Origin of the sequence: Dorea sp. OM07-5, assembly GCF_003481355.1 — a bacterium.
Classification (GTDB): Bacteria; Bacillota; Clostridia; order Lachnospirales; family Lachnospiraceae; genus Dorea_D; species Dorea_D hominis.
In genome coordinates this window covers 1-57,671 of sequence record NZ_QUKZ01000014.1, presented here as the reverse complement: position 1 = coordinate 57,671, position 57,671 = coordinate 1, and the positions used below count along the sequence as shown (strand labels likewise).

Below are 57,671 nucleotides of genomic sequence, written 5' to 3'. Positions count from 1 at the left end.
TATGTTTTATCTGTTAAATTTGCAAGAACATCCTCTGCGATCATAAACGGTGCTTTTTTATATTTCTTCGCTCCAGCCATTGCTCCGTTACACTGATATTCACAGAGATCCGGACGGTTGGAAAGCGTTACTTTTGCCAGCGCACGATCATATCCTGCCTTGTCAAAGGCTGCGGCAATTTCCTGTTCCACAAGATTAATAATTTTATCCATGTTTTTCCTCCTACTCATTCTTCCTTGCCATTTCAGAAGTCTTCCTATTTTAATATATCTACGTCCAGACAGACTTCTGAACATAATATGTATTCTAACACAAGACAATCCCCTCAACAACCTCAATCCTCTCTCTTCTTGTAAAAAAATACAATTTGTGTTACGATATCAAGAATTTAATGCCAGGGTCAAAAAGCCTGAAATCACGATGTGCTTGCGCAGGAGTAGTTTTATGGCTTAATGGTCCTCAAATATAAATAAAAACAAAAGGAGTATGATTATGTTACTAGGTTCACATGTCGGCATGTCCGGCAAGGCAATGCTCTTAGGTTCTGCGAAAGAAGCAGTCTCCTACGGAGCGAATACATTTATGTTCTATACAGGTGCACCACAGAATACCCGCCGCAAAGATATTTCCGAATTAAATATTGATGCTGCATGGGAATATATGCATGCACAGGGCATTGAACAGATCGTTGTTCATGCACCATATATTATTAATCTTGGCAATTCCGTAAAGCCGGAAACTTTTGAACTGGCTGTCAATTTTCTACGGACAGAGATCGAACGGACGAGGGCCTGCAAAAGCCATGTGCTGATCCTGCATCCGGGCGCTCATGTCGGTGCCGGTACAGATGTCGGTATTTCACAGATTATCAAAGGATTAAATGAAGTACTTACACCTGACATGGATCTTCAGATCGCACTGGAAACAATGGCTGGAAAAGGATCTGAAATCGGCAGAAATTTTGAAGAGCTCGCACGTATTATCGATGGGGTTACTTACAATGAAAAATTAAGTGTATGTTTTGATACCTGTCACACGCACGACAGCGGTTATGATATCGCACATGATTTTGACGGTGTAATACAGAAATTTGACCATATTATCGGGAAAGAACGTATTGCCGTTTTTCATATTAACGACAGCAAAAATGTCTGCGGTGCTGCCAAAGACCGCCATGCTAATATCGGCTTCGGCGAGATTGGTTTTGATGCATTATCCTATATCGTGCATCATCCGGATTTTGCCGATGTTCCAAAGATACTGGAGACGCCTTATATCCCTTCACAGGTCAAGGAGAAGAAATCTTACGCACCGTACAAATATGAGATTGAGATGTTGAAAGAAAATCATTTCAACCCGGATGTACAGGAACAGATTCTGCGCGATGCGGAAAAATAACTGAAACGGGAGAACTGCCACTATGGAAACTACTATGAACGAAAACCTCAAAGAAACTGACGTCAAAATTGAAACCGCTTCCGAAGATGATGCAAAAGAACTTCTCGATATTTATGCACCATACATTCTGGAAACCGCAATTACTTTTGAATATACGATTCCTTCTGTAGACGAATTTCGTGAACGCATCCGAAATACGCTGACAAAATATCCGTATATCAAAGCTGTTCATAACGGCAGTATCGTAGGTTATGCATACGCTTCTGCTTTCCATCCGCGAGCTGCCTATGGCTGGGCAATTGAGACTTCTATCTATGTGAAGAAAGATGCCAGAAAGATGGGACTGGGCAAGAAATTATATGCCGTTCTGGAAAGCATTCTGAAAAAGCAGGGCTTTCTGAATCTGAATGCATGCATTGCCTGCCCGAAGATTGATGACGAATACTTAACCCGCAACAGCATCAATTTCCATGAACATCTAGGTTACCGTTTTGTCGGTGAATTTGAAAAATGCGGTTATAAATTTGGCCGCTGGTACAACATGGTCTGGATGGAGAAGCACATAGGCGAACACCTCACCGAACAGCCACCGGTTATTCCATTCCCGGAACTTAAAAATTTACCGGTACTTAAAGAATTATCGTAATTTACGATTCTCTCATAATTTCAGGATTTATCCCGGAAGTTTTCGAAGCTTCTCTCGCAGACCAAAAATTTTTCACATTTTCTGCGGCACTGTTCAGATTGCAGATTTGAAAGTCTTTCCATTCACGTGGGAAGACTTTTCTGTATCTGTAATCCAGAAAGCGATCATCTAACAGCAGGATGAGTCCTTCATCTTCCTCTGTCCGGATCACACGTCCCGCAGACTGCAGGACTTTATTCATCCCAGGATAGAGATACGCATAGTCATATCCTGAAATTCCCTGCCCGTCAAAATAAGCTCTTAAAAGTTCCCGCTCTCTGCACACCTGTGGAATTCCCGGTCCAGCAATCAGCACACCGATCAGGCGGTCCGCTGTCAGGTCAATTCCTTCCGAGAAAATTCCACCCATCACGCAGAAACCAACCAGACCTTCTTCTGTATTTTCTTCAAAATTTTCCAGAAAAATCTCCCGTTCTTCTTCTGACATATACGGCGCCTGCATAACTGCCGGTATCTGCTCTCCCGGTAATTTCATAAACGCATCACAGACATTTTCCATAAAACGATACGAAGGGAAAAATGCAATATAATTGCCACGCTTCGCCAGAGCGGTCTGCCGGATATATCTTGCGTAGCGCTCGTACATGTCTTCTCCACGCTTTGTGTATTTGGTACTTACATCATTTCCTATCAAAAGCAGCCGGTTCTTCGTATCAAACGGTGATTCTGCATAGACTGCATAGTCTTCTTTCCCTGTACTTAAGAGTTTCTTATAGTACTGGATGGGAAGCAGTGTAGCTGAGAAAAAAATCGTACTATTCCCCTTATCCAGATATTCTTTAAGATTTGCTGCCGGATTCACACAGAAGAGATGGATTCGGAATCTCCCATCATCCGTTATCTCCGAATAGATCAGGTAATTCTCATCCAGCCGGTCATGAATATAGAGAAACATCCGTACTTTAAAATAAAACTCCAATACTTCTTCCTTTAATGTTTCATCTTTGCAGTCTTCCAGAAAATGATCCATCTCTGTCACCAGGTTCAGTAACTTCAGATAAACGTGTGACACACTGTTCAGGATCTGGCAGTCTTCACATTCCCGTTTTAATGCAAGGAACTGCTTATTGCATTCTTCCAGCTTCTTTGCAAGCTTCGGTGCGGTATTCTTCACTTTCTTCTTCACTGCCAGAACATCTTCTTTGTATAGATCTGCGCTGTACATTGTCCTTGCACGCTCCACCAGATTATGTGCTTCATCGATCAGAAACAGATACTCTCCCGAATTGCCTTCTCCAAAAAAGCGGCGCAGATATGCATTCGGATCAAATGCATAATTATAGTCACAGATAATCGCATCCACCCAGTTTGATACATCCAGACTCATCTCATAAGGACAGACATTCCATTTTTTCGCCTGCTCTTCCAGAATCTCTCTGCTCATCTCATCGGAAGTTGTCAGAAGTTCATATACTGCATCATTTACCCGGTCAAAATGTCCTTTGGCGTATGGACATGCATCCGGATTGCACACAGTCTCTTCACAAAAACAGGTCTTCTCCTTCGCTGTAAGCACCAGCACTTTCATCCGCAATGCCTGCTCCTTTAACGTATCAAATGCCTGCCATGCAACCGTTCTTGTGATCGTCTTTGCTGTCAGATAGAAAATCTTCTCTCCCAGTCCTTCTCCAACTGCCTTCACCGCCGGAAACACCGTTGCCATTGTCTTGCCGACTCCTGTCGGCGCCTGAATGAAGAGTTTCTTCTTCCTTGCGATCGTCCGGTAAACCGATGCCGCAAGGTTCTTCTGTCCTTCCCGGTAAGCAAATGGAAATTCAATTCCCTTAATAGAAGTGTTTCTCTTTTGCTTCCATCGCACCTGGTATCTTGCCCATTTTTCATATTGCCCGGCTACATCCAGAAACCATCTTTTCAGATCTTCATACGCATATACACTCTGAAAGCGCCGGATATCTTCTGTCTCCAGATTGCAATAAGTCATCTGCACTCCGATCTCATCCAGATTCTTCTGTGTGGCATAAATGTATGCATAACACTTTGCCTGCGCCAGATGAACAGAAACCGGTTCCTCAATCTGCTCCAGATCACGCATAACTCCTTTGATCTCATCAATCACTATACCGGATGCATTCTCGATAATTCCATCCGCACGTCCATCTATTACCAGCTTGAATCCATTACACGGAATCTCAATCTTAAGTGGAACTTCTGCATGGTAATCTGCCCCCATTCTTCTCTGGATCTTCCGATGCATCTTACCGCCAAGGAGCATGGCATCTTTGTCCGCTCCCGCCACCCGGTTATCAATATCTCCGCTTCTTAAAATAAATTCTACCAGATTCCGGACAGAGATATGCACCTGTTCCTCTGCCACTTCCATGTTCTTATCCATCTCTTACTCCATAATCTTTACTTGACAATTCTAAAAATCTTTTATCGCCTATCTTATAGATTATCGCGTTTACTCCGCAAATTCAACCATGTTCTATATCCAATCTTTTGCAAAAAAAGAACGTTTACCCGCAGCGCCGACAAACGTTCTTTTTGCATTCGTTTTCTTATATTATTTATCTGTTTACTGACAAATTTTCCGGTTTAAAATGTTACAATAACCTTTGCTTTCTCTGGCGTAATTACAAGACCGTCTGCTGTTTTTTCTACAGAAGCTGCTCCTGTAATCTCTCCCGCCTCTTCTACATTTCTCAGGAGATATGTCATATGCTGATCCTTTCCGGCACTTTCCAGTGTAAGTGTTCCATTTTTACGTAATGCTGTGACTGTCAGCGCATTCTGACCTTTCTGATCCGGAACAAGACACTGTACTTCTTTGCCATCCTGTACTTCATATACCTGGATCTGCACACCATCTGCATAATCATAATCAGCTGTTTTCTCATTTGCACCGATTGCAAGCAATGTATTTTCTCTTACATATACAGGAAGAGACATGAAATCATAAGTATCTTTATACCATTTTCCACCTACTCTTCTTTCACCACTCAGCAGATGTGTCCATGTTCCTTCCGGCAGGTAATACTCGACTGCTCCATCCTCCGAGAATACCGGTGCTACCAGAATACTGTCCCCTAACATGTACTGCATATCCAGATAACGGACAGCCGGATCCTGTTCAAATTCCATGACCATGGAACGCATAGCCGGAATACCTGTTTCATGGGCATTTACTGCCATCTGGTAAATATATGGCATTAGGCTTATTTTTAATTTTGTAAATTTACGGCATACATCTACCGCTTCTTCATCAAACAGCCACGGCACACGATAGCTCTTGGAACCGTGTAAACGGCTGTGTGTAGATAACAGACCAAACTGCAGCCATCTCTTATAAACATCCGGGCTTGCGGTCAGCTCAAATCCACCGATATCGTGACTCCAGAATGAAAATCCGGACATTGTAAAGGATAATCCGCCACGCAGACTTTCTGCCATAGATGCATAAGATGCAGAACAGTCACCGCCCCAGTGTACCGGGAACTGCTGTCCACCGACAGTTGCACTTCTTGCAAACAGGACTGCTTCACCTTCTCCACGCTCTCTTGTCAAAAGATCGAATACTGCTTTGTTGTATAACTGTGTATAGTAATTATGCATGCACCACGGATCTGAGCCGTCAAAATATTCTACATCTACAGGTATACGCTCGCCAAAATCTGTCTTGAAGCAGTCAACGCCCATATCAAGCAGAGTTTTTAATTTTGCAATATACCAGTTTGTTGCCTCCGGGTTTGTGAAATCTACAAGCCCCATTCCCGGCTGCCAGTTGTCTACCTGCTTGATTCCTCTTCCATCTGCACGTTTTAGAAGATATCCTTTTTCCAGTCCTTCACGGAAAAATCCTGTACCCTGTGCAATATAAGGGTTGATCCATACACAGATTTTCAGTCCCTTTTCTTTGTAACGTTTCAACATTCCTTTTACGTCCGGGAATACACGATCATCCCACTCAAAATCACACCAGTGGAATTCCTTCATCCAGTAACAGTCAAAATGAAATACTTCCAGCGGAAGATTTCTTTCTTCCATTCCGTTGATGAAAGTACTTGTTGTCTCTTCATCATAATTGGTTGTAAAGGAAGTTGTCAGCCACAGTCCGAATGACCATCCCGGTGCAAGTGCCGGTTTGCCGGTCAGATCTGTATAAGTACGGATCACATCTTTCATTGTGTCTCCGTAGATTAGATCAAATCGAAGCTCTTCGCCTTTTACGGAAAATCCCACATATTCTACTTTCTCACTTGCCACTTCAAAGGATACGTTATCTGTATGGTCTACCAAAATTCCATAATTCTTATTTGTCATATAAAACGGAATATTTTTGTAAGAAATCTGGGAAGCAGTACCTCCGTCTTCATTCCAGCAGTCTACAACCTGTCCGTTTTTCACAAAGGAAGTGAAGCGTTCTCCCATTCCATATACGCACTCTCCCGGTGCCAGAGAAAGCTCTGTATTCATATACGGTGTATAATCTGAATACATATAGTTACTTTCCGGGAATTTTGTCGAATTGCTTCTGTCATACTGCATATATCCGATATTTCTGAATCCACAGGTTGTCAGTACTTTTCCGTCTGCTTTATATTCGATTTTAAAATCCTTACGGTCTACGCATACCTGCATTCTTCCGGCAGTCATAATCGCTTTTTCGTCTGTGACCTCTACGTCCACATCCTGCATATCCTTGTTGAGTTCAAATCTCGGTTCTTTTCTCTGATAGCCTTCAAAATGCCAGCTTCTGACACTGATCACATCCTTGCGGATTGCTGTAAATTCGATTGTAATCGTTCCAACATCCAAAGCTCCGGAACGGTCCGTAATGATATGAAACGGTGCAACAATCTGCATACCATTTGGAATTTCTTCAACGATAAATGCCTGCATTGCATGAGAAGCATTGGCACGTTCGCTTTTTTCCCAATATCCTTCTGTAAATTTCATTTCTATTCCTCCTGCTATTTCGTGCTCGCTTTTAATTTCTGATTTCTTCTATTTTGCGACGGCTGTCTTTCCCTGCTTCAGATCTTCTACGATTCCATCATATTCTTTATCCAGTTTGTAGAACATCATAATCACGATCTGAAGTACTGCAACTGCTACTGGAATATAGATAAACAATGCCTTGATCGCCATTACAGAAGAAGCGCTCTGAACAGCTGCATTTTCTGCATAATTACCAAGTGCAAGGATCCATCCGAGTATTGCAGATCCAAGCCCGTTTCCTACTTTAAAACCGAAGCTTGAAGCACTGTTGATCAGTCCCTCTGTACGATAACCTGTCTTCCACTCTCCGTATTCAATCGTGTCAGATACAATTGCAAACATACAGGAAGAAATACCTGCATTTCCGATTCCTTTTAATCCGGATGCGATCATAATTCCGATGTAGCTTGTGCCTACAAACTGGAACATACCGAATCCAAGTCCGTATACGATTGCTCCGATAATAAGCATATTTCTTTTACCGATTCTTTTAATGATAAATGCAGTGAAGAACATTGCAACGATCTGAACGACACTTGCCACCAGATTCATCGGTCCAACAAGTTTTGCATTATGCAAAATAACCTTTGCATAGTAAACTGCTGCTCCACCATTTAAAGAATATTGAATAAATATACATACCAGTGTCAGTGTGATCATCAGCCAGTATTTATTACAGAACAACAGACGGATTCCTTTTACAAACGGAACCTTTTCCTGCTTGCTCTGTACAGATGGTTTTACTCGCTCTTTTGTTCCTGTAAATGTGATAAGGAAAATAACAATTGATAAAACACCAAATACTGCAAAAGTTTTCGTCCATGCGGATGCATTATCTCCAAAGAATTCCACAAGTGGAAGTGTCAGGTTGGTGATAATTAAAGTTCCTGTTGTTGCCAGTGTCATACGAAAGATGCTGAGTACGGATCTTTCGTACTGATCCTGTGTGATCAGAGCATTCAGTGTTGAATACGGTACGTTGATCGCTGTATATACAACAGATGAAACCAGGTTATAAGTAATAAATATATATACCATTTTTGCACTGTTTCCAAGTCCGGACGGAACCGAAAAAAGAAGCACGGCTGCGATGGCAAATGGAATTGCCATTCTTAAAATCCATGGACGGCATTTCCCAAATCTTGATTTTGTACGGTCTACAATTACCCCCATGATCAGGTCTGTAACTCCGTCAAATAATCTGGAGATCAGCATGATCGTTCCAATTGTCAATGCGCTTACTTTTACATAGTCGGTGTAGTAGAATAATAAGAAGGATGACATTGCTGAATAAATGATATTACATCCAAGATCTCCACACCCATAGGCAAAACGTTCTTTTACACTAATCTTTGTCGTTTCCATAGTATCTCTTCTCCTTTGTTTTTTCTTAACATATTCTATCAGATATTTTTCTGGTAGATTAGGCGCAAAATCCACTTACTATAGGTGTATTTCCGATATTTTTTATATTATTTTATCTTTTTCTGTATTAACGATAATTTCTATCTGATTATTTTTCTCCTTTCTTGCCTGTGTCGGTGTACATTTGTATCGCTCTTTAAACCAACGCATGGCAACTTTATAATTCGTACAGCCATGACGCTGAAAAATCTCATTTACATAATCATCTGTATTTAGCAGATCTCTATGAATATGGTTCATTCGCACTTCATACAGATATTCCATTGCAGTCAGTCCAATCTGTTTCTTCAACATTCTGGACAGATAATCCGGGTTGTATCCAAACTGTCCGGCTGTCTCCTGCACCGTTACCTGTCTGCTGTGATTTTCATCCAGATACCGCATGATCTTCTTCAATTGTTCTCTGTTCTTTCTTGCTTTGCTGATCTCTTTTTCTACCAGTTTTTCTGAATAAGAATGTAAAAACATATACATAAGATCATAAAGAAGGCTGTTAAACTTCAAAAGGTATCCTTCCGGGCGAACTTCATAGATCACATACATGTCATAGCATACCTTTTTCAGCCATTCCAGTTTCGTAATCTCTGTCTGGCGTTTTGGGTTGGGATCTATATGAAAACGCATCTGAGCATAATCCGGTATATATTTTTCCAGAAAAATTTCCGGCACCTGCAGAACAAGCGATTTATTCTTCGTACTCCTGAAAGAATGAATCTCTCTGGAATTGAGCAGACAGATATCACCTGCCTGTACTTCTTTTTCTCTATCTTCCATCTTTACATGCATGCTGCCTTCCAGCATATAGATGATCTCCAGACTGTTATGCCAGTGCGGTGCGACATAACTTCCTTGATCCACTGACAGATAAAACCGGACATCCACATCCTGATTGCTCGCGACAATTTCGTGATGTACTTCATAGTCTGCCATTCTCATCCCTCCTTTTGAACATCGAACCCCAATACGGTCATGCTTCATATTTTCATAATATACTTTATCATAACTGCCAGACGAACATCTTATAATAGCTAAAATTGCCCCCGGATTTTGATGTTCAAAACCCAGAGGCTCTCTTCCGATATTTCTATCTTACAGCATCTCAATAAATGCAGTAATTCTTGTATTAAGCTGTCCAATATCTGCTTGCGAATAATCTGTCTCAACATTGATATACGGAATATGCTTCTCTTCATTTACAAATTTGCGTACAGATAATGTCTCGACATTGTATGTATGACATGCCTGCAAAGTCATCTCTACAACACCGTCCACCTGATATTCGTCGATCAGTCTGCCTAACAGCTCAAAACGGTTCGGGTTCGGAGTCATAACCGAACATCCGATATTCAGATATCTTCTTGCAATTGCATCATACACATCCGGATTGTTCTCGTCTACCAGCTTGTCAATGGATTTTGCACCGGAACAGTTCTCATATGTAACAACGATTCCGCCGTTATCTTCCACTGCACGGATGACCTTCTCCGTTGCTCCTCCGATCGGACATCCTGTGATCAGAATTCGCGGTTTCTTCTCCTGCATTTTACCTTCGGCATACTCTTTCTCAATCTTATCTACAAGTGCATTTACCTCATCAGGAATCTGTTTGCGATCAAATTTAAATGTACTTCCGTATAAAACTTTGAATAAATCATAGCCAGAAATCGGCGCCGGATCATGGCGCATAACCTCATAAAGCTTCTTCAAAGATCTTCTCGCTTCATTATTTACTTTAACTGCTTCTCTGATCTGTTCTTCTGTAATCTCTACATCAAACTTTTTCTCCAGATATTCTTTGAAACGGATGATCTCTTTCTTCCAGAGTTTTAAAGAATTTTCACTCTGCGAATTAGGAAGCTCCATTACGAATGTATCCTTAAACTCGGACATTAATTCGTACATCTTCTTCTTTCCGTCACAGGTTGTCTCTCCGACTACAACATCGGAAAAATAAAAAAACGGACATTTGTCTGTCTTCGCAAATCCGTAGCTGGATTTGATCAGCGGACATAAGTTCTTTGGAAGATCCTTTTCCGCTTCTGCAATTGTCTCATCCGATGTAGAACAAAGACTGACTGTTGCAGCTCCCATTGCCATTGCAATCTCCTGCGGAAAATAAGTACAATAAGATCCTACTACCGGTATTCCCTGATCTTTTAACTGTTTTACTGCAAGGAAAGAGTTCTTTCTCTGTTCTGCAAATTCTTCAAAAACCTCCGGCAGTTCTTTAATTACTTCCATGGTTGTTCTCCTCTTTGACATTTACAATTTATTTACAGCATCGGTCAAATAATCATTGCTGATCTCGTAGAAACGCTCTTCTTCCACTGCTTCTGCCAGTCCTGCATCGATCGGCATCTTTCCAATTACCGGAATATCCAGTTCTTTTGCCGTCTCATCTACATGGCTCTCACCAAATACAGAAATCTTCTTTCCGCAGTCCGGACAGACAAGATAACTGTAATTTTCTACAATTCCAAGCACCGGAATATCCATCTGACATGCCATATTGTATGCTTTCTTCACGATCATCTGTACCAGATCCTGTGGAGATGTTACAATCACGATTCCATCAACCGGCAGTGACTGGAATACTGTAAGCGGAACGTCACCGGTTCCCGGTGGCATATCTACAAAGAGATAATCCAGTTCTCCCCACATAACATCTGTCCAGAACTGTGTTACAACATTTGCAATGACCGGACCTCTCCATATAACCGGATCAGATTCATTCGGCAAAAGCAAGTTAACAGACATGATCTTTGTTCCGTCTTTTGCTTCTTCCGGAATGATACCTTCTTCTGTTCCCATTGCCTGTTTGTGGATTCCATACATCTTCGGGATGGACGGACCTGTAATATCAGCATCCATGATTCCTACATTAAATCCCTGCTCTCTCATAATACGCGCAAGGGATGCTGTTACCATAGATTTACCAACTCCGCCTTTTCCACTTACAACTGCAATTACTTTATTCACATGTGAATGTGGATTTGCCGGTTTCAAAAGACTCTGCGGTTTGCTTCCGCAGGAATCTGCATGTGCGCATCCGGCACAATCTGACGGCTTACATCCATTTTGTTCTTCTGCCATTCTAACTGTCCTCTTTTCTTGATACTTTTTATTTCACTGCTCTGTGAAACAGCTCTTTCTTATTCTTCTACTGCTGCGATCAGTTCTACTTCGCATTTGACATTCTTCGGAAGTGTCTTTACAGCAACACAGCTTCTTGCCGGTTTAGATGTAAAATATTTTGCATATACTTCGTTAAATGCTGCGAAATCATTCATATCTGCAAGGAAGCATGTTGTCTTAACTACTTTGTCAAAAGATGTTCCTGCTGCTTCCAGAACTGCTGCCAGGTTCTTGCATACCTGTTCTGTCTGCTCTTCGATTGTCTCCGCTTCTACTGCATCTACAGCCGGATTGATTGGAATCTGACCTGCAGAGTAAAACATTCCTCCATGAACATATCCCTGTGAATAAGGTCCTAATGCTTTTGGTGCTTTTTCTGTTGCTACTACTTTCATAATTAGTTCTCCTTTGCTTTTTCTAATATTTTCTGTGCAATACACACATCAAAAAGTCCCATACCTACGGATTTAAAATAGGTGGTCTTTTTTGGGTCGGTAATTTCCTGCGGATTCCCTGCCAGATAATCACTCATTAAAATTGTCTGCTCTTCTTTCAGACGTCCATCTTTTATCGGCTGACTTAAGTCTCCACTCTCTTCGCATGCATATGGGAGCTCAATGTAGACTTCATTTGTCAAATCCCAGATCGCATCCGGAATCTCACGCATCTCAGGCGTGTAAGAACCGATTGCAATGATACATTTTCCTTCTAACAAATCCTTGTCATCCGGTAATACCGGCTGCGTGGAAGGTGTTGTTGTACAAATGATCTCACTGTTTTTAACCATCTCCTCCACTGTCTTACATTGTACTACCTTTACATCCGGGTTATCAATAGCTTTTTCCAGTCTTGCCAGATAATCTGTCAGATCTCTGTCACTGTGATTATACACATAAACCGTATCAATCGGTCTTGCCGCACATGCATACAACGCCTGATAGAATCCCTGTACACCGGCTCCTGCGATTCCGACTGTATGACAGTCTTTTCTGGATAAATGCCGGATGCCGACACCTCCGACTGCTCCTGTTCTCCATGCAGTTACCCTCTGGCCGTCCATTACTGCCAGCGGTTTCCCTGTCTTATAATCATTCAGATACATGATTCCATCGATAGATGGCAAACCAAGTTCTGCGTTATCTGGAAAAATACTTAAAATTTTTGTTCCAATAACTTCCTTCGTATAACATGGCATATACATCATTGTCTTGTTCGCATCTTCTACACACGGACGCGGCGGCATATAATAATCACCTGCTTTAAAAATCTTATAGGCTTCTTCAATCTGATCCATCATCTCATTTCTGTCGATCAGCTTATCAATCTGTTCACTGTCTAAAACTATCATACTACTTCTCCTTCCAATTCTTCTCTTTCTCTTGTGACATCTTTCAACCACTTATAGCTTAAATACCGCTTAATCGTAATCGGTATCTTGATCAATTCATCGCTCATCAATATCATATAAACAACCGGAACACCGGCATGGAAGATAAATGCTGCTGCCGCTCCCAATAAGATTGAGCAGCCCCACATCGTTGATACATCCATGATCATTCCGAATTTGGTATCTCCTCCTGACCGGAAAATTCCGATCACCATTGTCGTATTAAATGCCTGCGCCACAGTAAAATACGACATGACAAAAAACATAAAGCTTAAATAACTTCCCGCCTGTGCCGTAAGTGCCAAATTCGCTCTTGCAAGCGGTGCCGCCAGCAGGATCAGAAGTCCTCCAAGTCCTCCGAGCAACAGGCTCAACCAGATAAAGCGGACTGCATACGCTTTCGCATGTTCCATCTTCTTCTCACCAATTGTCTTGCCTAGATAAATAGCCGCTGCATTTGAAATACCAAAAGCTACAACCGTTGCAAGCTGTCTTGCCACCTGTGCCACAGAATTAGCCGCAACTGCCGCGCTTCCAAGATGACCGATCACTGCCGTATTCGCAGAGCTTCCAAGTCCCCACATTAATTCGTTTAATACAACCGGAAGTGCATAAACAAGAAAGTCTTTCCATAAAACAGGATCAATGTGCAGCATATCCTGCAACCGGATCCGTACGATTTTATTTTTCAAGAATGCATAGAACAGTACCATAATCGTCTCGGCACCTCTTGCACACAATGTTCCGATCGCCGCACCCGCAATGCCTAGTTTCGGAAATCCAAACATCCCAAAGATCAACACAGCATTGATAATAATATTCAGACCCAGCGACACTGCATAGATAAATGTTGCTATGACAACCTTCTCCATACTGCGGATAATATTCAGATATACCTGTGTTACTGCCATAAATATGTAAGAAAGTGCCACGATTCTTAAATATTTCACACCTTCTGCTATGACAACAGGATCAGAAGTATAGATCCGCATCAGCAGCCCCGGTATGCCAAGTGCCGCCACTGCAAATACAACCGCCGTTGTCAGTCCGGTACGAAGCCCGATACCAAGTATTTTTTCTATCGTTCTTGTGTCTTTCTTTCCCCAATACTGTGCGGTCAGCACCGTTGCTCCGGATGTCGTACCATAGAAAATCAGTGTCATAATAAACTGCACCTGTCCGGCAAGTGATGCTCCTGACAGTACCTTTTCTCCGACTTTTCCAAGCATAATCACATCCGTTGCCGTCACACCGACATTAATCAGATTCTGTAATGCCATCGGGATTACCAGTGCAAATACGCTCTTATAAAAAAGTTTCCAGTCGATATTTAAGTTCTTCGTCTTATTCATGATTTGCTGCTTTGTAGATTTCGTACATATCCTGCTTCTTCAGTTTCTTAAAGCTTCCAAGTTCTACAGTATCTCCTTTTGTCGCACTATCTGCCATCTGCATAAGAACATCATCTTCCAGTACGCCGGTCTTCATCTGTCCAATACATACTGGCATCTCGATTCGTTCAAAGAACTTCTCTGTCTCTTCAATCGCTGCCAGTGCAGCCTTTATATCATCCACTTCTTCAATCCCCCAGACTTTTCTTCCGAAATGTGCAAATCTTGGGATGTCAATCTGGTAAACATACCGTGCCCAGCTTCCCCATACTGCGGAAAGTGTTGCTCCGTGTGCTTCATCAAACATGCCACCGATCTCATGCCCCAGCTTGTGACATGCAAAATCTTTTGGTCTTCCAAGTCCTGTCATATTATTATGCGAAATGCTTCCGCACCACATGATTTCACTTAATGCATCATAATTCTGCTGATCTTCATATGCTTTTAATCCATTGCGAATCACTGTGCGGAGAACACCTTCTGCAATCTCATCTGTCAGTTCATTACCATCTACCGGTGTGAAATAACGCTCCATTGTATGCATCATAATATCTACAATTCCACATGTAAGCTGATACTTCGGCAACGTATACATCAGTTCCGGATTCATCATTGCAAACTTCGGACGCACAAGATCACTGTGTGCACCTACTTTCTTTCCGGTCTCCTCATTTGTCAATACAGCAGAATCACTCATCTCACTTCCTGCTGCCGCAATCGTAAGTACAACTCCAACCGGAAGTGCCTTCTCAATTGGAACTTTACCACTCCAGAATTCTTCCAGATCTGTTCCCGGTTTTGCTGCTGCGATTGCAATTGCTTTAGCAGTATCAATACAGCTTCCTCCACCAACTGCCATAACCAGATCAGCGCCAGAATTGATTGCCTTTTTCACGCCTTCTTTTGCAAGGGACATTCTTGGATTCGGCTTCACGCCTCCAAGTTCTTCCACTTCGATTCCTTCTGCTTTTAAAACCGCTTCAACCCGTCCGAGCAGCCCACTTCGAACGACACTTCCACCACCATAAACAAGCAGAACTTTCTTTGCCTGCCATTCCTTTGCAAGTGTTCCTGCTTTCAGCTCTGCCTCTTTGCCAAACACAATCTTCGTTGGCATATATTGTTCAAAACTATGCATGATTTTTCTCCTTTCCGTTTCCAAATCCGTATCTTTTATTATAACGGATAAGTCTTGTTCCGTCCACCACTTACATGCCGAATCATTCCCTGTACGGACTTGTTTGCATTCTGCACGGTCAGTACAATCTCCGGATATCTGTTTTGGAACACACGGAATACTTCATCTGCAAATCCCTGTCCGAGAATTTCCACATCTCGAAAATCAAAAATAATCTCTTGAAATTCTTCCAGACGTCTCAATATACGTCTTGCCTGTGATCTGGCAACCGGATTACCAAACGGACACATCTCCTTTACTGGAATAAGTGCAATGATATCTATATACAATATCATCTGACCAGATTGCCATAGATTCCAGGCATTTGGATGTAAAAAAAATACCCTCTCCGAAATGTCCTGTGGCATCTGTTGTCAATTTTCCCTTATTTTTGCCCTTATGAGATAATCGTAAGGGAAATAAGGGAATGTTTTATTTAGTCATTGCCTGCCACTTTATCAAGTAACTTTGCGGATTCCCGCTTAGCTTTTCTTGTAGAGTGTGCATAGACATTCATTGTGGTAATCTGCTATTTCTCTTATTATTTGTGCAACTGGTATATGTTGCAATCAGGTGGTATATAAAAGGCTGGCGAGATACAAGGAGTTATTATTAAAATTGCAAACAGATAGATAAAATATATAAATATATAAATCTATCCATTTGCATATAGAATACTTTTATCTTTTGAACATTGTAAATATGATGCATAAATAGTATATTGTCAGCATAATTGATACAGATAATATAACGAAAAACAACATCATCTCCAAATATTGTATGATTACAGAAAGTAGAAATTAAGAAATTTCCTCTGTTTTCTTCTTTCTGTATTCATTTGGACTCATATGATAATATTGTCTAAACTTCCGGCAGAAATAGCCGGAACTTGTAAATCCGGTTTCTTCTGCAATGGAAGAAACCGATTTTTGAGTGATATAAAGTTGTTCAGCAGCCTGTGCTAGTCTGTATTGAATTAGATATGCTACCGGAGAACAGTGGATGCCAGTTTGAAAAATGTGTAATGCTCCACTTTTGCTGATAGATGCCGATGCCGCAATCATCTCCAATGTAATCTCTTCCATGTAGTGATCATGAATATACTGCATCATAGCTTGTAATCTTGCTTGTTTGTGATTTAATCGATGAATACTGTTAGAATCAGAAGTCCAGTCCATATTTTTTTGCAATATGTTCCAAAGCTGAAATAAAAGTTGTATAGTACATAATTCATTATCCGGCTTAGTTTCCTGAATAGTACAAATTTGCGACAAAAGTTGTAGCACCTGTTTTCCAAATGTGTTGGATGGACTGAAAACTTGATATGGAGCAGACGAGCTTATCACAGGAAGAATATATTTTTCGTAAATGAGGCTGTTTTCGGGTGCTAATAGGGTTGGCGAAAAAACAATATTAGGTGCAAATGTACTGCTTTGTGCTTCAAAACGATGCAGGACACCGCTATTGATAAATATGCCGCAACCTTTATGTAGTTCTATTTTGCTTGTACCTATAAGGCAGAGCGCAGTACCTTCAGCAGTATAAAGAAATTCTAATTCATGATGCCAATGCCAGTCAATGCGATGGAAGTCAAATTTCCAAATATTATCAGGATAGTATGCAAATGGATAACGATTGTTGCCATGCTGGATGGTTTCTCGTAGTGTTTCATCTGTAGTTATCTCAAAAGTCTCCATGCTATATTTCCTCATAAATAATAAAATTTGTTATATTGTACCATAAATATATGATTTTATACAATGACTAGATATAAAGTTTACGATATAATCACATTTATTAGAGGAGGACAAAATGAAAAACCAATATAATAAGACAATTACAGCCTGTTTTGTAGGTTATATTGTACAAGCTATCGTTAATAATTTTACACCACTGCTTTTTTTGTTTTTTCAGAAATGCTATCATATTCCAATTTCCCAAATTACATTGTTAGTGACTTTTAATTTTGGGATACAACTACTGGTTGATTTTCTTTCTGTCAGATTTGTTGATAAAATAGGATATCGGATATCAATGATTATAGCTCATGTTCTAGCAGCGTCAGGATTATTCTTTCTTACAGTTTTACCAGAGATTTTACCAGTTTCCTTTATTGGAATTTTGATTGCTGTAATGATCTATGCGGTGGGTGGTGGACTTTTGGAAGTCCTAGTCAGTCCAGTTGTTGAGGCTTGCCCATCCGACAATAAGGAAAAAGCAATGAGCCTGTTGCATTCTTTTTATTGCTGGGGACACGCCGGAGTTGTACTCATATCAACCGTGTTCTTTTATGTAGTCGGTATAGATAACTGGAAAATATTAGCCATTATTTGGGCGGTTATTCCAATTGGAAATGCTTTTGTTTTTTCAAAGGTTCCCATTGCACCATTGCTTGAGGATGGAGATACCGGACTTGGATTAAAGGAATTGTTTCGGATGAAATTTTTTTGGATTTTGTTGATTATGATGATATGTGCAGGAGCAAGTGAGCAAGCAGTAAGTCAATGGGCCTCTGCTTTTGCAGAAAAAGGTCTTGGAATTTCAAAGGCAGCCGGCGACTTAGCAGGGCCGATGGCATTTGCGGTTCTAATGGGAATATCAAGATTGTTTTATGGTAAGTATGGTGACCGTATCAATTTGGAACACTTTATGATTTATAGTAGTTTTTTATGTATTTTATCCTATTTAGGGATTTCATTATTCTCGATTCCGCTATTAAATCTGATTGCCTGCGCTGTCTGTGGGCTTTCAGTGGGAATCATGTGGCCTGGAACTTTCAGCAAGGCATCGGCAGCTTTGCCCAAAGGGGGAACAGCCATGTTTGCATTGCTGGCATTAGGTGGAGATATAGGTTGTTCAGGAGGTCCTACATTGGTTGGAATGGTATCAGGAGCTTTTGGGGATAACCTAAAGATGGGAATTTTGGCAGGAATTATTTTTCCAGTGTTGCTACTTATAGGAGTCATTCTTTGCAGAAGACAAAAGAAAATTACTAAATATTTTTGCTTCTTTTACCGGTCCTGCCACACAGACAAGCACAATTGCACAATTTTATCATCTGTTTTCTATCGCTAATAAGCAATTTTAAAAAAACAGAAAGAGAATATGCATCGATATATCTCTATATCCGATTCACATTCTCTTTCTGTTCATTATTCATCTATGGCTAATAAATCTCTTCTAATCCTCAAAAGCTTCTTTCACTTTATCCATAAAGCCTTTTTTCTTCTTTCCACCTTTTGCAGAATCCTTTGGTTCGGATGATTCCGGTGTATGCAAAGTATTGCCGGAAAGCTCATCGAACTTGCGGAGTGCTTCTTTCGCTTCTGCACTTAAATGTTCCGGTGTCTGGATCACCAGTGTTACATAATGATCGCCACGGATGCTTGCACTTCGGATAGAAGGAACTCCCTTGCCTTTGAGACGTACTTTTGTACCGGTCTTGGTTCCCGGTTTTACAGTGTAGATCACATCTCCGTCTACGGTCTTGATCTTCACATCTGCACCAAGTGCTGCCTGTGCGAATGAAATCGGTACCGTAGAAAAAATATGCATATCCTGCCGCTGGAAGATCGGATGTCTGGATACAACCACTTCTACCAGAAGATCTCCTCTTGGTCCGCCGTTCACGCCCGGTTCTCCTTTTTCACGGATTCTTACACTCTGTCCATTGTCAATACCTGCCGGAATGGATACAGATATTTTCTTTCTGTTGGAAACATAACCGGTTCCACCGCAGCCTGAACACTTCTCACGGATGATTTTACCGGTTCCGTGACAGTCCGGACAGGTCTGTACATTCTGTACTGTTCCGAAGAAGGACTGCTGCGTATAAACAACCTGACCTTTTCCTCCACATTTTGAACATGTCTCCGGGGATGTTCCCGGTTTTGCACCTGTTCCATTACATTTCGGACATGAATCTTTTAATACAACATCCAACTCTTTTTCACAGCCAAACACTGCTTCTTCAAATGTAATTCTGACACTCTTGCGGATGTTTGCACCTTTCATAGGTCCCTGACTGGCACGACCGCCTCTTCGGCCGCCTCCAAACAGATCACCAAACATATCTCCGAAAATGTCACTGAAATCTGCGCCGTTAAAATCAAATCCGCCGAATCCACCGGCTCCGCCTGCGCCACCTTCAAAGGCTGCATGACCGTACTGGTCGTACTGGCGACGTTTGTCTGCATCGCTCAGTACCGCATAGGCTTCCGATGCTTCTTTGAATTTCTTTTCCGCCTCTGCATCACCAGGATTCATATCAGGATGGTATTTTTTAGCGACTTTTCTGTATGCTTTTTTAATTGTGGCTTCATCTGCATCTCTGCTTACGCCAAGCACTTCATAATAATCTCTCTTTGATTCTGCCATCTCTTATCCCTTTCCACTGTAAATCTAATCTGCCTTTCCTGTACCTGTAAGCACCTGCCACTGACAGCTTCTTACGGATACTGTGAAACAGAAAGAAGTTCTGTGTGCCCGGCTTACACCGGACACACAGAACAACCTATCTTACCAGGTCTTATACTTCTTTATAATCTCCGTCTACTACGTCGTCTCCCTGGAATCCTTCCGGTGCCGGACCTGCTCCCTGTGCACCTGTTCCCATGTTCGGATCAGCTCCCTGTGCGCCAGCTGCAGCTCCTGCCTGCTCATACATCTTTGTGAAGAGTTTCTGAGCACTCTCTGTCAGTTTTTCTTTTGCTGCTTTAATCTCAGCGATCTGAGCATCTGTCATCTCTTCTGTATTTGCCTTCTCAAGCAGATCTTTCAGTGCTTTGCAGTCAGCTTCTACTGCTGCTTTGTCAGCTGCATCCAGTTTGTCTCCAGCTTCAGACAATGCTTTCTCTGTCTGGAATACGAATGCATCTGCTTCGTTCTTTGTATCGATTCCTTCTTTACGTTTCTTATCCTGTGCTTCAAATGCAGCAGCTTCTTTTACAGCTTTATCAATATCTTCATCAGACATGTTAGATCCTGCTGTGATTGTGATATGCTGCTCTTTTCCTGTTCCAAGATCTTTTGCAGATACATTTACGATACCATTTGCATCGATATCGAATGTAACTTCGATCTGCGGTACTCCACGCGGAGCCGGTGCGATTCCATCCAGTCTGAACTGTCCGAGGGACTTGTTGTCTTTAGCAAACTGTCTCTCACCCTGTACAACGTTGATATCAACGGCTGTCTGGTTATCTGCTGCTGTAGAGAAGATCTGGCTCTTCTTTGTCGGGATTGTTGTATTTCTCTCGATCAGTCTTGTAGCTACACCACCCATTGTCTCGATAGACAGTGACAGTGGAGTTACATCCAGAAGAAGGATGTCGCCTGCGCCTGTATCTCCTGCAAGTTTACCACCCTGAACAGAAGCACCAAGTGCTACACACTCATCTGGGTTCAGAGATTTGCTAGGCTCTTTACCTGTCAGACGTTTTACTTCTTCCTGTACAGCCGGGATACGTGTAGATCCACCAACCAGCAGTACCTGACCAAGCTCAGAAGCTGTGATACCAGCATCAGATAATGCTCTCTGAACCGGCTCAGATGTCTTCATCACAAGGTCGTGTGTCAGTTCATCAAATTTAGCTCTTGTGAGGTTCATATCAAAATGTTTCGGTCCCTCTGCTGTAGCTGTAATGAATGGCAGGTTGATATTTGTGGTTGTTGCAGAAGAAAGTTCTTTCTTCGCTTTCTCAGCTGCTTCTTTTAATCTCTGCAGTGCCATCTTATCTGTAGATAAGTCTACACCTTCCTGTTTCTTGAATTCGGCGATCATGTAATCTGTAATCTTCTGGTCAAAGTCATCTCCACCAAGTCTGTTGTTACCTGCTGTAGATAATACCTCGATAACACCATCACCAATCTCGATTACGGATACATCGAATGTACCACCACCAAGGTCATATACCATAATCTTCTGTTCATTCTCATTGTCAAGTCCGTAAGCAAGTGCTGCTGCCGTAGGCTCGTTGATGATACGTTTTACATCAAGTCCTGCGATCTTACCGGCATCTTTTGTAGCCTGACGCTGAGCATCGTTGAAGTAAGCAGGTACTGTGATAACAGCTTCTGTTACTTTTTCTCCAAGATATCCTTCTGCATCTGCTTTTAATTTCTGAAGGATCATTGCTGAAATCTCCTGCGGAGAATATTTCTTCTCATCTACAGTTACTTTATAATCAGATCCCATCTCTCTCTTGATAGAAGAGATTGTTCTCTCTGCGTTTGTAACTGCCTGACGTTTTGCAGGTTCACCTACAAGACGCTCTCCTGTTTTTGTAAATGCTACTACTGACGGTGTAGTTCTTGCACCTTCTGTGTTAGCGATAACTGTTGGCTGTCCACCTTCCATTACGGCTACACAGCTGTTTGTTGTACCTAAGTCAATACCAATGATTTTACCCATAATAATTGTCCTCCTGTTCTATTTCTAAATAAATTCTAATTTGCTACTTTTACCATACTGTGTCTCACTACAGAGTCACGATACATATAACCTTTTTGGAATTCTTCGGCAATGATATTCTCACCGAGATTCTCATCTTCCACATGCATAACCGCATTATGAAGATTCGGGTCAAATTCCTGACCTACCGCTTCGATAGGTTTCACCTCGATTCCTTCCAGTGTTGTCATCAGTTGTTTGTAAACCTTCTCCATTCCCTGGATAAATGGATCCTCTTTGTCTTCTTCCTTCACTGCATCCAGACCTCTTTCGAAATTGTCTACAACCGGAAGAATCTTCTCTATGATATCTTTCGCACCAACTTCGTACATTTGGGATTTCTCCTTCTCTGTACGTTTGCGGAAGTTATCAAACTCTGCCATCTGACGAGTGAGTCTGTCAGTCAGTTCCTCAATCTTCTCGTCTTTTTTATCTTTCTTATCCTTCTTGCCAAATAACTTCTTGCCGGATTTCTTCTCTTCTGTATCGGATTCTTTGCTGTCCTCTGTCTCTGCTTCCTTCGCTTCGTCTTCGGCTGCCTCTTCTTTAGTGGCTTCAGCTGTCTTCTTTGCTTCCTCCACAGCTTCCTTTACCATCTCTTCCTGGCTCTTTTCTTTGTTATCTTCCAAGGGTACTTCCACCTTTCTTATTCATTCTTATGAAACATCTGATCCAGTTCTGTCTGGAGACGCTTCATAGATTTTAAAACATGCTCATAATCCATCCGCTTCGGTCCGATAATGCCTATCGTTCCCTTCATGCCCTCGCCTAATTCATAGGTTGCGGTCACGACACTGCAGTCCTTCATGTTCTGTACCGGTGCTTCATCACCGATATAAACCTGAATTCCTGTATTCTCTTCATGAGAAAGTGTCTGGGTTACAAGCTCTGTAAGCTGTTGTTTTTCTTCAAATGCACTGATGATATCCTGAGCGCTCTGCTTATCGCTGAGCTCCGGATATTTGAAAATGTTCGTCGCACCACTTGTATAGATCTGCATATCTTCATCGACCTGTATCGTATCTGCGACTGCATCCAGTACGTTGCCAATCACCACGCTGTGAATACCTGCCTGCTCTTTGAGTCTTGCGATCAGTCCTAAATTGATCTCCTCAATGGACATACCATTGAGTGTTGTATTCAAAAGCATATTCAGCTTCAGCAGGTTCTCATTGCTGAGCGGTTCTTCCAGATGAATGAGCTTGTTCTTTATCACATTGCCGCCGAGAACAATTACCGCGATCACCTGTTCTTCATCCACCATAGACAACTGGAGGAACTTGATCTTATTGGAATTGTTCATCGGAGTGGAAACCATCGTTGCGTAATTCGTATTGTTCGCTAAAACTTTGGCTGCCTGTTTCAGAAGCTGATCCATCTTATCTGCTTTCTGAAGCATCTGATCCTGCATATCATTCAGTTCCTGCTCCTTCTCCTGCATCAGCATATCTACATATAATCTGTAGCCTTTATCCGAAGGAATACGACCTGCCGATGTATGTGGCTGTATGATATAACCAAGTTCTTCCAGATCCGCCATCTCATTACGGATCGTTGCTGAACTTAAATTCAAATCCGTATATTTGGAAATGGTTCTCGATCCGACCGGCTCGCCACTCTCTAGATAAGTCTGTATAATCGCATGTAAAATCTTAAGCTTACGATCACTCAGTCCATGTTCTTCTAACATCAGCTCTCCTCCTTTCGGATTTTTCTTTGTTAGCACTCATTAGAAAGGAGTGCTAACATCTTTCGACTATTAATGTAGCACTCCTTTTTCTGTTTGTCAACAGTATTTATTATTTTTTTAGATTCTTTTCAAACGCTTTAAAACAGTCTAGCTCAGTTCTACTTTTGCAGCCTCTTCCGGTTTGAAATCATTTGCCAGATCATAGATATTATGTCCTGTAGACTCACTTAATACACGTCCCTCTAATGAATAGCAGCGGATAAATCTTTTACCATCTACACTTGACCAGTGTTCTACATCCCAGCTCATGTATCCGTCTTCATCAGATTTCTTCTCTTTCAGATAAAGATCTACCTGACGGCCGTCTTTCATAAGCTGAACCAGTCCGTCTGTTCCATTTACTTCTACTTCTGCTTTGTTTACTGTGTCAAAAATTTTCATTTTGCATTCCTCCTGCGTGGTTATATATTTCCTCTATTATAGCCTTTTTCTATGTAAAACACAACCGAACATCCCCTATCCTTCAAACATTTTCCGCAGATCTCTTCTTTTCTCCACCTCAAGTTTTGAAAATATACGGGTAATTACATTTTTCACATAACCATAAGAATAATGATATTCCGCCGCAATCTCCCGGTTGTCCATCCCTTTTGCAATTGCCTGCGCAATCTTCCACTCGATTGGGCTTAACACTTCCTGCATCTTTTTATACGTTTCATTCTCCTTTATTTCTTCCGTTCGTTCTTCTCTGGCCCGTCCTTCTTCATATTGTAAATGGCGTTCCACTCTTGCAAGCAGTACTTCTTTCACAAATGGTTTCACAATATAATCTACCGCGCCGGATTTTAATCCGCGCACTTCATAATCTGCATCGGAAAATCCGGTCAGGAAAATAATCGGCACACTGCCTGCCGCCGGAATCTTCTTCATCTCATTTAGTGTCTCATATCCATCCATTCCAGGCATAGCAATATCCAGAAGGATCAGATCCGGGATCACGCCTTTTTCCAGAAGTGCAATCGCCTGGCTCCCGGCTTTGGCTACACTGACACTGTAAAATTCTGACAGAATCTCTTCTGCTGTCTTTAATAAAATCAGATCGTCATCCACGACCAATACATGTTTTTTCTCCATCAGTGTTCCTCCTTCCACTTTCTGAAAATACTCTCTGCTTCTTCAAAATCCAGCTCGCGGATTTTCTGTCCGATCTGTTCCAACAGCTTTCTTCTCTCCGGATCATTTTCTGTGTCCAGCAGCTTTTGATTCCAGGTGGAAGCTTCCTTCCCCTGATAACGCATCAATGCTTCCCGTAATGCTTTTTCATAGGTTTCTTTCAGATTTATATCTGCTATGGTACTTTCTGCTTCTTCGTTTTCTCTCTGCGGTATGAGCTGCACTATTTCTTTCCGGAACTGTCTGGCTCCTTTTACCGTTCTCTCCCATTCCAGATAAAGAAGCGGCATTGCATATTTGAAATAATCCGCATCCATTTCTTTGCCATGCACTTCCATCGCCTGTGCCAGCTCTGAGAGTTCTCCTGCGCCAATTGCTTTTGCATTGCTTTTCAATGTATGCATTTCACCGGTCAGTGCCATCAGGATCTCAGTCCTTTTCTTTTCTGTATCTGCATATTTCAGTGCTTTTTCCATTTTCTCCATCTGCCTGCGATTCGGTTCATAATAATCTGTAAAAAATTCTATCAATTTTGCATATTGATATATATTTCCATCCAGTAAATGTAGTCCTTTTTCCATCTGGATCTCACAGACTTGCAGCTGTGCTTTCAGCCGGTTGTAATCTTTTCCTGATATTTTCCATTCTTTTCGGCTGCTTTTTGTAACCAGTATATCCGGCAGATAAGCCAGAAGCAGCTCTTCCATTCTCTCCCAGCGAATCGGTTTTGATAAATAAGCGGCAAATCCTTCTTTTTCAAATATCTGCTGGATTCCACTTGTAACATCTGCCGTCAGTGCGATCACCGGAACACGGATTTCCATCTCCTTCATACGCCGAAATGTTTCCAGCCCATCCATTTCCGGCATCATATAATCAAGAAATATCATATGATAATTTCCTTTTCTGACTTTCTCGATACATTCCGAGCCACTCACTGCTGTATCTGTGCGGATCTTGGTATGTTTTAACAGTGAACAGATCACTCGCAGGTTCTCTTCCCTGTCATCCACAATAAGAACCTTTGCATCCGGTGCAACAAAAGTGCCCGCATGCTTTTCTTCTATTTCTTTCCTTGGATGCCATTCTCCGGATTTTTGTTTTCCTGCCTCTTCCAGAGGAAATGTTACCGTAAATCTGCTCCCTGTCCCGACTTCACTTTGTACTTCAACCTTTCCATCCATCTCCCGGCAGAGTTCTCTGACAATTGCCAGCCCCAGACCGCTTCCTTCAATATTTCTGTATTTTTTCACATCCACTCTGGTAAATGCATCAAATAACGTATTCATTGCTTCTTTCTCTATGCCATATCCGGTATCTTTCACAGAAAAACGGATCTTTTCGCCACATCTTTCCACCTGGAATACGATAGAACCGTTCTCCGTGTATTTCACAGCATTACTGATCAGATTCAGCATAATCTGTTTCATATGTAAAGCATCCCCGTTTATATATTCCGGCAGTGTTTCATCTATTCTCACCTGAAACTCCAGATTTTTATTTTCCGCCTGTCCGGATCCTAACAGCCAGATTTCCTGTACAAGTGCCGAAATAGAAAATGGTTCTTTTGTAATCTTTACTTTTCCGGATTCAATTTTGGAAATATCCAGCACGTTATTGATCAATGATAACAGATAATTTCCGGATTTTTCAATTCCCTGTGCGTATTGCCTGATATCCTCCGAATCACATTCCCTGAGTATCATTTCATTCATTCCAAGCATCACATTGATCGGTGTCCGTATTTCATGACTCATATTTGCAAGGAAAACACTTTTCGCCTGATTTGCTTTCATAGCTTCTTCTCTCGCTTCTGTCAGATAGATCTGCTGCCTGTTATACAGACGGAAATGCAGGTAAGTAACTGTACCGATAGCAAGACTCGATACTGCAACGCCTACGATGGTATCAATAACGATCTCTTTCTCCGACAGAAACCAGATAACCGTCTGCGGGTATGCATAGGCAATTCCTATTGTTGCAATATAGATTATCAGTTCAATCAATACACAGCAGATCATCTGCAAACGCTCCAGCATAAATACAGTAAATATAATTCCAAAGACATAAAAACATGGCATGCCACTTTTATAACCGCCGCCTTTAAAAAACAGAATTGGAAACAGGATCATGAAGATCGCTATAATTGTTATAAAATAACAGAACTGATAATTTCGGCTTTTATATGCATAATATAAAAGTGAAAAAGATAAGACCGCTGTCACCCCATTGGTAAATAACAACACCGGATTTCCACTGTTCATATAAGAAAAAATACCATTCATCACACTGATCAGTACTCCCACGATCGCCAGTATATTAAACAGCCTTACACGAAACGGAAGCGCTGTATCTAAAAACAGTGATTCCAAAATATGCTGCATTTTCTTGTCTTTTCGTTCCTTCATGCGACAATCCTCCAATTTGTTCTGTTTTCAGTATAAAATACTCCCTCTGAAATCATAGTGTCTTCCGGTCACATTTCTTTTAACCAGAATTCATTCTTCCGGCAGTCCAGTATGCCTGTTTTTTTTAATTTACCAAGTTCCGCAGACATGGCACTTCTCTCCACGCAGAGATAATCGGCAAGTTCCTGTCTGTCGAAAAGAATCGTAAAATGCATACTCTGTGCCTTCTTTGCACAATCTGAAAGATACGATAACAGTTTTTCTTTTGTACTCCGTCTGGAAAGATGGCTGATTTTTTCATTCAATGCAACATTTTTTATTGCCATGATCCGGACAAGGTTGCTGATGAGCCGCTGGTGAAATGTACACGACATCGGACATGTCTCGATCACTTTATTCATATTAATAAGAAGTATTCTGCAATCTGTCACCGCCATTACACTGACCGGACTCTTCTTAATTCCCGCACAGGAAAATGCAGCCCCGTATAACTGTCCCGTTTTTACATGCTCCAGAATATTACGGTTGCCAAACACATCCTCTTCGGCAACCTGCACCATCCCTTCCAATACTAATCCCGCACCTGCAGATGATTCTTCTTCCGTAAGGATCATCTCTCCTTTTCTGTAACTTTTTTCTCTTCCATCCAGACATTTTAACATTTCTGTCAAATTTTCCTCCCGGATTCCTCCAAATAATGGAATTTCATTTATTTTCATAAAAAATCTCCTTTTGTTGGAAATACAACATCTTTTTTATTTTTATTGTAGTAGACTAAGCAAGACAAAACAAGTAAACCATTTAATTTTTATTATATGAAAAGGAGAATTTCACATGATCAGAAAAATTATTCAAATAGACGAAGAAAAATGTAACGGATGCGGTGCCTGTGCAAACGCATGCCATGAAGGTGCAATCCAGATGATCGATGGGAAAGCACGGCTGATTCGTGACGATTATTGTGACGGACTGGGCGATTGCCTTCCTGCCTGTCCAACCGATGCCATCCATTTTATAGAAAGAGAAGCGGCAGCATACGACGATGATGCTGTGAAAGAACATTTGAAGAAAAAAGGCGGCGACGCGCTTAAAAGACACTTGGATGCAAAAGAAGCACATAAACATGACACTCCTGCCGGAAAATCTTCTCACGAAGAGAAAACACCTGCTTTCACAGGCTGTCCGGGACAGCGCATCCGCTCCATCATGCACCGTAATGAAGAATCAGCTACCTCTGCTGATAATGGAACGGCTCCGGTAAGCCAGCTCAGCCAGTGGCCTGTACAGATCAAGCTTGCTCCGATCAATGCTCCTTATTTTGACGGTGCAAACCTGCTGATCGCAGCCGACTGCACTGCATACGCTTACGCTGATTTCCACAACCGTTTCATCCGCAACCGCATTACTCTCATCGGATGTCCGAAGCTGGATGCTGTCGATTACACTGAAAAACTGACCTCGATCATTGCCGGAAACGACATCAAGAGCGTTACCATTGTCCGCATGGAAGTGCCTTGTTGCGGCGGTCTGGAGTATGCCGCAAAAGAAGCTTTAAAAGCAAGCGGGAAATTCATTCCCTGGCAGGTTGTCACTGTAAATATTGACGGTTCTTTACAGGAATAATTAAAAAGGGACAGGGGGATTTTAATTTGGGACGGGGATTTTCCAGAAAATCCCCGTCCCAAATTTATTCGCGAATATATTTCATCCACGCCTGTATGTCTTTTTCATGTCCATTATCACTTGGCACATAAAATTTCTCATCTTTAATCTCATCCGGCAGATACTGCTGTTTCACATAATGTTTCGGATAATCGTGTGCATATTTGTAACCAACGCCATGTCCTAAATTTACAGAGCCCTTGTAATGCGCATCCTGTAAATAAGAAGGAACTGTTGTCTTCTTCTGTTTCACATTATCCATTGCTGCAAATACCGCATTGCATGCGGAATTGCTCTTTGGAGCAGTAGCTACATATAAAACCGCCTGTGATAAAATAATCTGTGCTTCCGGCATACCGATCCGTTCTACTGCCTGTGCGGCAGACACGGCTACGGTCAGAGCCATCGGATCTGCATTTCCGACATCTTCTGATGCGCAGATCATAATTCGTCTTGCGATAAATTTGATGTCCTCTCCGGCATATAACATCTTCGCCAGATAATAGACTGCCGCATCTGGATCAGATCCTCTCATACTCTTAATGAACGCCGAGATTGTATCATAATGATTATCTCCCGTCTTATCATATTGCACGACTCGTTTCTGGATACACTCGGATGCCACATCCAGTGTAATGTGTATTTTCCCGTCTTCTTCACTTCGTTCGGTGGTCAGAATACCAAGTTCTATCGCATTAAGTGCACTTCTTGCATCCCCTCCGGCTATATCAGCAAGGAAATCCAGCGCATCTTCATCAATCTCTGCGCGGTAGCTGCCCATTCCTTTTTCCACATCATAGACTGCTCTCTGCAATAATTTCTTAATGTCTTCTTTTTTCAGCGGTTTCAGTTCGAAAATACTGGAGCGGGAGATCAGCGCACCATTTACTTCAAAGTATGGATTCTCCGTTGTCGCACCGACCAGGATGATCGTACCGTCTTCCACAAACGGGAGCAAATAATCCTGCTGCCCCTTATTAAAACGGTGGATCTCATCTACGAAAAGGATCGTCTTCTTCTGATACATTCCCAGCAGTTCTTTTGCCTTCTGCACCACTGTTTCCATATCTTTCTTACCAGCAACGGTTGCATTGATCTGCGTAAATTCTGCACTTGTCGTATTGGCAATGACTTTTGCCAGTGTTGTCTTACCGGTTCCCGGCGGTCCATAAAAAATGACGGAACTTAATTTATCCGCCTTGATCGCCCGGTATAGAAGTTTGTCTTTTCCTATAATATGCTCCTGCCCGACAACTTCTTCCAACGTCGTTGGTCTGAGTCTGGATGCGAGCGGTGCTTCCTTATCCATATTTTTCTCTCTGACATAATCAAATAAGTCCATTCTTTATCGCCTCTCTATCTTATGTTTCTATCTATACATCCTGTACAGATTAACATTTCCTATTTATACTTTCTACTTCCTGTACGGATTAACTTTTTGTACTTTCTGCTTTCTATACAGTTAAAAGCTTTTCCGTTGATTAATCAATAATCAGTTCTTCTGCCGTTACAAAAGCAAATCCTCTGTCCCTGAGCTGATCAATAATCCGAAATGCAGCTTTCACAGAGGAATCATAGCAGTCATGCAATAAGATAATATCATTTTCCTTTGTCTGCGTCACTACTTTCCGCACAATTTCATCCACATTTTTCGTCGTCCAGTCGAGTGGATCTACTGTCCATAGCACCGGCATCACTTCCAGTTCCGTCTCCATCTCTTTCTTCCATGCCCCAAACGGTGGTCGCATATAAGCCACATGTTCACCTGTGATCTTACTGATCGTCTGATCTGTCTGCTCTACTTCCTGCCTTGCCTTATCTTCCGGCAGTGATGTCAGCTCGACATGATGATAGGTATGATTCCCGATCAGATGTCCTTCTTTTTTCATCCGCTTTACAATTTCCGGATAGCGCTTCACATTTTCCCCAATCAGGAAAAATGTTGCCTTAACTTTCCTCTTTTTCAGACCATCCAGCAGTTTTTTTGTGTATTTTCCACTTGGTCCATCGTCAAATGTAATTGCCACTTTCTTCGCTTCGTTATCTTTTCTTACATAATCACTCATCTGCTGTCCATCTTCCAACTGTAACTTTCCATCTACCGAAACTGATTTTTTGCCGGCCTGCATCTTCCCGTCTGCCGGAACAGATTTATCACTGTTTTGTATGAGTCTGTCTTCCGGATGTGCTTCTTTCGCCACCGGACGCAGAGAAATTCCAAGTGCCAGACAAAGTCCCATCATATACAACAAAGCACACATCACTTTGATTTCTTTCTTCTCTCTTTTCTTCATGTTCTTCCATACCATTTGATTTGCACTTTGTAAAAATATATGTATCTGCCCAAAATCCTATGCGGCAGATTTAATGCTTGACAACCTATGTTCCCACTGCAATACCCTGTATGTATTACTTCGTATTATGTTGTATCGTGCTGTTTTCTACTATGATGTCCGAATCAAAAGATGCCATACGAATGTACTGTACTTCATACTCCCGCAATTCTGTCCCGTATTCACATATCATACAAACTTACGCTCCACTTTTATGCTCATATCAGAGACAAAGAAAAAGTATGTTATCATATTATGTATTGTTAATTCCATCTGCAAATGCTATAATTAAATTTACGTGTGCATTTACATGTTTTTATTCTAAAGGAGGATTTTTATGGTACAAACAAAACAAAAAACAACACCTGTCCATGAAAATAAAATGGGAACCATGCCGGTTCCAAAATTGCTTATCTCAATGTCACTGCCGATGATGTTATCCATGCTCGTCCAGGCATTGTATAATATTGTAGACAGCATGTTCGTAGCCAAACTAAGTGAAGACGCACTGACTGCCGTATCACTCGCTTTCCCGATCCAGACGCTGATGATCGCTGTCGCGTCTGGAACCGGCGTTGGTATCAACGCACTTTTGTCCCGTAATCTTGGTGAAAAAGATTATAAAGGTGCCAATCGTGCTGCAAAAAATGGTATTTTCCTTGCTGTTTTAAGTTTTATCATATTTGCAATTATCGGCGGCATCGGTTCTCATTTTTTCTTTTCTGTCCAGACAAAGAATCCTGAGATCGTTGCTTACGGTACAGAATATTTAAGCATTATCACAATCTGTTCTTTCGGAATTTTCATGCAGATTACCTTCGAACGTCTTCTGCAGTCTACCGGAAAAACAATTTACAACATGATCACACAGGGAACCGGAGCGATCATCAATATTATTCTTGATCCGATTATGATCTTCGGTCTGTTCGGATTTCCACGACTGGAAGTTGCCGGAGCTGCACTTGCCACCATTACCGGACAGATTGTCGGTGTTATTTTAGCAGCATTTTTTAATCATACGAAAAATCATGAAATTGATATTAATATGAAAGGTTTTCGCCCTCACGGACGCACGATCGCCACTATTTACAAAGTAGGTGTTCCATCGATCATCATGCAGGCAATCACTTCCGTCATGACATTCGGTATGAATAAAATCCTGCTAATGTTCTCTTCAACTGCAACTGCTGTATTTGGTGTCTACTTTAAATTACAGAGCTTTATCTTCATGCCGGTATTTGGATTGAACAATGGTATGATTCCGATCGTTGCTTATAATTATGGTTCCAGAAATAAACACCGTATTATACAGACAGCTAAATTCAGTGTCGCGATTGCAGTGACGATTATGATGATCGGTCTTGTATTATTCCAGACCTGTCCTCGTTTCTTCCTGTTCACACTGTTTGATGCATCAGACCAGATGCTTGCTATCGGCGTACCGGCACTTCGGATCATCAGCTTAAGTTTCCTGTTCGCCGGATATAACATCATTGTCGGTTCTGTATTCCAGGCTTTGGGAAATGGGGTCTACAGCCTGATCGTTTCTCTGGCAAGACAGCTTTTTGCGATTCTACCGATTGCTTATATTTTCGCAATCCTGTTTGGACTGCATGCTGTCTGGTGGGCAATTCCTATCGCTGAGATTGTCTCACTTATCACGTCAACGATTCTGTTAAAAAGAATTTACCGTCTGAAAATCGCACCTCTTTAAAAGAGGTGCTTTCTTTTTTCCTTATACGGATACTTTTGTGCATGAATTGTTTTTCTTACAGTTCATTATCAAATAACTTGACATTATACTACAAAGAGTGATACGGTTACTGTGATATTTTTCAAAAAATTCAATAACGAGGTGTAAACAATGCAGGAATTAAAGCCAATCAAAGAAGGTAAAGTACGTGAGATTTATGACAATGGAGACAGTCTGATCATGGTTGCTACAGACCGCATCAGTTGTTTCGATGTGATTTTACACAATGAGGTTACAAAGAAAGGATCTGTTCTCACACAGATGTCCAAATTCTGGTTTGATATGACAGAAGATATTCTTCCAAACCACATGATCTCAGTTGACGTAAATGATATGCCGGAATTTTTTCAGAATGAAAAATATGCCGGTAAATCCATGATGTGCAAGAAGCTCCACATGCTTCCGATTGAATGTATCGTCCGCGGATATATCACAGGAAGTGGCTGGGCAAGCTATCAGGAGAATGGAACTGTTTGCGGAATCAAGCTGCCGGAAGGATTAAAAGAATCCGACAAACTGCCGGAACCAATCTACACTCCGTCTACCAAGGCTGAAATCGGTGATCACGACGAGAATATTTCTTTTGAACAGAGTATTGATCACCTGGAAAAATATTTCCCTGGAAAAGGTCGTGAATATGCCGAACTGCTTCGTGACAGCACTATCGCGTTATATAAAAAATGTGCAGAATATGCATTAAGTAAAGGAATCATCATTGCAGATACCAAATTTGAATTTGGTCTTGACGAGAATGGTAACCTTGTTATCGGTGATGAGATGCTCACACCGGACAGCTCCCGCTTCTGGCCTGCAGACGGTTATGAGCCGGGACATGGACAGCCGTCCTTCGACAAACAGTTTGCCCGTGACTGGCTGAAAGCAAATCCGGACAACGACTGGACACTCCCTCAGGAGATCGTTGACAAGACGATCGAGAAATATCTGCAGGCATACAAGATGCTCACAGGTGAAGACCTTGCTTAATTTTAGAAGCATTCATAAAAACAGATCCCTCTGATAGAAGGATCTGTTTTTATTATATTATATTATTTTATTCTATTTTTTCTTCTTCACACTATAGCCAAATGTTCCAAGCTTCTTTCCCAGCGAATAATACTCTCCATGGGAATATGTCAGCAGTCTGCTGGAGGCAAGATCAAATTTTCCATTCTCCTGCATATATCTGTCATCTACCTGAACAGCCTGTACTTTCGCCGTGAACATGTGATGTGAACCGAGTTCCAGTATCTGATCCACCTTGCACTCAATATTCACCGGGCTTTCTTTGATACACGGTGAATATTGTAATGTCTCGCTTTTGCCACGGGTAAGTCCCATCTCTTTCCATTTATCTACATCCCTGCCGGAACGAACACCACACCAGTCGGTTGCCCTTGCCAGTGCCTCCGTCGTCAGATTTACAACAAATTCTCCGCTTTCTTTAATCATATGATAAGAATAGCGCTCCGGACGCACGGATATATAGAGCATAGCCGGATTCGTACAGATCGTTCCCGTCCATGCAACGGTAATAATATTGTCTTCTCCGCTCTTATCTGCTGTACTAACCATAACTGCCGGAAGCGGGTAAACCATATTGCCCGGTTTCCATATCTGTTTTGCCATCTTCTCCTCCTGTATCAGATCCTTTTTATATATCTTATTGTTGTAATGTCTCCACCAGTGCCGGGATCAGCTGTTTCTTTCTGGAAACAACTCCCGGAAGGATAATATCCTGTGTATCCTCCGGCAGATCAAATGCTGCTGCAATATGTGCTTTTGCATTTGCTCCACAACAGAGTAATTCTGTTGACTCATTCAAAATATCTGTCAGCATATAGTAGATCATATGGAGATTCTGCTTCTCCAGCACCTGTTCCAGATGCGGTTCCAGCACTTCTTTGATCTCCCTAAGTTCTTCTCCGCTCATGGAATTGATCTGTCCGACACCAAATACGACGTCATTTACCGTAAACTGTTTGAAATCCTGGAAGCAAATCTCTTCCGGCGTCTTGCCTTTCATGCTGCTACCTGCATTAAACATTTCTTTCGCAAGCTCTTCCATATCGACTCCGGCGATCTTTGCAAGCTTCGCTGCCGCTTTCTCATCTATGGATGTGCAGGTCGGCGAACGGAACAGCAATGTATCGGAAATAATCGCTGAACAGAGAAGACCTGCAATCTTCGGTGAAATGGAGATTTCTTCCTCTCTGTACATCTGATAAACGATCGTCGCCGTACAGCCTACCGGCTGATTCCGGAAAAATACCGGTCCTGTTGTCTCAATATTGCCCAGTCTGTGATGGTCAATGATCTCTACAATCTCTGCTTCTTCCAGCCCATCTACAGCCTGTGACTTCTCATTGTGATCTACAAGGATCACTTTCTTCTTGCTTGCATCCATAAAACGACGTCTGGAAATGAATCCACGGAATCTGCCATGTCTGTCAAGGATCGGAAAATCACGGAATTTTGTCTTCGTCATAACTTCCTTAATCTCATCTACATAATCATTCATATGAAATGCAACCAGAGGTCCTTTACTCATAAAAAACTTCACCGGTATACTCTGATTGATCAGACGGGCTGTTGTAAATGTATCATGCGGTGTACTGATAATCACAATACTCTGTTCTTCTGCTCTGCGGATCATCTCCGAAGAAACTTTCGCATTCTGGCATACAACAATACAGCTCGCATCAATATTGATCGCACACTCCTGTGCTTCATCACGGTTTCCAAGGATTACCAGATCATCCCGTTCGATAAACTCCTTCATCAAATTCGGATCCGATGCTCCGATCGTTACTTTTCCTTTGGTAAAATGTCCATGTTCATTTCCCGTAAGTAATGTACCATCCAATGTACGGATAATATTCCTATACTGCGTCCTTGCTCTTGCCAAAATGTTACTGTCATAAACATCCATATAAGATGTCGCAATATCTCCGGTAGAGATCACTCCTACCAGTTCGTCTTCCTTCAATACTGGAACCGTCTTGATATTATTTTCTTTCATCTTTGCCCATGTATCTTTGATTGAAACATTCGGTGCAACCCCTTCAATCTTATGAATATCAAGATCTTTCGCCTGTAACTTGACATTTTTCAAAAGATCCGGCGCTTTCACATTAAATTTAGACAATATATACTGTGTTTCTTCGTTCACCTGACCTGCACGTTTTGCAACATACTCATCCCCTGTCAGTTTCTTTTTCAACTCTGCATATGCAATTGCGGAACAAATGGAATCGGTATCCGGATTCTTATGTCCGACCACATACACTTTTCCAGTCTTTTTTCCCATCTATCTCTCTCCAAACTTTCGTTAATATTATATTTTATGATATTTTTAGCGCATTCCTTGCTTCTTTTTATATCATATATTTTTCATAAGTTCACTAGTTAGATTGCCATTTTTTTTTCGTTTCGTCAACTATTTCTTGCATACAGGCGCAAAATCCTTGCACATTTTTTGAAACAACGGTCATTTTTATGTTATACTGTATACAGTTTCTATCGCCATATAGAAAAAACGTTTATCAAAATCATGTCAGGAAGGAACAAAAAAACTATGAGTGAAGAATTAATGAAAGAAGACAACAACTTAACAATGGCAGATCTGGAAGATCATTTTGACGATGCCAATCCTTGGAATGTCGTAAAAAGATATCTCGAGAAGAAAACTATACTACCTGTTAAAATTGAGGGGATCGTCAACGGTGGAGCAATTGCTATGGTAGAAGGACTGCGCGGATTCATTCCGGCTTCCAGATTATCTTTATCTTACATTGACGATCTGGAATCTTATCTTCTGAAAGATATTGAAGTCCAAGTCATTGACGTTGACCAGGCTGAAAATAAATTAGTCCTCTCTGCCCGCGAACTTCTGAAAGAAAAAGAACGCAAAGCAAAAGAAGAAAAGATTTCAAATCTGCAGGTTGGCACTGTTATGACTGGTACCGTAGACAGTTTACAAACTTACGGTGCATTTATCCAGCTTGAGGACGGTCTTTCCGGACTGGTTCACATTTCCCAGATCAGTCAGAAACATATCAAATCTCCAAAAGATGTCCTGAATGTCGGGGATGAAGTTCAGGTCAAAGTAATCGGTATCAAAGATGGTAAGATCAGTCTCAGCATGAAAGCGCTGGAAGAAGTTGAAGAAGAGCCGGTTGAAAAGGTCGAGATTCCAAAGGCGGAAGAGATTGGAACAAGCCTTGGGGATCTCTTCAAGAATATCCAGTTATAATCTCATCTCCACGCTCTTTAATGAAATTCAGTTTCCTATTACAATCGAATAGACTGACTCATTATATAAGGTACAAAAAAGGTTTCGCTCACAACCGTGAATGAAACCTTTTTTATTATATTTCTCTATGTGTTTATTCCATCTCATCGAGATTTTTAAGCCATCCGGCTACGCACGCATCACTTGGCATTCTCCAGTCACCTCTCGGTGATAATGCAACCGTACCAACTTTCGGTCCGTCTGGCAGGCAAGAACGCTTGAACTGCTGTGCAAAGAATCTCCAGCAGAAGGTACGAAGCCATTTATAAATCGTCTCATTATCATACTCTCCTGCAAAGGCTTCTTTGGCGATCCTGTAGATTTTTGACGGTTCGTATCCGAACCGGAGCATATAATAAAGATAGAAATCATGCAGTTCGTAAGGACCTACCAGGTCTTCTGTTTTCTGTGAAATCTCGCCGTCTTTTGGTGGCAGAAGTTCCGGGCTTACCGGTGTGTCTAATACATCATACAGAATCTCTTTAAGTTCCTGATCCTCACAGGTATCTGCATAATAATGAACCAGATGACGAACTAACGTCTTTGGAACGGAAGCGTTGACACCATACATGGACATATGATCGCCATTATATGTTGCCCATCCAAGAGCAAGCTCCGACATATCTCCAGTTCCTATTACCATGCCTCCTGCCGCATTGGCAATATCCATCAACACCTGTGTACGCTCACGTGCCTGTGAATTCTCATAAGTAACACTGTGATCCTCCGGATCATGTCCGATATCTTTAAAATGCTGTTCTACCGAAGCTGCGATCGGTACTTCCTTAAGTGTCGCTCCAAGCTTCTTCGACATCTTACATGCATTCTGATAAGTCCTGTCTGTTGTACCAAAGCATGGCATTGTAACTGCTGTAATTCCACTTCTGTCCATGCCAAGTGCATCAAATGCCTTCGCTGTCACAAGAAGTGCCAGTGTCGAATCCAATCCTCCGGAAATACCTACTACTGCACTCTTTGCATGTGTATGTGCCAGGCGTTTCTTAAGTCCCATCGCCTGAATGGTAAGGATTTCTTCACATCTTCTGGCTCTCTCGCCCTCTTCTCCCGGCACAAACGGTCTGGAATAAAATGCTCTCGTAAGCTTTGTCTCCTGTATCTTCATATCAAACGGAACACGCATAAGCTTTCTGTCTTCCACAAGCTGGAATGTCGTATTCTTCCGTCTCTCACTGAGCAGACGTTTTATATCTATCTCTGTATAAATAACATTATTTACAAAACGTTGTCCCATTGCAAGAGTTGTTCCGTTCTCAGCGATAATATTATGTCCGCCAAACACAACATCTGTCGTAGATTCACCTTCTCCGGCATTGGCATAAATATAACCGCACAAAAGTCTTGCAGACTGCCCCTCGATCAGATTCTTTCTGTATGTTGCCTTTCCGATCGTCTCATCACTTGCTGAGCAGTTCACGATCAGGACGGCACCTTCTCTTGCTGCCTGGATACTTGGCGGAACCGTACTCCATACATCCTCACAGATCTCTGCAGCAATCACAAGCGACTGCATCTCTTCTGCCACAAAAAGGATCTGTGGTCCAAACGGAATCATCTTACCGTCAAAAGAAATCATTCTTGCTTCCTTCGGACCCGCGCAGAACTGGCGCATCTCATAAAATTCACCGTAATTCGGCAGAAATGTCTTCGTCGTAAATCCAAGAATATGTCCATGGTTCACTGCTGCCGCAACATTATACAACTCACCGTCTACAGCTAACGGCATTCCGATAAAGAATATACCATCCTTATTACCGGTATGTGTCGCAATCTTCTGCAATCCTTTCTTTGCATTTTCCAGCAACAGATCCTGTGTAAATAAATCTCCACACGTATATCCGGTAATACATAATTCCGGAAATACAACTACTTTTGCTTCCTCTTCTGCTGTCTCATCGATCAGTCGACAGATCTGCTCTGTATTATACTCTACATCTGCAACCCGGATATCCGGTGTCGCTGCTGCAACTTTCACGAATCCATGTTTCATTTTCTTTCGCCTGCCTTTACTTACTTCTCTTTAAAATATTTTTCAGTTCCTCTACACTGTAATGATAAGCGGTATTACAGAAATGACATTTGACTTCAATTGGTTTGCCATCATTGATCATTTCCTGAATATCTTTTTTACCTACACTTGCCACAGCCTGTTCCACACGCTCTTTGGAACAGTTACAATAAAATCGTGTCGGCATCGTATCCGTAATTTCCAGACCGACATTGCCAAGCAGTTCTTCTAACAGCTGTTCCGGAGTATAGCCTTTGTCCAGAAGTTCTGTCACGGAAGTCACAAGTTTTAAGTTCTCTTCAATCTGGCTTATTGTTGCATCCTCTGCAAATGGCATCATCTGGATAATAAATCCGCCTGCAGTCTTAACTGTATTGTCCTTTTCCATCAATACTCCCAGACCTACTGAAGACGGTACCTGTTCCGAATTTGCAAAATAATAAGTCAGATCCTCTGCGATCTCACTGCTCACCAGAATCGTCTGTCCGGAGTATGGTTCTTTCAGTCCCATGTCTTTAATAACCTGCAAAAGTCCGATACCTACTGCTCCGCCAACATCCAGTTTACCATTCTTTGGTGGAAGCATCACATCCGGATTCTCAACATATCCCTTTACATCTCCCTTGCTGTCTGCTGTTACGGTAATCCCACCGATTGGTCCGTCTCCGCGTACCTGTAATGTCAGCATGTCTGTCTCATTCTTCATCATACTTCCCATCATCGTACCTGCTGTCAGCAGACGTCCAAGCGCTGCTGTCGCAACCGGACTTGTTCCATGGTGCTGTCTGGCTTCTTCTACTATCTCTCTCGTAATTGCAGCAAAAGCACGTACCTGTCCGTTTGCTGCTGTTGCTCTTACAATATAATCTTTCATACTTAACATCCTTTTCTAATCTTATCTTCTAAACTTACCTTCTCGTTTGATTTTCTTATTATCCTCTGACATTCCACATTCATGGAATCATCTTACCATCTTCTGACATTCCTGTGCTACAACACAGATCCTCTGGCTTGTATAAAGCGGTGCATCCTGCGTATATGCATCATAAGCGCCCAGATATGACAGTCCTGCTTTTTCAAGCAGTGTCTTTATCTTCTCCAGTGTATATGCTTTCTGGTAATGTACTTCCTGATATTTACGATACAATTCCGGATTCTCTGCACTTCTTACAAATAAAGACAGTTCATATTCATTAATCCGGTCTTCCTCATCATAATAATTATCCCAGATAAAACTGCATTCATCCCGGTCTTCTGCAAATACATTATCCGCAAGGATCTTCTGATATTTGTATTCTGTATTAAAATCAAACACGAAAATTCCGCCTGGATCGAGATAATTATTTACCAGCCGGAAAACTTCTTCCAGTTCGCTCTCCTCTGTAATATAGTTCACACTGTCACATACACTCACAACTGCGCGGACCGTTCCATATAATTCAAACTCACGCATATCCTGCAACAGATAAAGGATATCTTTTCCACTTTCTACTCTTTTATCCAGCGCAATTTCCAACATATCTTCGGAATTATCCACACCGATCATATCATATCCTCTGTCATTCAGGATCTCAGTCATTGTTCCGGTCCCACATCCCAGTTCCAGTACCAGTCCGTCTTTAATCCCATATTGTTCTAATACCTTCAGCAAATATTCTGCCCATTCTTCGTATGGAACATTATCCATGAATGTATCATAAACTTCTGCAAAATTCGTATATGCCTTCATTGATGCGCTCCTTTCTTCTGTCACAAGCTTTCCATATTATAACATAAGCATTAAACTTTTCAAATAGTTACTGCCAAAAGAAATGCTCACCACAACTGCTGTGATGAGCATTTTCTATTATACATGTTCATATATATTACAATCCAGACTCTTTAAGGTCTGCGTACATACCACATTCCGGACTGTACACTGGATACCTTAACAACGTCTCCTGTATGCGGTGCATGGATCATCTGTCCTCCACCAATATAAATTCCTACATGGCCGGAACGTACACATACGTCTCCCGGCTTTGGATTGCTTACACGTGGCCATCCTGCAAATGTACCTGATGTACCGATACGTGCATACCGTCCTGTCAGACAATAACTTACGAAACCGGAGCAGTCAAATGTGTTCGGTCCGCACGCGCCCCATACATATGGGCATCCAAGCTTTCCGTACGCACGGCTTACAACTGCGCTTCCTGAAGAATAATGTCCACCGCTGTTACCACCGCTATTATTACCACTGTTATTGCTTCCGCCATTATTGTTGCTTCCGCCATTATTGTTGCTTCCACCGTTATTCTTGTTACCACTGTTGCTGTTTCCGCTATTGCCGCTTCCACCGTTGTTCTTATTTCCGCTGTTGCTGTTATTATTGCTTGTATTGTTCTTGTTGCTGCCGCTTGTCTTCTGAGCCGCTGCTGCTGCAGCTGCTTCCTGACGCTGTTTTGCTTCGGCTGCTTTCGCTGCCGCTTCAGCCGCTTTCTGGATCTCGGAATCCAAATCTGCAACTTCTGCCTTCTTGGAAGTCAGCACTTTATCAAGATCATCCTGTTTTGTCTCGAACTGTGTCTGCTTCTTCTCCAGACTCTTCTGTTCTTTCTCAAGGTTCGTCTTCAGAGTTGCAACTTTCTTCTTTGTAGCAACATACTCCGCCAGTTTCTTTCTGTCATAATTATGTACATTCGTAACATACTCGGCTTTGTTTACCATATCAGAGAAGTTCGTAGAGCTTACCAGTGTCTCGAAAAATGTACTGTCGCCCTCTTCATACATATACTTGATACGAAGCTTCATATCCTCGTACTGTTTCTTCTCGTCTTTCTTGGCCTGTGTCAGATCCTTTGACGTTGTCTCGATCTTCTCACCTGTTACAACCAGCTCATCTTCCAGATTATTGATTTTCTCAATAATGCCTGTCAACTGTGTCTGCAATGAATCAACCTGTTTCTGTGCTGCCTTTTTATTCTGTTTTAAATCTTTTACCGAAGGTGCTGCCATTACAGGTGTCACGATCATCGAACTGGTCACTACAACTGATAATAGTTTCACTCCAAATTTTTTCATTATATCATCCTTTTTCTTAACATTTCTTTAATTCTAATTTGACATAGTATCACTATCTAGGGACGATTATACTCTATAAAAAACAATTTTGCAATAACTTTTAATAATTTTGTAACATTTACCAGAACTCTTATCTGAAAAGAAGATCGAATACACTCCTACTGGATATTCAGATTTGTATATCCCATCAGGCTCTTATCAACAGCCTCAGCCACTTCTCTTCCTTCACGGATCGCCCATACGACAAGTGATTGTCCGCGGTGCATATCGCCTGCTGTAAATACATGTTCTGCACTGGTCTTATATTCTCCCGGATTCGTACTTACATTCGTTCTCGCATTTACTTCTACGCCAAATGCTTTCGTAATATAAGATTCACTTCCCAGAAATCCTGCTGCGATCAGCACCAGATCGGTCTCCACCTCATATTCGCTGCCTGGTATTTCCACCATCATACGTCTTCCGGTTTTTGCATCCTGTTTTGATTCAAGCTTTACCAGAATTGCCTTGCAGACACGTCCGTTTTTATCTTTGACAAATCCTTTTACGGTTGTCTGGTATACTCGCGGATCCTGTCCGAATACTGCTGCAGCCTCCTGCTGCCCATAATCGGTCTTGCAGACTCTCGGCCACTCCGGCCACGGATTCATCTCTGTTCTCTGATCCGGTGCTTTCGGCATCATTTCCAGTTGTAAAACAGATGCCGCACCATGGCGCATGGATGTTCCAACGCAGTCATTTCCAGTATCTCCACCGCCGATAACCATAACTTTTCTTCCTTTGGCTGAAATATAAGTGTCTTCTTTTAATTCATGTTCAGGATTTGCCCAGAGTGCTTTCGTCGTAGATTTAAGAAAATCCACTGCAAAATAAATACCATCGGCTTTTCTTCCCGGAACTTTGATATCTCTTGGGTTGGACGCACCACAGCATAAGATTACACGGTCAAACTCCTTCAATATAGAAGAAGCCCGTTTATCTTTTCCGATATTGCAACTTGTCTGAAAAATCACACCTTCCTCTTCCATGATCTTTATCTTCCAATCGATAATCTGTTTTTCCAATTTCATATTCGGAATTCCATAGCGGAGAAGTCCTCCAACTTTGTCTTCCCTTTCAAAAACAGTGACATGATGTCCGCGACGGTTCAGAAGATCTGCTGCCGCCAGTCCGGACGGTCCGGAACCAACAATTGCAACTTTTTTTCCGGTGCGTACTTTCACCGGTCTTGCATCCGCATATCCCATTTTATACGCATGTTCTATGATGCCATATTCATTAGATTTTGTCGCTACTGCGTCTCCGTTCAATCCACATGTGCAGGCTGCCTCGCAAAGCGCCGGACATACTCTTGATGTAAATTCCGGGAAATTATTTGTTTTCTTTAATCTATAGTACGCTTCTTCCCAGTTCCCGTGATACAAAAGATCGTTCCACTCCGGAATCAGATTATGTAACGGGCATCCACTCGCCATTCCCATGATCATCTGACCAAACTGACAGAATGGTACACCACAGGACATACATCTTGCTCCCTGAATTTTCTGTTCTTCTTCCGATAATGGTTTATAAAACTCCTTAAAATTCCGGATTCGCTCCTTTGGCGCCTCTGCTTTCTTATCCTGTCTGTCATATTCCATAAATCCTGTTGCTTTTCCCATTTTGTGCGCCTCCTTATCTTCCTTCTTTGATCATGTAAAAAGCTTCGATTTTTGCCTGTTCACTGCTCATTCCCTGCTCTTCTAACTGGAGGATCGTTGTCATCATCTTCTCATAGTCAGCAGGAATGATCTTTTTGAATTTTGGAAGATAATCTGTGAAATGTTCCAGAATTTTTTTACCAATTTCTGAATTCGTATAAGCAACATGTTCTTCAATCATTGTTTTCAGTTCTTCTACATCCATCTTTGCTGTAACATGTTCAATATTTACAAGCTGTTTATTTACACTCAGATAGAGGTCATTATCTTCGTCCAGCACATAAGCAACTCCGCCACTCATACCTGCCGCGAAGTTTTTACCGGTTTTCCCAAGAACTGCTACACGTCCTCCGGTCATATATTCACAGCCATGGTCGCCTACACCTTCCACAACTGCTGTCGCACCGGAATTGCGGACTGCAAAACGCTCGCCTGCCATACCATTGATGTATGCTTTACCACTTGTGGCTCCGTAAAGTGCAACGTTTCCAATAATGATATTATCTTCGTGTTTGTATTTCACTCCTGTCGGCGGATATACGATCAGTTTACCGCCGGATAATCCTTTGCCAAAATAATCATTGCTGTCACCTGTAAGTTCCAGTGTCAGTCCTTTTGGAATAAATGCGCCAAAAGACTGACCGCCTGCGCCTTTGCACTTGATCACATAGCTGTCTTCATCCAGTCCTTCCGGATAACGTCTTGTAATCTCCGATCCGAAAATAGTACCAAATGTTCGATTGGTATTCGCAACGTCAATTTCGAGAACCCGTTTTTGTTTTTTCTCCAGTGCCGGAAGTAATTCTTTTATAAGTACCTTCTCGTCCAGTGTTTTTTCCAGCTCAAAATTGAAAACTTTCTTTGGATTAAAGGTCATTGGCACTGTCTTTTTATCATACGGATTATAAAGAATTTTACTTAAATCCAGGGTTTCTGCACGTTCAGACACCGGTACATCTTTTACTTTGAGGAGTTCTGTTCTTCCTACCAGTTCGTCAATCGAACGGACACCCAATTTTGCCATGTATTCCCTCAGATTCTGTGCCATAAAACGCATAAAGTTCACAACATATTCCGGTTTCCCGGTAAAACGTTTACGAAGCTCTGGATTCTGGGTTGCTACTCCTACCGGGCAGGTATCCAGATTGCAGACACGCATCATAACGCATCCCATTGTGACCAGTGGTGCTGTGGCAAATCCAAATTCTTCTGCCCCTAAAATAGCTGCGATTGCAACATCACGCCCACTCATTAATTTTCCATCTGTCTCGATCCGCACACGCTCTCTTAACCCATTGGCGATCAATGTCTGATGCGTTTCTGCAAGTCCCAGTTCCCACGGAAGTCCAGCATTATGAATCGAACTTCTTGGCGCCGCACCTGTTCCTCCGTCATATCCGGAGATCAGGATCAGACCTGCACCGGCTTTTGCAACACCGGCTGCGACTGTTCCAACACCGGCTTCGGATACAAGTTTTACTGAAATTCTTGCATCTTTATTTGCATTTTTACAATCGTAGATCAACTGTGCCAGATCTTCGATAGAATAAATATCATGATGTGGCGGTGGTGAAATCAGGCTTACCCCCGGCGTTGAATGTCTGGTCTTTGCGATCCACGGATATACTTTTCCTCCCGGAAGATGTCCACCTTCGCCCGGTTTTGCGCCCTGTGCCATTTTAATCTGGATTTCATTTGCGCTGACTAGATAACGGGATGTTACGCCAAATCTTCCAGACGCTACCTGCTTGATTGCAGAACAACGGTTTGTATCCAGACGTTCAATTTCTTCGCCACCTTCACCACTGTTTGATTTTCCATGGAGCTGATTCATAGCTATTGCCAGTGTCTCATGCGCCTCTTTGGAAATAGAACCGTAAGACATTGCTCCTGTCTTAAATCTTGTTACGATATCATCTACGCTCTCAACTTCTTCAATCGGAACGCCTTCTTCCGGGTAATTGAAGTCGAGTTGTCCACGCAAATTAATCTTTTCTCCTTCTGCATTGACCATCTCCGTATATTTCCGGAACATTTCATAATCACCACGTCTGGTTGACTGTTGCAGCATGTGGATTGTCTGCGGATTGTACAGATGTTCTTCGCCACCGCTCTTGGATTTATGATGCCCGACACTATCCAGTGTCAGCTCCACTTCCAGTCCAAGCGGATCAAATGCACGGGAATGTCTCGCACTGTAATCTTCCGATATTTCTTCAATTCCGATTCCTCCGACACGGCTGACCGTATCTGTAAAATATTTATCAATAAAACACTCTTTCAAACCGATCGCTTCAAAGATTTTTGCACCCTGATAAGACTGAATGGTGGAAATTCCCATCTTGGAGGCAATCTTTACAATTCCGCTGATAACCGCATGGTTATAATCGTCAACTGCAGCATAATAATCTTTCTGCAACATATCAGTATCAATAAGCTGGCGTATTGTCTCATGTGCAAGATACGGATTGATCGCACATGCACCATAGTCAAGCAGTGTTGCAAAATGATGGACTTCTCTCGGTTCTCCTGTTTCCAGAATAATAGCCACGGAAGTTCTCTTCTTTGTCCGTACCAGATGCTGCTGAAGTCCTGACAATGCAAGAAGTGACGGCATTGCCACATGATATTCGTCCACACCACGGTCGGAAAGGATCAGAATATTGGTTCCTTCACGGATTGCACGATCTACTTCGATAAATAAGTAATCCATCGCCTTTTCCAGACTGGAATTTTTATAATAAGTGATCGGGATTTCTGTAACCTGGAAACCTTCTGTTTTCATATTTTTAATTTTCAGCAAGTCTGTATCGGTAAGAATTGGATTATTTACCTTTAACATTTTACAGTTTTCTGCTTTTTCTTCCAACAGGTTGCCATCCTCACCAATATATACGGTTGTAGATGTTACGACTTCTTCACGGATTGCATCAATCGGTGGATTAGTAACCTGTGCAAATAACTGTTTGAAATATCCGAACAGATTCTGAGATTTCTGTGAAAGAACGGCAAGCGGGGAATCAATTCCCATGGCTCCAGTGCTTTCTGTTCCATTTTTCGCCATATTTAAAATAGAAGTCTTCACATCTTCATAAGAGTAACCGAATGCTTTCTGTAATCTTCCGAGTTCCTCCTCTGAATATGTCTCAATTTTCTGATTCGGTATTTTTAAATCTTTTAACTCGATCAAATTGCTGTCCAGCCATTCTCCATACGGCTGTCTTCTTGCATAAGATTCTTTCAGTTCATCGTCATCAATCACTTTACCTTTTATTGTATCCACAAGAAGCATCTTGCCCGGATGCAGACGCTCTTTAACAATGATCTTAGACGGATCAATATCAAGTACACCTACTTCAGAAGACAGGATCAACGTATCGTCTTCCGTAATATAATATCTGGAAGGACGTAATCCATTTCGGTCCAGTACTGCTCCCATGCAGTCACCGTCACTGAAAAGAATAGATGCCGGTCCGTCCCATGGCTCCATCATTGTTGCATAATACTGATAGAAATCTTTTTTCTTCTGTGACAGATTTTTTGTATTTGCCCATGGCTCCGGAATCGCGATCATCACTGCCAGTGGCAGTTCCATTCCGCTCATTACCATAAATTCGATGGCATTATCAAGCATCGCGGAATCGGATCCGGATGTATTGATCGCCGGAAGAACTTTATGCAATTCTCCTTTCAGACACTCAGATTCCATATTTTCTTCTCTGGCACGCATCTTATCCGCATTACCACGAATTGTATTGATCTCTCCATTATGCACAATGAACCGGTTCGGATGTGCTCTCTCCCAGCTCGGATTTGTGTTTGTACTGAATCTGGAATGTACCAGTGCAATTGCAGATTCATAGTCTTTATCCTGCAGATCCGCAAAAAAAGAGCGAAGCTGTCCGACAAGGAACATACCCTTATACGCAATTGTCCTACTTGAAAGAGACGCTACATAAGTATCATCACTGCTCTGCTCAAAGACTCTTCTTACAACATACAAACGTCTGTCAAAATCAATTCCCTGCGCAATATGCTCCGGTCTTTCAATAAATCCCTGCATAATGCATGGCATACAAGCTGCTGCACGGCTTCCAAGTACTTCCTCTTTTACCGGTACCTGTCTCCATCCCAGGAAATTCATTCCTTCCTTTCTGACAATAACTTCAAAAATCTTCTTTGCCTGTTCTCTTTTCAGTTCATCCTGCGGGAAGAAAAACATTCCCACACCATAATCTCTCTCAGAACGTAAAAGGATGCCGAGAGGTTCACAGACTTTGGAGAAAAACTTATGTGAAATCTGTAATAGAATTCCAACTCCATCACCTGTTTTACCTTCGGCATCCTTGCCAGCTCTATGTTCTAAATTTTCTACAATCTTAAGTGCATCTGCTACCGTGTTATGGGATTTCCTGCCCTTGATATTAACGATTGCACCGATACCACAGTTATCATGTTCAAACTCTGTGCGATACAAACCGGTATGCAGATTCTGCTTCTGCTCATACATACCTTTTCTTTCCTTTCTTATTTTTGTCCTACTATACTACAATTTTTCCAGCTTGTAAACCTCTTTTTTTCTTAAATTGTCAGATATTCAGATAATTGCTTGTATATATACAAAAATCTGACTTCTCTACTCTTGAGAAGTCAGATTTTCCTGATGCAAAGTCTGTTCCGGTTTGTTCGGATGATCCGGCTTTTCATCAATCCGCTGCATCCATACATACATACTGGAACCGATCGTTCCACATAAAACAGTAATAATGCCGATCCGCATCGGATTTTTTGCCATCCACTCAAACCAGTTGTAATGTGTTGCAAATACGGAAATCAGATTTGCAACCATATGTGCAAATATCGGTGCTTTCACAGAACCGTATTTTTCATACATATAAGCATATACCACTCCAAGGAAAAGTGCATATATCATCTGAACCATATTGCCATGCAGCAGGCTGAAGATCACTGCTGAATACAATGCCGCAGATAAAAATCCGCTCCGCATACGCAGCCTCTGAAAAACGAGTCCACGAAATACCAGTTCCTCACAGATTGGAACTAATATGCCAAGTGATACACCCTGTATCAGAAGCGGTGCGGAATAGAACCCCTGCATTACTGTCTGATACTCCTCGCTGACAGTTGTAATGTTGCCTATAATAAGCAGGTTGTTCACTCCTACGCATAATGTTGCACTTAAGAGCGCTACTGCACTGTATTTCCACAGCGGCGCTTTCTTATTCGGTGTAAATCCGGTAAGTTTCTCCCTGATCCTGTCTTTGTGGAACATGATAAGCAACACCGGAATTGTTACAAATGCCGCCACACCTTCTACATAGGAAGAAAGCCTTGCTGCTTCCTTTGTCACCGCTTTTAAAATCTGTACATAATCCTTCTGATATATGTTTGCAATCTGCTGTGCATAATCTGTCATCTGTGCCGACAGTCCATAATGTCTGATCATATATGCTGCCCCGATCGCTGCCGATGCCACACCGGATACAATCATACCGATCACTATTTTCACTACGATCGGTCCCCAGATATACCAGATCTGGTTCCCGTAACTGTTGCGATTCACCGGGGGTGTCTGTTGTCCGTTGTATTGATAATGATCCATAGTATTCCTCACTTTCTTCTGTCACTGTACTATTCTACTTCGAACACAACGAACATGCAATTAAAAAACTATTAAATATCTTTATATTTTATAATTCTCTTATAATCGTACTTTTACAACATCCACATCCAGATCCCACAGGAATTTGTCCAGATCCTTAAATGATAAAAATACTGTCGCTGTATTCTCCAGCGGATGGATTCCCATGCTTTTGCATTTACTGAGATCTTTATCAATGAAAAATTCTACTGCGTGATCGGTATCATTCATCAGTCCAAACGGTGTCACACTTCCCTGTTTTACTCCCAGATATTTTTCCAGACGTTCTTCAGATGCAAAACTTAAATTGCCTGCTCCGAGCTGTCTTCCAAGAGATTTTAAATCTACTTTCTTCTTCTCATCACAGGTAACAAGGAAATGTCTCTTTCCTTTAGAGTCTCTCAGAAAAAGATTCTTACATAAAGTTCCTTTTTCGGGAAGTCCTAGCCTATCCATATCTTCCATTGTATGCACCGGTTCATGTTCCACAACTTCATATTTAATTTTCAATTTATCAAGCGCATCATATACGCGTTTTTTCTGGTCTTCCATATTAAAAGCCCCTTTCTTCTCTTTGCAATTTCAGACAGTCTGTCTGTATTTACAAATAAACTTTTTATTTATTATATGGTATTTATTTAACGAAGTAAAGTGAAAATTTCTTGCACTTCTCGCTTATACTCCTCTATTGTCTGTGTTTTCTTGATTTTTCTTATTTTTTCCAGATGATCTGGATAATACCGCATCAAGTAAGTCCAGATTTCTTTCATTTTAAATAATACATATATTTCTTTCGGACTTGCTTCTTCATAATGAATGCAGATATCTTCCAGAAATGCTGCCATACGCTCTTTTTCTATCGAAAAGCCACCATAGCTTTGTATTTTCTTTTCATTTTTTAATTTCTCTGCTTCCAGTTCCATCAAAAGTCCCGGATTAGCGATCATTCCTCGTCCGATCATCCAGCAGTCTGTCTGTGGAAATCTCTGCTGCATCTCCTGGATATTTTTTACAGTATTCAGTTCTCCGTTATAGCAAAGACTGTGTCTGCTGTGTCCTTCGGCATATGCATACCAGGAAAGTCTTACCTCATGCATATAGTAATCCTTCTGTACTCGCGGATGAATGATCAACTCTTCCAGCGGATACTGATTATATATAGAAAGAATCCGTTCAAATTCTTCCGGTTCATCTCTTCCAAGCCTCGTTTTCACAGAGATTTTCACATCTTTTTCATTCGAAAATACGGTATCCAGAAATCGATCCAGTTCTTCCGTCTTTGCAAGGAATCCGGAGCCACGGTATTTTGATGCAACCGTCCTTGACGGACAGCCAAAATTCAGATTGATCTCTTCGTATCCATATCGTTTCAGTTTTTCAATCGTCTGTACACAGTCATTTCCATTGTTGCTTAAAATCTGTGGAACAACAAAAAGTCCTGCATTATGCGCAGGCAGAATCTCTTCCTGTTCTTTCAAATTCAGCCCGCGCTTACTATGCGGTACGAAGAAAGGTGTATAATATTTATCCATTTTTCGAAAATACTTATGATACGCGTTCCTGAAAATATAGGTCGTGATCCCCTCCATCGGGGCAAGGTAATACTTTGCCATCATGTTCTCCTTTTCATCTTTCAACATTCTAGCAAAGCTTTCTCACCACTGCAATGATTTTTATCCACTAGCTGTCTTGAAATAATTTTCCGATTGATCTAAACTTCGATCTGTACTGTTATTATCGTATGGCTCGGTGACTGGCTTGTTTAAATATTACGAACTAATCTCCCTGTTCTGTTTTTCTTTTCATTTTTTTCATTGTGTGCTATCATATCTGACGGAAATATAACAAAATCTAAAGGAGTATATCAAATGGAATTTTTAAAGAAAAATACGAAAGGGATCTTATTATGTCTCTGCATCGCTATTCCTTGCTGGATACTGGGACAACATTTTCCAATTATCGGCGGACCGGTATTCGGTATTCTTGCCGGGATGATCCTGACATTATTTATCAAAGACAAATCTGCTTTCCAGAGCGGAATTACTTTTGTATCAAAGAAAGTATTACAGTATGCTGTCATCCTTCTTGGGTTCGGGCTGAACCTGACTGTTATTCTGGAAACCGGGAAGCAATCACTTCCGATCATTGTAACCACAATCGCAACTTCTCTGATTCTTGCCTATGTATTGCATAAAATCATGCATATTCCGGGCAACATCTCTACTCTGGTTGGCGTCGGATCTTCCATCTGTGGTGGTTCTGCAATTGCAGCTACAGCACCGGTCATTGATGCAGATGATGACGAAGTCGCACAGGCAATCTCTGTAATCTTCTTTTTCAATATGATTGCAGCTTTACTGTTTCCAACGCTGGGCGGAATTCTTGGCTTTTCCACAACAAGCGGCGAATCATTTGGAATCTTTGCCGGAACGGCTGTCAACGACACCTCTTCTGTAACAGCAACGGCATCTACATGGGATTCTCTGTACCACCTGGGTTCTGCGACACTGGATAAAGCCGTTACCGTTAAACTGACACGTACACTTGCGATCATTCCGATCACTCTGGCACTTGCATTCATCCGCACACGAAGTCAGAAAGCTGAAGGCAAAAAAATAGAGCTGAAAAAAATCTTTCCAATGTTCATTCTTTATTTTGTACTTGCTTCTGTCATTACAACAATTGCGACTTCCTGCGGTATCTCCACAGATGTATTCACTCCACTGAAAACACTGAGTAAATTCTTTATCGTTCTAGCCATGAGCGCAGTCGGTCTGAATACAAATATTATCAAGCTCATCAAAACCGGTGGAAAACCACTTCTGCTCGGTTTCTGCTGCTGGGTTGGAATTGCTCTTGCCAGTCTTGGCATGCAGCATATACTTGGAATCTGGTAGGATATCTCTGCTGTAATAACAAAGTTATTACAGCAAAACGGCAGTTTATGGAATCAGATCTTTGAAAACATCTCAATTATATCTATCCACGAACTGCCGTTTTATTTTTTACTATTATTATAATTATCACAATCTCTGGCAGAAACTATCTCTGGCAGATTCCTTAAATATCAATTATTTTAACAAATCTGCATCGTCAAAATAATTGATATGCATTGCATCTTTCACATCATGCAGTGTCTGGGCTGCTTTTGCACGGGCAACTTCTGTTCCGGCTTTCAGAATATCATAAACATCTGTCTTTCTGCTTTCCCAGTCTTTTCTTCTTGCACGGATCGGCTCCAGTTCTGCCTGCATAACATTATTCAGGAATTTCTTAACTTTCACATCACCAAGACCACCTCGCTGATAATGTGCCTTTAATTCATCCAGATTTGCATAATCCGGTAAAAATTCTGCGAAATACTCATCCTTACAGAATGCATCCAGATAAATAAATACCGGATTGCCTTCTACCTGTCCCGGATCTTCCACACGCAGATGATTCGGATCTGTAAACATGGACATAACTTTCTTCTTAATGTCTTCCGGCTCATCAGACAGATAAATGCAGTTTCCAAGAGACTTGCTCATCTTCGCTTTACCATCAATACCCGGCAAACGCAGACATGCTTTATTAGACGGAAGAATGATCTCAGGCTCTGTAAGTGTCTCGCCATATACACTGTTGAACTTGTGTACGATTTCCTTGCACTGTTCTAACATCGGAAGCTGGTCTTCTCCAACCGGAACGGCTGTTGCACGGAAAGCGGTAATATCTGCCGCCTGGCTGATCGGATAGCAAAAAAATCCAACCGGAATACTTGCTTCAAAATTACGTTGCTGGATCTCAGCTTTTACTGTAGGGTTTCTCTGTACACGGGATACAGTAACAAGATTCATATAATAAAATGTAAATTCTGTCAGTTCCGGAACCATAGACTGAATGAAAATATTCGCTTTCTCCGGATCGATTCCGCAAGCAAGATAATCCAGCGCTACATTCATAATATTCTGACGTACCTTCTCCGGATGCTCTGCATTATCTGTCAGTGCCTGTGCATCCGCGATCATAATATAAATCTCGTCAAACTTACCGGAATTCTGCAGTTTTACACGCTCTTTCAGGGATCCTACATAATGTCCTACGTGAAGCCGACCGGTCGGACGGTCACCTGTTAAAATAATTTTGCTCATTCTTGTTCTCCTTACGCTATATCATTCACACATTTCCATACGGAAAGTGTATTTTTCTTAACCCTTTTATTATAAAGCGCGAACGACAGACCGTCAACAATACAGGCAACAAAAAAAGAAAAAGGCACTTACGCAGCGCCTCTTCCTTTTTTTTCACAGGCTTCTTCAAAAGCCTTTAATTTTCTCTTTGCATCTTCGCTCAGATTTTTCGGTACCTGGATTCGAACAGTTATATATTGATCTCCCCGTATATTTTTATCTTTCATAGATACGATTCCTTTGCCACGAAGTCTGATCTTCGTTCCAGACTGTGTACCCGGTGCGATTTTACACATAACCTTACCGGTCAGCGTCTGCACGATTGTTTCTCCTCCCAGCACAGCTGTTGTAAATGGGATTTGAACAGTACTGTATACATCTTTTCCTTTACGTTCATATCCCGGTTTCATGCTGACAGTCACTTTTAAGAACAGATCACCGTCTTTTCCACCGCCATATCCCGGACTGCCTTTGCCACGGAGCCGGATGCTCTGTCCGGTATCAATTCCGGCAGGTATCTTCACTTTCAGAGACTTCCGTTCTCCGCTTCCATCTGTCACATGGATCAGTTTTTCACATCCGAAAGCCGCATCATCAAAGGAAACTGTAATGTCCGCTTCCACATCTGCACCATCCTGTTGAAAACTCCTTCCATAACTTCTGTAGGAATCTCCGCCCTGGTGTCCTGTTTGTCTGCCGAAACCTCCAAATGAACTGTGTGTGCCGCCGAAACCATGAAACGCACCACCGAACATCTGCTTTAGGAAATCATCCATATCTCCATTTCCTTCGAAATGATATTCATGAAATGTACCATCCGGTCCTGCATAACGGTAAGTACCGCTACCAGACGCACTATCATTTCCATAAGCACCGCCGGCTCCCATAGATCCATCAAATGCTGCATGTCCATACTGGTCATACATTTTTCTTTTTTCTTTATCACTTAATATATTATATGCTTCGGTAGCTTCCTTAAATTTCTCCGCTGCCTGCTCATTTCCTGCATTCGTATCCGGGTGGTACTTTTTCGCCAGTTTACGGTAAGCTTTTTTTATTGTTCCGGTATCTGCGTTACGCGCAACTCCAAGAACATCGTAATAATCTCTTTTCGCCGCCATAAAATCCCTCCCGTTTTTCTTTATTGCTGTTATTTACACCCCACACAGAGTGTATTGTAATCTTGTTTTAACATTTTATGAAAACCATCTATATGAAGATTACCCCGCGGGATCATGCCCGCGAGGTAATACGAATTTTACATTGCAGCTCTGTTGTTATCCCTCAATGCTGATATAATGTTTCTTCTCTTCTACCGGTTTTGCTTCCTCTTTTGGAACGCTGAAGGAAAGAATACCATTCTCATATTTCGGATGGATATCTTCTTCTGTTACATGTTTACCTACATAAAAGCTTCTGCTCATGCTTCCTGCATAACGTTCTTTTCTGATGTAAGTTCCATCCTTCTTCTCTTCATCCTTATCCAGTCCTTTAGCTGCGCTGACTGTTAAAACTCCTTCTTTCAGTTCCATCTGGATCTCATCTTTCTTAAATCCAGGAAGATCAATATCTACTTCATAACCCTCTTTGGTATCTTTTACATCTGTCTTCATTAAGTTCTTTGCATGTTTACCATAGAGCTCTTTCTCCACATCCGGGAATTTCGGGAATGTAAAATCATTCATAAAATCATCAAATAAGTTTTCTCCAAAAATACTAGGCATCATCATAAGTCATATCTCCTTCCAATACTTTATAAATATTATTAAGCACATATGAAATATTCGTCTGGAATATCTGATGTGTTGTTATCTGGAACATCCAGGATTCCGGATTTCTAAGAAGTTCTTTCTTTTTACCCCTCTTCCTTTGTTCTAGTTGTACTATAACATTTACTATTAGCACTGTCAAGAGGTGAGTGCTAATATTTTTGTTATTTTTTTGCAAACCCTTTAAAATCAATGGTTTGCAGTATCTTATTTCTTTTGAAATTGTGATTTTTTCTGTTTTGACACCAATTTGACACCAATTTTTCTTTTTATGGTGTCAAGCATTTAACACCATACTATCTAGTCTTGCAATCTCATTTTCAATCCTTGTCAGCTCTCCAATATGATTGTACACTTCCATTGTTACATCTATATGAGCGTGTCCCATAATATATTGAAGAACTTTTACGTCCATACGGCACTCTGCCATTCTGGTACAAGCTGTGTGACGCATTACATGAGCTGAAAACTTTGGTAACAGCTCTGCTTTCCTATGCTCTTTTTTTGCTCTCTCTACTTCGGTTTTGTTATATGCGTCTACAATGTTATATAAAACACTATTTACGCCATTCGGCATAAGCGGTCTGCCCGATTTCGCTGTAAAGACAAACCCCGAATACCCGTCCACCTCAATGCTCTTATCCTTTGCAAGCATGAAATTGATTTTCCTTTGTTCCTCAAAGGCTTTTGCAACTTCTTGTGTCATAGGTATAATACGAATACCCGACTCCGTTTTTGGTGTTGATATATGGAACTTGCAACCGTCGCCTAAATTCTTATATATGAGCTGGTGGTCTACATTAACCGTTTTCGCCTTGATGTTTATATCTTTCCATGTAAGACCAATCAACTCCCCACACCTTAACCCCGTACCAATCATTATGGTAAACATGGGATAATATGTGTTATAGACATTGCTCTGTTTTACAAACTCCATAAACTTTTCTTGTTGAGAAACTGTTAAGGCTTCTTTTTCCTCTGCTGGTTTTCCATAATCACTAATGGAACTTTTTGCAGGGTTCTTTCGGATAATATCATCATCAACAGCCATTTCTAATGCAGGATAAAGCAGGTTGTGAATATACTTGATTGTAGAATAAGCATATCCAGCTTTGGAAAGTTTCGCATAATACGCTTTAATATGTGAGGGTAAAAGCTGAACAACTTTAATATTTCCAATCTCGTCTTTTACTCTGTTTTCCCAAGCACGAACATAACTAACTCTTGTAGTATCAGCCAGCTCACGAGTTGCCATATAACGCTCAAACAACGTGTTAAGCGTCATTTTTTTGATTGCTCCGTCTGTCAATATATTATCTTCCATATCTTTTGCAATCTGCTTCTCTTTTTCTCGAAGCTCTGGTAAATCTTGTGCATAGACTGTCAATCTCTTGCCTGTTCTTACATCTGTATAACGATAACTGTATCTTCCATCATTACGCCAGTTTTCGCCCTCTCTTAATTTTCTTCCTTTTGGGTCTTTTCTACTAATTGCCATGAGAACCATTCCTTTCTGAAAAAGCCTCTTTTCTTGTTCTCACAGCGTGCTTTGTCCTTTCTTATTATACTACACACGCCAGAGAACATAAATAGAAAATCGCTCTATTCTTCCAAATATAACAAGTATTTCTTGACTTTTTCTATGGAATAAAGAACCCTGCGACCTATCACAATTTTTGCTCCTGCCTGCTCGCCAATCTTTCTTGCAGTAGCACGACCACAAGATAACATAGCAGACAGTCCCTCTATATCAACAGCAATCGGCTGTTCCGTTGCTCTTATCTTCGTTTTATTCATATTCCAACACCTTACCTCGCTGGAACATCACATCATTTAACACATCAGTATTTAACATAATGTAACACCCCCTTTACTGTGTGTCTATTTTATAAGTTACATAAGCAGGCAGACGGCTTTGGAAAGCTCCGTTAGTATCTCAA

48 protein-coding genes (1 of these 48 running past the window's edge) are annotated in these 57,671 nt (G+C 41.5%); 9 read left to right on the top strand and 39 right to left on the bottom strand.

Translation table 11 applies throughout. The features are described 5' to 3' along the window. Positions 1–212 carry the beginning of an arginine--tRNA ligase gene (argS, locus tag DXC04_RS12305; RefSeq protein ID WP_118288468.1) on the bottom strand. The gene continues 1,555 nt to the left of window position 1, outside the view, so 212 of the gene's 1,767 nt are visible here — the first part of the coding sequence; it begins with the start codon at positions 210–212; its stop codon lies beyond the left edge, outside the window. A 280-nt stretch (positions 213–492) separates the two neighbouring features. On the opposite strand from argS, the gene DXC04_RS12300 reads away from it, so the two are divergent. Both DXC04_RS12300 and DXC04_RS12295 read left to right on the top strand, forming a co-directional pair. Beyond that, positions 493–1,398 carry a deoxyribonuclease IV gene (locus DXC04_RS12300; RefSeq protein WP_117537353.1) on the top strand — a complete coding sequence of 302 codons (906 nt, stop codon included), beginning with the start codon at positions 493–495 and terminating at the stop codon, positions 1,396–1,398. Positions 1,399–1,420: 22 nt separating this feature from the next. After that, positions 1,421–2,044, top strand: a complete 624-nt coding sequence (locus DXC04_RS12295; protein WP_243059898.1) for a GNAT family N-acetyltransferase — start codon at positions 1,421–1,423, stop codon at positions 2,042–2,044. A 1-nt stretch (position 2,045) separates the two neighbouring features. Here DXC04_RS12295 and DXC04_RS12290 read toward each other — a convergent pair whose 3' ends face one another. The 11 genes from DXC04_RS12290 to DXC04_RS12240 all read right to left on the bottom strand — a co-directional run bounded on the left by DXC04_RS12290 (position 2,046) and on the right by DXC04_RS12240 (position 15,874). After that, positions 2,046–4,457, bottom strand: a complete 2,412-nt coding sequence (locus tag DXC04_RS12290) for an ATP-dependent DNA helicase (protein WP_330426470.1) — start codon at positions 4,455–4,457, stop codon at positions 2,046–2,048. Between the two features lie 203 nt (positions 4,458–4,660). Further along, positions 4,661–7,021, bottom strand: coding sequence for an alpha-xylosidase (gene yicI, locus DXC04_RS12285; protein ID WP_118661144.1), 2,361 nt, complete (start codon positions 7,019–7,021; stop codon positions 4,661–4,663). Between the two features lie 48 nt (positions 7,022–7,069). Next, positions 7,070–8,428: an MFS transporter gene (locus DXC04_RS12280; protein ID WP_118661143.1), complete on the bottom strand. Its 1,359-nt coding sequence runs from the start codon at positions 8,426–8,428 to the stop codon at positions 7,070–7,072. Between the two features lie 102 nt (positions 8,429–8,530). After that, positions 8,531–9,418, bottom strand: coding sequence for an AraC family transcriptional regulator (locus tag DXC04_RS12275; RefSeq protein ID WP_021861377.1), 888 nt, complete (start codon positions 9,416–9,418; stop codon positions 8,531–8,533). A 159-nt stretch (positions 9,419–9,577) separates the two neighbouring features. After that, positions 9,578–10,729, bottom strand: coding sequence for a double-cubane-cluster-containing anaerobic reductase (locus DXC04_RS12270; RefSeq protein ID WP_118661142.1), 1,152 nt, complete (start codon positions 10,727–10,729; stop codon positions 9,578–9,580). Positions 10,730–10,750: 21 nt separating this feature from the next. Continuing rightward, positions 10,751–11,581 (bottom strand): Mrp/NBP35 family ATP-binding protein, encoded by an 831-nt coding sequence (locus tag DXC04_RS12265; RefSeq protein WP_021861379.1) that lies wholly within the window; start codon positions 11,579–11,581, stop codon positions 10,751–10,753. A gap of 59 nt (positions 11,582–11,640) precedes the next feature. Beyond that, the gene (locus DXC04_RS12260) at positions 11,641–12,018 is read right to left on the bottom strand and encodes a RidA family protein (RefSeq protein ID WP_021861380.1); all 378 of its coding nucleotides are present in this window, start codon (positions 12,016–12,018) and stop codon (positions 11,641–11,643) included. Positions 12,019–12,020: 2 nt separating this feature from the next. After that, the gene (locus tag DXC04_RS12255; RefSeq protein ID WP_118661141.1) at positions 12,021–12,971 is read right to left on the bottom strand and encodes an ornithine cyclodeaminase family protein; all 951 of its coding nucleotides are present in this window, start codon (positions 12,969–12,971) and stop codon (positions 12,021–12,023) included. Continuing rightward, on the bottom strand, positions 12,968–14,362 hold the full coding sequence (locus tag DXC04_RS12250; RefSeq protein WP_117537356.1) for an MATE family efflux transporter: 1,395 nt from the start codon (positions 14,360–14,362) through the stop codon (positions 12,968–12,970). The genes DXC04_RS12255 and DXC04_RS12250 overlap by 4 nt, the downstream gene beginning before the upstream one ends. Then, positions 14,355–15,539, bottom strand: a complete 1,185-nt coding sequence (locus tag DXC04_RS12245; RefSeq protein ID WP_199692549.1) for an iron-containing alcohol dehydrogenase — start codon at positions 15,537–15,539, stop codon at positions 14,355–14,357. The genes DXC04_RS12250 and DXC04_RS12245 overlap by 8 nt, the downstream gene beginning before the upstream one ends. A gap of 38 nt (positions 15,540–15,577) precedes the next feature. Continuing rightward, positions 15,578–15,874, bottom strand: a complete 297-nt coding sequence (locus DXC04_RS12240) for an STAS-like domain-containing protein (RefSeq protein WP_243060496.1) — start codon at positions 15,872–15,874, stop codon at positions 15,578–15,580. 203 nt (positions 15,875–16,077) lie between these two features. Between DXC04_RS12240 and DXC04_RS16215 the strand changes: the two genes are divergently transcribed. Beyond that, positions 16,078–16,194: a DUF6040 family protein gene (locus DXC04_RS16215; RefSeq protein ID WP_226853948.1), complete on the top strand. Its 117-nt coding sequence runs from the start codon at positions 16,078–16,080 to the stop codon at positions 16,192–16,194. 184 nt (positions 16,195–16,378) lie between these two features. Here the strand turns inward: DXC04_RS16215 and DXC04_RS12235 are convergent, their stop codons facing one another. Further along, entirely contained in the window at positions 16,379–17,275 is an 897-nt protein-coding gene (locus DXC04_RS12235) for an AraC family transcriptional regulator (protein WP_243060498.1), read from the bottom strand. A 115-nt stretch (positions 17,276–17,390) separates the two neighbouring features. On the opposite strand from DXC04_RS12235, the gene DXC04_RS12230 reads away from it, so the two are divergent. Next, positions 17,391–18,653 (top strand): MFS transporter, encoded by a 1,263-nt coding sequence (locus tag DXC04_RS12230; protein WP_243112151.1) that lies wholly within the window; start codon positions 17,391–17,393, stop codon positions 18,651–18,653. A 105-nt stretch (positions 18,654–18,758) separates the two neighbouring features. Here DXC04_RS12230 and dnaJ read toward each other — a convergent pair whose 3' ends face one another. From dnaJ to DXC04_RS12190, 8 genes are all read right to left on the bottom strand, one after another. Then, on the bottom strand, positions 18,759–19,955 hold the full coding sequence (gene dnaJ / locus DXC04_RS12225) for a molecular chaperone DnaJ (protein ID WP_117537361.1): 1,197 nt from the start codon (positions 19,953–19,955) through the stop codon (positions 18,759–18,761). Positions 19,956–20,106: 151 nt separating this feature from the next. Next, positions 20,107–21,990, bottom strand: coding sequence for a molecular chaperone DnaK (gene dnaK, locus DXC04_RS12220; protein WP_021861385.1), 1,884 nt, complete (start codon positions 21,988–21,990; stop codon positions 20,107–20,109). Positions 21,991–22,025: 35 nt separating this feature from the next. Further along, positions 22,026–22,625 (bottom strand): nucleotide exchange factor GrpE, encoded by a 600-nt coding sequence (gene grpE / locus DXC04_RS12215; RefSeq protein ID WP_186855362.1) that lies wholly within the window; start codon positions 22,623–22,625, stop codon positions 22,026–22,028. 50 nt (positions 22,626–22,675) lie between these two features. Further along, positions 22,676–23,719, bottom strand: coding sequence for a heat-inducible transcriptional repressor HrcA (gene hrcA, locus DXC04_RS12210; RefSeq protein WP_021861387.1), 1,044 nt, complete (start codon positions 23,717–23,719; stop codon positions 22,676–22,678). Between the two features lie 147 nt (positions 23,720–23,866). Continuing rightward, positions 23,867–24,160 carry a hypothetical protein gene (locus DXC04_RS12205; protein WP_021861388.1) on the bottom strand — a complete coding sequence of 98 codons (294 nt, stop codon included), beginning with the start codon at positions 24,158–24,160 and terminating at the stop codon, positions 23,867–23,869. A 75-nt stretch (positions 24,161–24,235) separates the two neighbouring features. Then, complete coding sequence (locus tag DXC04_RS12200) at positions 24,236–24,853, bottom strand: response regulator transcription factor (protein WP_021861389.1); 618 nt, start codon at positions 24,851–24,853, stop codon at positions 24,236–24,238. Then, on the bottom strand, positions 24,853–27,300 hold the full coding sequence (locus DXC04_RS12195; RefSeq protein ID WP_118661138.1) for an ATP-binding protein: 2,448 nt from the start codon (positions 27,298–27,300) through the stop codon (positions 24,853–24,855). Before DXC04_RS12195 ends, DXC04_RS12200 begins: the two co-directional genes overlap by 1 nt. Before the next feature lie 68 nt (positions 27,301–27,368). Further along, positions 27,369–28,019, bottom strand: coding sequence for a Crp/Fnr family transcriptional regulator (locus DXC04_RS12190; protein ID WP_118661137.1), 651 nt, complete (start codon positions 28,017–28,019; stop codon positions 27,369–27,371). Positions 28,020–28,134: 115 nt separating this feature from the next. Between DXC04_RS12190 and DXC04_RS12185 the strand changes: the two genes are divergently transcribed. Beyond that, positions 28,135–28,923, top strand: coding sequence for an ATP-binding protein (locus DXC04_RS12185; protein WP_118661136.1), 789 nt, complete (start codon positions 28,135–28,137; stop codon positions 28,921–28,923). Positions 28,924–28,987: 64 nt separating this feature from the next. Here DXC04_RS12185 and DXC04_RS12180 read toward each other — a convergent pair whose 3' ends face one another. Further along, positions 28,988–30,304 carry a replication-associated recombination protein A gene (locus DXC04_RS12180; RefSeq protein WP_021861393.1) on the bottom strand — a complete coding sequence of 439 codons (1,317 nt, stop codon included), beginning with the start codon at positions 30,302–30,304 and terminating at the stop codon, positions 28,988–28,990. Between the two features lie 139 nt (positions 30,305–30,443). Then, entirely contained in the window at positions 30,444–31,271 is an 828-nt protein-coding gene (locus DXC04_RS12175; protein ID WP_330426469.1) for a polysaccharide deacetylase family protein, read from the bottom strand. 361 nt (positions 31,272–31,632) lie between these two features. Here DXC04_RS12175 and DXC04_RS12170 point away from each other — a divergent pair, with 361 nt between their 5' ends. Continuing rightward, entirely contained in the window at positions 31,633–33,009 is a 1,377-nt protein-coding gene (locus tag DXC04_RS12170; RefSeq protein ID WP_118288465.1) for an MATE family efflux transporter, read from the top strand. Positions 33,010–33,159: 150 nt separating this feature from the next. Continuing rightward, positions 33,160–34,032: a phosphoribosylaminoimidazolesuccinocarboxamide synthase gene (locus tag DXC04_RS12165; protein WP_118661134.1), complete on the top strand. Its 873-nt coding sequence runs from the start codon at positions 33,160–33,162 to the stop codon at positions 34,030–34,032. A gap of 72 nt (positions 34,033–34,104) precedes the next feature. On the opposite strand, the gene DXC04_RS12160 is transcribed toward DXC04_RS12165, so the two are convergent. Next, positions 34,105–34,674: a flavin reductase family protein gene (locus DXC04_RS12160; protein WP_118661133.1), complete on the bottom strand. Its 570-nt coding sequence runs from the start codon at positions 34,672–34,674 to the stop codon at positions 34,105–34,107. A gap of 34 nt (positions 34,675–34,708) precedes the next feature. Next, a complete protein-coding gene (locus DXC04_RS12155) occupies positions 34,709–36,355 on the bottom strand; it encodes a putative manganese-dependent inorganic diphosphatase (RefSeq protein WP_118661132.1) in 1,647 nt (548 codons plus the stop codon). Positions 36,356–36,622: 267 nt separating this feature from the next. Here DXC04_RS12155 and DXC04_RS12150 point away from each other — a divergent pair, with 267 nt between their 5' ends. Then, the gene (locus DXC04_RS12150) at positions 36,623–37,300 is read left to right on the top strand and encodes a S1 RNA-binding domain-containing protein (RefSeq protein ID WP_118661131.1); all 678 of its coding nucleotides are present in this window, start codon (positions 36,623–36,625) and stop codon (positions 37,298–37,300) included. Between the two features lie 133 nt (positions 37,301–37,433). Here DXC04_RS12150 and DXC04_RS12145 read toward each other — a convergent pair whose 3' ends face one another. The 9 genes from DXC04_RS12145 to DXC04_RS12105 all read right to left on the bottom strand — a co-directional run bounded on the left by DXC04_RS12145 (position 37,434) and on the right by DXC04_RS12105 (position 51,430). Further along, positions 37,434–39,347: an NAD(+) synthase gene (locus tag DXC04_RS12145; protein ID WP_118661130.1), complete on the bottom strand. Its 1,914-nt coding sequence runs from the start codon at positions 39,345–39,347 to the stop codon at positions 37,434–37,436. A gap of 16 nt (positions 39,348–39,363) precedes the next feature. Beyond that, entirely contained in the window at positions 39,364–40,239 is an 876-nt protein-coding gene (gene hslO / locus DXC04_RS12140; RefSeq protein ID WP_118661129.1) for an Hsp33 family molecular chaperone HslO, read from the bottom strand. 87 nt (positions 40,240–40,326) lie between these two features. Beyond that, a complete protein-coding gene (locus DXC04_RS12135) occupies positions 40,327–41,094 on the bottom strand; it encodes a class I SAM-dependent DNA methyltransferase (protein ID WP_118520104.1) in 768 nt (255 codons plus the stop codon). A gap of 152 nt (positions 41,095–41,246) precedes the next feature. Next, positions 41,247–42,428, bottom strand: coding sequence for a coiled-coil domain-containing protein (locus DXC04_RS12130; protein ID WP_118661128.1), 1,182 nt, complete (start codon positions 42,426–42,428; stop codon positions 41,247–41,249). A gap of 158 nt (positions 42,429–42,586) precedes the next feature. Then, positions 42,587–44,089 (bottom strand): glutamate synthase subunit beta, encoded by a 1,503-nt coding sequence (locus DXC04_RS12125; RefSeq protein ID WP_118661127.1) that lies wholly within the window; start codon positions 44,087–44,089, stop codon positions 42,587–42,589. A 13-nt stretch (positions 44,090–44,102) separates the two neighbouring features. Continuing rightward, positions 44,103–48,638 carry a glutamate synthase large subunit gene (gene gltB, locus DXC04_RS12120; protein WP_118661126.1) on the bottom strand — a complete coding sequence of 1,512 codons (4,536 nt, stop codon included), beginning with the start codon at positions 48,636–48,638 and terminating at the stop codon, positions 44,103–44,105. Positions 48,639–48,764: 126 nt separating this feature from the next. Next, positions 48,765–49,751 carry a CPBP family intramembrane glutamic endopeptidase gene (locus DXC04_RS12115; RefSeq protein WP_118661125.1) on the bottom strand — a complete coding sequence of 329 codons (987 nt, stop codon included), beginning with the start codon at positions 49,749–49,751 and terminating at the stop codon, positions 48,765–48,767. 99 nt (positions 49,752–49,850) lie between these two features. Next, complete coding sequence (locus tag DXC04_RS12110; protein WP_021861407.1) at positions 49,851–50,342, bottom strand: prolyl-tRNA synthetase associated domain-containing protein; 492 nt, start codon at positions 50,340–50,342, stop codon at positions 49,851–49,853. A gap of 86 nt (positions 50,343–50,428) precedes the next feature. After that, positions 50,429–51,430 carry a tRNA-dihydrouridine synthase family protein gene (locus DXC04_RS12105; RefSeq protein ID WP_243112150.1) on the bottom strand — a complete coding sequence of 334 codons (1,002 nt, stop codon included), beginning with the start codon at positions 51,428–51,430 and terminating at the stop codon, positions 50,429–50,431. Positions 51,431–51,658: 228 nt separating this feature from the next. Here DXC04_RS12105 and DXC04_RS12100 point away from each other — a divergent pair, with 228 nt between their 5' ends. Then, entirely contained in the window at positions 51,659–52,687 is a 1,029-nt protein-coding gene (locus DXC04_RS12100; RefSeq protein WP_118661124.1) for a YeiH family protein, read from the top strand. Positions 52,688–52,861: 174 nt separating this feature from the next. Here the strand turns inward: DXC04_RS12100 and trpS are convergent, their stop codons facing one another. The 5 genes from trpS to DXC04_RS12075 form a co-directional block, all read right to left on the bottom strand. After that, positions 52,862–53,923: a tryptophan--tRNA ligase gene (trpS, locus tag DXC04_RS12095; protein WP_117537379.1), complete on the bottom strand. Its 1,062-nt coding sequence runs from the start codon at positions 53,921–53,923 to the stop codon at positions 52,862–52,864. Between the two features lie 128 nt (positions 53,924–54,051). Beyond that, positions 54,052–55,083, bottom strand: coding sequence for a DnaJ C-terminal domain-containing protein (locus DXC04_RS12090; protein WP_118661123.1), 1,032 nt, complete (start codon positions 55,081–55,083; stop codon positions 54,052–54,054). Positions 55,084–55,239: 156 nt separating this feature from the next. Beyond that, complete coding sequence (locus DXC04_RS12085; protein WP_021861412.1) at positions 55,240–55,692, bottom strand: Hsp20/alpha crystallin family protein; 453 nt, start codon at positions 55,690–55,692, stop codon at positions 55,240–55,242. 316 nt (positions 55,693–56,008) lie between these two features. Beyond that, the gene (locus DXC04_RS12080; protein ID WP_009243513.1) at positions 56,009–57,229 is read right to left on the bottom strand and encodes a tyrosine-type recombinase/integrase; all 1,221 of its coding nucleotides are present in this window, start codon (positions 57,227–57,229) and stop codon (positions 56,009–56,011) included. A 104-nt stretch (positions 57,230–57,333) separates the two neighbouring features. After that, positions 57,334–57,528 (bottom strand): hypothetical protein, encoded by a 195-nt coding sequence (locus DXC04_RS12075; RefSeq protein ID WP_004614488.1) that lies wholly within the window; start codon positions 57,526–57,528, stop codon positions 57,334–57,336. Positions 57,529–57,671 lie beyond the last annotated feature (143 nt).

Coding starts and splice junctions, on each gene's coding strand:
- DXC04_RS12300 (WP_117537353.1), top strand. CDS start 493: ATGTTACTAGGTTCACATGTCGGCATGTCCGGCAAGGCAATGCTCTTA.
- DXC04_RS12295 (WP_243059898.1), top strand. CDS start 1,421: ATGGAAACTACTATGAACGAAAACCTCAAAGAAACTGACGTCAAAATT.
- DXC04_RS12290 (WP_330426470.1), bottom strand. CDS start 4,457: ATGGATAAGAACATGGAAGTGGCAGAGGAACAGGTGCATATCTCTGTC.
- yicI (WP_118661144.1), bottom strand. CDS start 7,021: ATGAAATTTACAGAAGGATATTGGGAAAAAAGCGAACGTGCCAATGCT.
- DXC04_RS12280 (WP_118661143.1), bottom strand. CDS start 8,428: ATGGAAACGACAAAGATTAGTGTAAAAGAACGTTTTGCCTATGGGTGT.
- DXC04_RS12275 (WP_021861377.1), bottom strand. CDS start 9,418: ATGGCAGACTATGAAGTACATCACGAAATTGTCGCGAGCAATCAGGAT.
- DXC04_RS12270 (WP_118661142.1), bottom strand. CDS start 10,729: ATGGAAGTAATTAAAGAACTGCCGGAGGTTTTTGAAGAATTTGCAGAA.
- DXC04_RS12265 (WP_021861379.1), bottom strand. CDS start 11,581: ATGGCAGAAGAACAAAATGGATGTAAGCCGTCAGATTGTGCCGGATGC.
- DXC04_RS12260 (WP_021861380.1), bottom strand. CDS start 12,018: ATGAAAGTAGTAGCAACAGAAAAAGCACCAAAAGCATTAGGACCTTAT.
- DXC04_RS12255 (WP_118661141.1), bottom strand. CDS start 12,971: ATGATAGTTTTAGACAGTGAACAGATTGATAAGCTGATCGACAGAAAT.
- DXC04_RS12250 (WP_117537356.1), bottom strand. CDS start 14,362: ATGAATAAGACGAAGAACTTAAATATCGACTGGAAACTTTTTTATAAG.
- DXC04_RS12245 (WP_199692549.1), bottom strand. CDS start 15,539: ATGCATAGTTTTGAACAATATATGCCAACGAAGATTGTGTTTGGCAAA.
- DXC04_RS12240 (WP_243060496.1), bottom strand. CDS start 15,874: ATGATATTGTATATAGATATCATTGCACTTATTCCAGTAAAGGAGATG.
- DXC04_RS12235 (WP_243060498.1), bottom strand. CDS start 17,275: ATGGAGACTTTTGAGATAACTACAGATGAAACACTACGAGAAACCATC.
- DXC04_RS12230 (WP_243112151.1), top strand. CDS start 17,391: ATGAAAAACCAATATAATAAGACAATTACAGCCTGTTTTGTAGGTTAT.
- dnaJ (WP_117537361.1), bottom strand. CDS start 19,955: ATGGCAGAATCAAAGAGAGATTATTATGAAGTGCTTGGCGTAAGCAGA.
- dnaK (WP_021861385.1), bottom strand. CDS start 21,990: ATGGGTAAAATCATTGGTATTGACTTAGGTACAACAAACAGCTGTGTA.
- grpE (WP_186855362.1), bottom strand. CDS start 22,625: ATGGTAAAGGAAGCTGTGGAGGAAGCAAAGAAGACAGCTGAAGCCACT.
- hrcA (WP_021861387.1), bottom strand. CDS start 23,719: ATGTTAGAAGAACATGGACTGAGTGATCGTAAGCTTAAGATTTTACAT.
- DXC04_RS12205 (WP_021861388.1), bottom strand. CDS start 24,160: ATGAAAATTTTTGACACAGTAAACAAAGCAGAAGTAGAAGTAAATGGA.
- DXC04_RS12200 (WP_021861389.1), bottom strand. CDS start 24,853: ATGGAGAAAAAACATGTATTGGTCGTGGATGACGATCTGATTTTATTA.
- DXC04_RS12195 (WP_118661138.1), bottom strand. CDS start 27,300: ATGAAGGAACGAAAAGACAAGAAAATGCAGCATATTTTGGAATCACTG.
- DXC04_RS12190 (WP_118661137.1), bottom strand. CDS start 28,019: ATGAAAATAAATGAAATTCCATTATTTGGAGGAATCCGGGAGGAAAAT.
- DXC04_RS12185 (WP_118661136.1), top strand. CDS start 28,135: ATGATCAGAAAAATTATTCAAATAGACGAAGAAAAATGTAACGGATGC.
- DXC04_RS12180 (WP_021861393.1), bottom strand. CDS start 30,304: ATGGACTTATTTGATTATGTCAGAGAGAAAAATATGGATAAGGAAGCA.
- DXC04_RS12175 (WP_330426469.1), bottom strand. CDS start 31,271: ATGGTATGGAAGAACATGAAGAAAAGAGAGAAGAAAGAAATCAAAGTG.
- DXC04_RS12170 (WP_118288465.1), top strand. CDS start 31,633: ATGGTACAAACAAAACAAAAAACAACACCTGTCCATGAAAATAAAATG.
- DXC04_RS12165 (WP_118661134.1), top strand. CDS start 33,160: ATGCAGGAATTAAAGCCAATCAAAGAAGGTAAAGTACGTGAGATTTAT.
- DXC04_RS12160 (WP_118661133.1), bottom strand. CDS start 34,674: ATGGCAAAACAGATATGGAAACCGGGCAATATGGTTTACCCGCTTCCG.
- DXC04_RS12155 (WP_118661132.1), bottom strand. CDS start 36,355: ATGGGAAAAAAGACTGGAAAAGTGTATGTGGTCGGACATAAGAATCCG.
- DXC04_RS12150 (WP_118661131.1), top strand. CDS start 36,623: ATGAGTGAAGAATTAATGAAAGAAGACAACAACTTAACAATGGCAGAT.
- DXC04_RS12145 (WP_118661130.1), bottom strand. CDS start 39,347: ATGAAACATGGATTCGTGAAAGTTGCAGCAGCGACACCGGATATCCGG.
- hslO (WP_118661129.1), bottom strand. CDS start 40,239: ATGAAAGATTATATTGTAAGAGCAACAGCAGCAAACGGACAGGTACGT.
- DXC04_RS12135 (WP_118520104.1), bottom strand. CDS start 41,094: ATGAAGGCATATACGAATTTTGCAGAAGTTTATGATACATTCATGGAT.
- DXC04_RS12130 (WP_118661128.1), bottom strand. CDS start 42,428: ATGAAAAAATTTGGAGTGAAACTATTATCAGTTGTAGTGACCAGTTCG.
- DXC04_RS12125 (WP_118661127.1), bottom strand. CDS start 44,089: ATGGGAAAAGCAACAGGATTTATGGAATATGACAGACAGGATAAGAAA.
- gltB (WP_118661126.1), bottom strand. CDS start 48,638: ATGTATGAGCAGAAGCAGAATCTGCATACCGGTTTGTATCGCACAGAG.
- DXC04_RS12115 (WP_118661125.1), bottom strand. CDS start 49,751: ATGGATCATTATCAATACAACGGACAACAGACACCCCCGGTGAATCGC.
- DXC04_RS12110 (WP_021861407.1), bottom strand. CDS start 50,342: ATGGAAGACCAGAAAAAACGCGTATATGATGCGCTTGATAAATTGAAA.
- DXC04_RS12105 (WP_243112150.1), bottom strand. CDS start 51,430: ATGTTGAAAGATGAAAAGGAGAACATGATGGCAAAGTATTACCTTGCC.
- DXC04_RS12100 (WP_118661124.1), top strand. CDS start 51,659: ATGGAATTTTTAAAGAAAAATACGAAAGGGATCTTATTATGTCTCTGC.
- trpS (WP_117537379.1), bottom strand. CDS start 53,923: ATGAGCAAAATTATTTTAACAGGTGACCGTCCGACCGGTCGGCTTCAC.
- DXC04_RS12090 (WP_118661123.1), bottom strand. CDS start 55,083: ATGGCGGCGAAAAGAGATTATTACGATGTTCTTGGAGTTGCGCGTAAC.
- DXC04_RS12085 (WP_021861412.1), bottom strand. CDS start 55,692: ATGATGATGCCTAGTATTTTTGGAGAAAACTTATTTGATGATTTTATG.
- DXC04_RS12080 (WP_009243513.1), bottom strand. CDS start 57,229: ATGGCAATTAGTAGAAAAGACCCAAAAGGAAGAAAATTAAGAGAGGGC.
- DXC04_RS12075 (WP_004614488.1), bottom strand. CDS start 57,528: ATGAATAAAACGAAGATAAGAGCAACGGAACAGCCGATTGCTGTTGAT.